This is a genomic window from Pantoea sp. AG1095 (assembly GCF_003208415.1).
GTDB classification, from domain to species: domain Bacteria; phylum Pseudomonadota; class Gammaproteobacteria; order Enterobacterales; family Enterobacteriaceae; genus Pantoea; species Pantoea leporis.
Window position 1 is genome coordinate 1 of record NZ_QKMJ01000014.1, and the last position, 57,671, is coordinate 57,671.

The 57,671-nt window shown below is 55.0% G+C and carries 54 protein-coding genes (1 of these 54 running past the window's edge); 37 read left to right on the forward strand and 17 right to left on the reverse strand.

Annotated features, from left to right (window positions below; translation table 11 throughout):
- Positions 1-333 precede the first annotated feature (333 nt).
- Complete coding sequence (locus DEU53_RS23100; RefSeq protein WP_167391204.1) at positions 334-546, reverse strand: hypothetical protein; 213 nt, start codon at positions 544-546, stop codon at positions 334-336.
- Between DEU53_RS23100 and mdtD the strand changes: the two genes are divergently transcribed.
- The gene (gene mdtD / locus DEU53_RS20655) at positions 485-1,888 is read left to right on the forward strand and encodes a multidrug transporter subunit MdtD (RefSeq protein WP_101763927.1); all 1,404 of its coding nucleotides are present in this window, start codon (positions 485-487) and stop codon (positions 1,886-1,888) included. The two genes, DEU53_RS23100 and mdtD, sit on opposite strands and share 62 nt — an antisense overlap.
- Here mdtD and rbsR read toward each other — a convergent pair.
- From rbsR to DEU53_RS20690, 7 genes are all read right to left on the reverse strand, one after another.
- Positions 1,885-2,877 (reverse strand): ribose operon transcriptional repressor RbsR, encoded by a 993-nt coding sequence (gene rbsR, locus DEU53_RS20660; protein WP_368734931.1) that lies wholly within the window; start codon positions 2,875-2,877, stop codon positions 1,885-1,887. The two genes, mdtD and rbsR, sit on opposite strands and share 4 nt — an antisense overlap.
- Before the next feature lie 4 nt (positions 2,878-2,881).
- Positions 2,882-3,811, reverse strand: a complete 930-nt coding sequence (gene rbsK, locus DEU53_RS20665; protein ID WP_110868229.1) for a ribokinase — start codon at positions 3,809-3,811, stop codon at positions 2,882-2,884.
- Positions 3,812-3,875: 64 nt separating this feature from the next.
- A complete protein-coding gene (rbsB, locus tag DEU53_RS20670) occupies positions 3,876-4,751 on the reverse strand; it encodes a ribose ABC transporter substrate-binding protein RbsB (RefSeq protein ID WP_008106759.1) in 876 nt (291 codons plus the stop codon).
- Positions 4,752-4,777: 26 nt separating this feature from the next.
- On the reverse strand, positions 4,778-5,749 hold the full coding sequence (rbsC, locus tag DEU53_RS20675; protein ID WP_008106756.1) for a ribose ABC transporter permease: 972 nt from the start codon (positions 5,747-5,749) through the stop codon (positions 4,778-4,780).
- Positions 5,746-7,254, reverse strand: coding sequence for a ribose ABC transporter ATP-binding protein RbsA (gene rbsA, locus DEU53_RS20680; RefSeq protein WP_101763923.1), 1,509 nt, complete (start codon positions 7,252-7,254; stop codon positions 5,746-5,748). Before rbsA ends, rbsC begins: the two co-directional genes overlap by 4 nt.
- A 7-nt stretch (positions 7,255-7,261) precedes the next feature.
- Entirely contained in the window at positions 7,262-7,681 is a 420-nt protein-coding gene (gene rbsD / locus DEU53_RS20685) for a D-ribose pyranase (RefSeq protein WP_101763922.1), read from the reverse strand.
- Positions 7,682-7,853: 172 nt separating this feature from the next.
- A complete protein-coding gene (locus tag DEU53_RS20690; protein ID WP_110868230.1) occupies positions 7,854-8,249 on the reverse strand; it encodes a YgiW/YdeI family stress tolerance OB fold protein in 396 nt (131 codons plus the stop codon).
- Between the two features lie 180 nt (positions 8,250-8,429).
- Between DEU53_RS20690 and qseB the strand changes: the two genes are divergently transcribed.
- Positions 8,430-9,092, forward strand: coding sequence for a quorum sensing response regulator transcription factor QseB (gene qseB, locus DEU53_RS20695; RefSeq protein WP_101763920.1), 663 nt, complete (start codon positions 8,430-8,432; stop codon positions 9,090-9,092).
- Positions 9,089-10,420 (forward strand): quorum sensing histidine kinase QseC, encoded by a 1,332-nt coding sequence (qseC, locus tag DEU53_RS20700; RefSeq protein ID WP_110868231.1) that lies wholly within the window; start codon positions 9,089-9,091, stop codon positions 10,418-10,420. The genes qseB and qseC overlap by 4 nt, the downstream gene beginning before the upstream one ends.
- A gap of 11 nt (positions 10,421-10,431) precedes the next feature.
- On the opposite strand, the gene kup is transcribed toward qseC, so the two are convergent.
- A complete protein-coding gene (gene kup, locus DEU53_RS20705) occupies positions 10,432-12,300 on the reverse strand; it encodes a low affinity potassium transporter Kup (RefSeq protein ID WP_101763918.1) in 1,869 nt (622 codons plus the stop codon).
- A 297-nt stretch (positions 12,301-12,597) separates the two neighbouring features.
- On the opposite strand from kup, the gene ravA reads away from it, so the two are divergent.
- The 24 genes from ravA (at position 12,598) to DEU53_RS20825 (ending at position 39,194) form a co-directional block, all read left to right on the forward strand.
- Entirely contained in the window at positions 12,598-14,094 is a 1,497-nt protein-coding gene (ravA, locus tag DEU53_RS20710) for an ATPase RavA (RefSeq protein WP_101763937.1), read from the forward strand.
- Positions 14,091-15,551 (forward strand): ATPase RavA stimulator ViaA, encoded by a 1,461-nt coding sequence (gene viaA, locus DEU53_RS20715; RefSeq protein WP_110868232.1) that lies wholly within the window; start codon positions 14,091-14,093, stop codon positions 15,549-15,551. Before ravA ends, viaA begins: the two co-directional genes overlap by 4 nt.
- A 67-nt stretch (positions 15,552-15,618) precedes the next feature.
- Positions 15,619-17,745: a 5-histidylcysteine sulfoxide synthase gene (gene ovoA, locus DEU53_RS20720; protein ID WP_110868233.1), complete on the forward strand. Its 2,127-nt coding sequence runs from the start codon at positions 15,619-15,621 to the stop codon at positions 17,743-17,745.
- A 106-nt stretch (positions 17,746-17,851) separates the two neighbouring features.
- Positions 17,852-18,313 (forward strand): transcriptional regulator AsnC, encoded by a 462-nt coding sequence (gene asnC / locus DEU53_RS20725; RefSeq protein WP_008106733.1) that lies wholly within the window; start codon positions 17,852-17,854, stop codon positions 18,311-18,313.
- A gap of 154 nt (positions 18,314-18,467) precedes the next feature.
- Complete coding sequence (gene mioC / locus DEU53_RS20730; RefSeq protein WP_064738315.1) at positions 18,468-18,908, forward strand: FMN-binding protein MioC; 441 nt, start codon at positions 18,468-18,470, stop codon at positions 18,906-18,908.
- A gap of 442 nt (positions 18,909-19,350) precedes the next feature.
- Entirely contained in the window at positions 19,351-21,240 is a 1,890-nt protein-coding gene (mnmG, locus tag DEU53_RS20735) for a tRNA uridine-5-carboxymethylaminomethyl(34) synthesis enzyme MnmG (RefSeq protein ID WP_110868234.1), read from the forward strand.
- Positions 21,241-21,287: 47 nt separating this feature from the next.
- Positions 21,288-21,905 carry a 16S rRNA (guanine(527)-N(7))-methyltransferase RsmG gene (gene rsmG, locus DEU53_RS20740; RefSeq protein ID WP_110868235.1) on the forward strand — a complete coding sequence of 206 codons (618 nt, stop codon included), beginning with the start codon at positions 21,288-21,290 and terminating at the stop codon, positions 21,903-21,905.
- 713 nt (positions 21,906-22,618) lie between these two features.
- Positions 22,619-22,999: a F0F1 ATP synthase subunit I gene (gene atpI / locus DEU53_RS20745; RefSeq protein ID WP_064738312.1), complete on the forward strand. Its 381-nt coding sequence runs from the start codon at positions 22,619-22,621 to the stop codon at positions 22,997-22,999.
- 8 nt (positions 23,000-23,007) lie between these two features.
- Complete coding sequence (gene atpB, locus DEU53_RS20750) at positions 23,008-23,826, forward strand: F0F1 ATP synthase subunit A (RefSeq protein WP_007893608.1); 819 nt, start codon at positions 23,008-23,010, stop codon at positions 23,824-23,826.
- Between the two features lie 49 nt (positions 23,827-23,875).
- Complete coding sequence (atpE, locus tag DEU53_RS20755; RefSeq protein WP_003849523.1) at positions 23,876-24,115, forward strand: F0F1 ATP synthase subunit C; 240 nt, start codon at positions 23,876-23,878, stop codon at positions 24,113-24,115.
- Between the two features lie 107 nt (positions 24,116-24,222).
- On the forward strand, positions 24,223-24,693 hold the full coding sequence (gene atpF, locus DEU53_RS20760) for a F0F1 ATP synthase subunit B (RefSeq protein ID WP_007893603.1): 471 nt from the start codon (positions 24,223-24,225) through the stop codon (positions 24,691-24,693).
- A 14-nt stretch (positions 24,694-24,707) separates the two neighbouring features.
- Complete coding sequence (gene atpH / locus DEU53_RS20765; RefSeq protein WP_008106723.1) at positions 24,708-25,241, forward strand: F0F1 ATP synthase subunit delta; 534 nt, start codon at positions 24,708-24,710, stop codon at positions 25,239-25,241.
- Between the two features lie 14 nt (positions 25,242-25,255).
- Complete coding sequence (gene atpA, locus DEU53_RS20770; RefSeq protein ID WP_008106721.1) at positions 25,256-26,797, forward strand: F0F1 ATP synthase subunit alpha; 1,542 nt, start codon at positions 25,256-25,258, stop codon at positions 26,795-26,797.
- Between the two features lie 52 nt (positions 26,798-26,849).
- Positions 26,850-27,716 (forward strand): F0F1 ATP synthase subunit gamma, encoded by an 867-nt coding sequence (atpG, locus tag DEU53_RS20775; RefSeq protein WP_101763910.1) that lies wholly within the window; start codon positions 26,850-26,852, stop codon positions 27,714-27,716.
- Positions 27,717-27,779: 63 nt separating this feature from the next.
- On the forward strand, positions 27,780-29,177 hold the full coding sequence (atpD, locus tag DEU53_RS20780) for a F0F1 ATP synthase subunit beta (RefSeq protein ID WP_008106718.1): 1,398 nt from the start codon (positions 27,780-27,782) through the stop codon (positions 29,175-29,177).
- Positions 29,178-29,201: 24 nt separating this feature from the next.
- Entirely contained in the window at positions 29,202-29,621 is a 420-nt protein-coding gene (locus DEU53_RS20785) for a F0F1 ATP synthase subunit epsilon (RefSeq protein WP_008106717.1), read from the forward strand.
- Positions 29,622-29,784: 163 nt separating this feature from the next.
- Positions 29,785-31,155: a bifunctional UDP-N-acetylglucosamine diphosphorylase/glucosamine-1-phosphate N-acetyltransferase GlmU gene (glmU, locus tag DEU53_RS20790; RefSeq protein ID WP_110868236.1), complete on the forward strand. Its 1,371-nt coding sequence runs from the start codon at positions 29,785-29,787 to the stop codon at positions 31,153-31,155.
- A gap of 129 nt (positions 31,156-31,284) precedes the next feature.
- On the forward strand, positions 31,285-33,114 hold the full coding sequence (gene glmS / locus DEU53_RS20795; protein ID WP_110868237.1) for a glutamine--fructose-6-phosphate transaminase (isomerizing): 1,830 nt from the start codon (positions 31,285-31,287) through the stop codon (positions 33,112-33,114).
- Between the two features lie 176 nt (positions 33,115-33,290).
- Positions 33,291-34,334 (forward strand): phosphate ABC transporter substrate-binding protein PstS, encoded by a 1,044-nt coding sequence (pstS, locus tag DEU53_RS20800; RefSeq protein WP_049852409.1) that lies wholly within the window; start codon positions 33,291-33,293, stop codon positions 34,332-34,334.
- An 89-nt stretch (positions 34,335-34,423) separates the two neighbouring features.
- Positions 34,424-35,386: a phosphate ABC transporter permease PstC gene (gene pstC / locus DEU53_RS20805; protein ID WP_101763907.1), complete on the forward strand. Its 963-nt coding sequence runs from the start codon at positions 34,424-34,426 to the stop codon at positions 35,384-35,386.
- On the forward strand, positions 35,383-36,270 hold the full coding sequence (pstA, locus tag DEU53_RS20810; protein ID WP_101763906.1) for a phosphate ABC transporter permease PstA: 888 nt from the start codon (positions 35,383-35,385) through the stop codon (positions 36,268-36,270). Before pstC ends, pstA begins: the two co-directional genes overlap by 4 nt.
- Positions 36,271-36,313: 43 nt before the next feature.
- Positions 36,314-37,087: a phosphate ABC transporter ATP-binding protein PstB gene (pstB, locus tag DEU53_RS20815; protein ID WP_101763905.1), complete on the forward strand. Its 774-nt coding sequence runs from the start codon at positions 36,314-36,316 to the stop codon at positions 37,085-37,087.
- 14 nt (positions 37,088-37,101) lie between these two features.
- On the forward strand, positions 37,102-37,836 hold the full coding sequence (phoU, locus tag DEU53_RS20820) for a phosphate signaling complex protein PhoU (RefSeq protein WP_007893583.1): 735 nt from the start codon (positions 37,102-37,104) through the stop codon (positions 37,834-37,836).
- A gap of 119 nt (positions 37,837-37,955) precedes the next feature.
- Positions 37,956-39,194: an MFS transporter gene (locus DEU53_RS20825; protein WP_101763904.1), complete on the forward strand. Its 1,239-nt coding sequence runs from the start codon at positions 37,956-37,958 to the stop codon at positions 39,192-39,194.
- Between the two features lie 145 nt (positions 39,195-39,339).
- On the opposite strand, the gene yieH is transcribed toward DEU53_RS20825, so the two are convergent.
- Complete coding sequence (gene yieH, locus DEU53_RS20830) at positions 39,340-40,002, reverse strand: 6-phosphogluconate phosphatase (RefSeq protein ID WP_110868238.1); 663 nt, start codon at positions 40,000-40,002, stop codon at positions 39,340-39,342.
- Positions 40,003-40,153: 151 nt separating this feature from the next.
- On the opposite strand from yieH, the gene DEU53_RS20835 reads away from it, so the two are divergent.
- Complete coding sequence (locus DEU53_RS20835; RefSeq protein ID WP_110868239.1) at positions 40,154-41,467, forward strand: NCS2 family permease; 1,314 nt, start codon at positions 40,154-40,156, stop codon at positions 41,465-41,467.
- A gap of 28 nt (positions 41,468-41,495) precedes the next feature.
- On the opposite strand, the gene DEU53_RS20840 is transcribed toward DEU53_RS20835, so the two are convergent.
- Complete coding sequence (locus DEU53_RS20840; RefSeq protein WP_110868240.1) at positions 41,496-42,242, reverse strand: 4'-phosphopantetheinyl transferase superfamily protein; 747 nt, start codon at positions 42,240-42,242, stop codon at positions 41,496-41,498.
- Positions 42,243-42,536: 294 nt separating this feature from the next.
- Between DEU53_RS20840 and DEU53_RS20845 the strand changes: the two genes are divergently transcribed.
- Positions 42,537-43,046, forward strand: coding sequence for a flavin reductase family protein (locus tag DEU53_RS20845; RefSeq protein ID WP_101763900.1), 510 nt, complete (start codon positions 42,537-42,539; stop codon positions 43,044-43,046).
- Between the two features lie 46 nt (positions 43,047-43,092).
- Here DEU53_RS20845 and DEU53_RS20850 read toward each other — a convergent pair whose 3' ends face one another.
- The 6 genes from DEU53_RS20850 to rpmH all read right to left on the reverse strand — a co-directional run bounded on the left by DEU53_RS20850 (position 43,093) and on the right by rpmH (position 47,721).
- Complete coding sequence (locus DEU53_RS20850) at positions 43,093-43,683, reverse strand: malonic semialdehyde reductase (protein ID WP_101763899.1); 591 nt, start codon at positions 43,681-43,683, stop codon at positions 43,093-43,095.
- 192 nt (positions 43,684-43,875) lie between these two features.
- Positions 43,876-45,240 carry a tRNA uridine-5-carboxymethylaminomethyl(34) synthesis GTPase MnmE gene (gene mnmE, locus DEU53_RS20855; RefSeq protein WP_008105304.1) on the reverse strand — a complete coding sequence of 455 codons (1,365 nt, stop codon included), beginning with the start codon at positions 45,238-45,240 and terminating at the stop codon, positions 43,876-43,878.
- 96 nt (positions 45,241-45,336) lie between these two features.
- Positions 45,337-46,983 carry a membrane protein insertase YidC gene (gene yidC / locus DEU53_RS20860; protein ID WP_110868241.1) on the reverse strand — a complete coding sequence of 549 codons (1,647 nt, stop codon included), beginning with the start codon at positions 46,981-46,983 and terminating at the stop codon, positions 45,337-45,339.
- A gap of 2 nt (positions 46,984-46,985) precedes the next feature.
- Entirely contained in the window at positions 46,986-47,243 is a 258-nt protein-coding gene (gene yidD, locus DEU53_RS20865) for a membrane protein insertion efficiency factor YidD (RefSeq protein ID WP_007893564.1), read from the reverse strand.
- A complete protein-coding gene (rnpA, locus tag DEU53_RS20870) occupies positions 47,207-47,566 on the reverse strand; it encodes a ribonuclease P protein component (protein ID WP_036648555.1) in 360 nt (119 codons plus the stop codon). Before rnpA ends, yidD begins: the two co-directional genes overlap by 37 nt.
- Before the next feature lie 14 nt (positions 47,567-47,580).
- The gene (rpmH, locus tag DEU53_RS20875) at positions 47,581-47,721 is read right to left on the reverse strand and encodes a 50S ribosomal protein L34 (RefSeq protein WP_003849659.1); all 141 of its coding nucleotides are present in this window, start codon (positions 47,719-47,721) and stop codon (positions 47,581-47,583) included.
- Positions 47,722-48,323: 602 nt separating this feature from the next.
- Between rpmH and dnaA the strand changes: the two genes are divergently transcribed.
- From dnaA to DEU53_RS20915, 8 genes are all read left to right on the forward strand, one after another.
- Positions 48,324-49,724: a chromosomal replication initiator protein DnaA gene (gene dnaA / locus DEU53_RS20880; protein ID WP_101763897.1), complete on the forward strand. Its 1,401-nt coding sequence runs from the start codon at positions 48,324-48,326 to the stop codon at positions 49,722-49,724.
- A 5-nt stretch (positions 49,725-49,729) separates the two neighbouring features.
- On the forward strand, positions 49,730-50,830 hold the full coding sequence (dnaN, locus tag DEU53_RS20885; RefSeq protein WP_008105300.1) for a DNA polymerase III subunit beta: 1,101 nt from the start codon (positions 49,730-49,732) through the stop codon (positions 50,828-50,830).
- A 167-nt stretch (positions 50,831-50,997) separates the two neighbouring features.
- Positions 50,998-52,083, forward strand: coding sequence for a DNA replication/repair protein RecF (recF, locus tag DEU53_RS20890; RefSeq protein ID WP_101763896.1), 1,086 nt, complete (start codon positions 50,998-51,000; stop codon positions 52,081-52,083).
- Positions 52,084-52,100: 17 nt separating this feature from the next.
- A complete protein-coding gene (gene gyrB, locus DEU53_RS20895) occupies positions 52,101-54,506 on the forward strand; it encodes a DNA topoisomerase (ATP-hydrolyzing) subunit B (RefSeq protein ID WP_101763895.1) in 2,406 nt (801 codons plus the stop codon).
- Between the two features lie 171 nt (positions 54,507-54,677).
- Positions 54,678-55,487 carry a sugar-phosphatase gene (gene yidA / locus DEU53_RS20900; protein ID WP_110868242.1) on the forward strand — a complete coding sequence of 270 codons (810 nt, stop codon included), beginning with the start codon at positions 54,678-54,680 and terminating at the stop codon, positions 55,485-55,487.
- A gap of 260 nt (positions 55,488-55,747) precedes the next feature.
- Complete coding sequence (locus DEU53_RS20905; protein ID WP_101763893.1) at positions 55,748-56,446, forward strand: FadR/GntR family transcriptional regulator; 699 nt, start codon at positions 55,748-55,750, stop codon at positions 56,444-56,446.
- On the forward strand, positions 56,443-57,321 hold the full coding sequence (locus DEU53_RS20910) for a 2-dehydro-3-deoxygalactonokinase (RefSeq protein ID WP_110868243.1): 879 nt from the start codon (positions 56,443-56,445) through the stop codon (positions 57,319-57,321). Before DEU53_RS20905 ends, DEU53_RS20910 begins: the two co-directional genes overlap by 4 nt.
- On the forward strand, positions 57,305-57,671 hold the 5' portion of the coding sequence (locus DEU53_RS20915) for a 2-dehydro-3-deoxy-6-phosphogalactonate aldolase (protein ID WP_061719996.1). 251 nt of this gene lie beyond the right edge of the window; only the first 367 of its 618 coding nucleotides appear in the window; it begins with the start codon at positions 57,305-57,307; the stop codon falls past the right edge of the window. Before DEU53_RS20910 ends, DEU53_RS20915 begins: the two co-directional genes overlap by 17 nt.

Consider the following 57,671-nt stretch of genomic DNA (forward strand, 5'->3'; position numbering starts at 1 on the left):
TCACTCGTGAGGCTTTGATATTTTTTTGCGTCCGGAGACGCGGATATCAATCCTGCGAGTGCCCACACAGATTGTCTGATAAATTGTTAAAGAGCGTTGCGAACAGCGGCTGAACCGTCTGTCGCGAGGTGGCGTATACTACGCTACTCTCCTTCGGAGTCAAACACTTTTTTCAGCGTCTTCATCCGGCGGGATGAATTTCTTCACTCCCTGCCGAGCCGTCTGCGTTGCCGCTTTGCCGTCTCAGTGGTGGCGCATTATAGGGATTTATTCGGAGCTGACAAGGGTTAATTGCAAAAAAATGACTGAGCGCCTCTTTTTTAAACGAACGCGTTAAAAACGGACATTTCCCGGCGAAGAATCAGTCAAAATCGCCGCTTCATCGGCATAAATCAGCGCCATCACCTTAAACACCAATGCTATTCTCTTTAACCAAACGTAATTTCTTTGTCGCAGGCTGACAATTATTCGAGAAGGACTTTCAATGATTCGCTCCGCGCGCAGCATGGCCGGCTTGCCCTGGATCGCCGCCATGGCGTTTTTCATGCAAGCACTTGATGCCACCATCCTGAATACTGCGCTCCCTGCTATCGCCACCAGCCTTGAACGTTCCCCTCTTGCCATGCAATCCGCCATCATCAGTTACACGCTAACGGTAGCGATGCTGATTCCGGTGAGTGGCTGGTTAGCCGATCGCTACGGCACACGCAAAATCTTCATTCTTGCGGTATCGCTATTTACGCTGGGTTCGCTGGCCTGCGCCTTATCCGGCTCGCTGAGCATGTTGGTGGTCTCGCGCGTGGTACAAGGGATTGGCGGGGCGATGATGATGCCCGTCGCGCGCCTGGCGTTGTTACGCGCTTATCCACGCAGTGAACTGCTGCCGGTGCTGAACTTCGTTACCATGCCGGGTTTAGTGGGCCCGATTCTGGGCCCAATGCTGGGCGGATTGTTAGTAACCTACGCCAGCTGGCACTGGATATTCCTCCTCAACATTCCCATCGGTATCGCCGGCATCTTCTACGCACGCAAATATATGCCGGACTTCACTACTCCAAAACGCCGCTTCGACTTTTCAGGCTTCCTGCTGTTTGGTTTAGGTCTGGTGCTGATCTCGGTCGGTATCGAGTTGTTTGGCGAGCGCGTGGTGTTGCCGTGGCAAGCGTTGTTGGTGCTGTTTGGCGGCATTGCATTACTTCTTCTCTATATAGTGCACGCGCGTCGCCATCCGGCACCGCTGATTAATCTGCCAATGTTTAAAACCCGCACCTTCTCGGTCGGCATCATTGGCAACATAGCTTCGCGCCTGGGTACCGGCTGCATTCCGTTCCTGATGCCGCTGATGTTGCAGGTGGGCTTTGGTTATCCCGCACTGATTGCCGGTTGCATGATGGGTCCAACGGCGATTGGCGCGCTGCTGGCGAAATCCACGGTGACGCAAGTGCTACGCCGCTTTGGTTATCGCCATACGCTGGTAGGTATCACCATTATTATTGGCATATTGATCGCCACCTTCTCACTGCAATCGCCGGGTGGCAGCGTGGTGATGTTGCTGGCGGCACTGTTGATTCTGGGGATGGCGATGTCAACGCAGTTCACCGCGATGAACACCATCACGCTGGCAGATTTAAATGATGAGAACGCCAGCGGCGGGAACAGTGTGCTAGCGGTAACGCAGCAGCTGTCGATCAGCTTTGGCGTGGCGGTGAGTGCCGCAGTGCTGCGTTTCTATCAGGATGTCGAGGCCACAACCGTCGCGCAATTCCACGCCACCTTCCTGACGATGGGCGTCGTCACGGTGTTGTCTGCCTTTACCTTTATGATGTTACGTCCGAGCGATGGGCGTAATCTGATCGCCAACCGCGAGAAAAAGAAGAAAGCGACTTAGACCGAACCGCGCTCCACCAGCTCCGGCGTCAGCACCAGCGTTTGCTGACTGGCGTCGGGATCGCCCATACGATGAATCAAGGTATCAATCGCCAGTTCACCTAACTCATCTTTCGGCTGATGGATGGTACTAAGCGGCGGAGTCAGGTAACGCGCCAGCTCAATGTTGTCATAGCCCATCACCGCAATATCCTGCGGCACGCGCAATCCGGCCTGGAACAAGGCGTGATAGACGCCAACCGCCATCGCATCGTTGCTGGTAAATATCGCTTCTGGCAGCGTATCCAGCGTCAGCAGTTGATTCATGGCGTTGAAGCCGCCCTGAAACTCGAAATCACCATCAACCACAAAACCCGGCAGAACCGATAATCCGCTGTTGGCCATCGCTTTATGGAAACCTTCAAGACGCAAACGCGCGGGCGTTTTATCCTGCGGCCCGGCGATACAGGCAATGCGCGTATAGCCACGATCGATCAGATGCTGGGTGGCCAGTTCGCCGCCGAGCAGCGCGTTGTCCTGAATAATGTCGCCGCGTCCTTCAAATGGCGCCCAGTCCATCATCACCATCGGTACCGAGGGATAACGATTGAGGATCTCCGCCGACGGCAGATGGGTTTCGGTGCACATCATCAGTAAACCATCGACGCGCTTTTGCATCAGCGTTTCGAGGCTGCGATTCATACGCTCTTCATCGCCTTCGGTATTACACAGAATCAGGCTGTAGCCGCGTTCGTAGCAGCTGTTTTCTACGCCGCGCACCACTTCGGAATAGAACGGGTTACTGCTGGCGGTCAGCAGCATGCCGATGGTGCGGGTTTGTTTGATCTTCAGGCTACGTGCCAGCGCGGACGGCGCATAGTTCAGCTCACGAATTGCCTGTTCCACCTTTTCACGCACCTGCTCGCTGACAAAGCGATTGTTATTGATGACGTGTGAAACGGTGGAGGTAGAGACGCCCGCCAGGCGGGCGACATCTTTCATGGTAGCCAAGCGCTTAGTCCTGTTGTTGCAGGAAGGCGTCAATCTCAGTGCGCCACGGCACTGAGGGCTGCGCGCCCGGACGCGTCACTGCAATCGCAGCGGCGGCATGGGCGAAACGTACAGCATCATGCATCGCCACACCTTCCAGACGTGCGGTAATAAATGCCCCGTTGAAGGTATCGCCCGCTGCGATAGTATCGATGGCCTGCACGCTGAAGCCCGGAATGCGCACGCCGTTGCCTTGCTCACTCAGCCACACACCGCGACGGCCCAGCGTGATCAACACGGTAGCAATACCTTTCGCATGCAATGCCGCAGCAGCACGCGCGGCATCTTCATCGCTCTTCACCGCAATACCGGTGAGAATTTCAGCTTCGGTTTCATTTGGCGTGATGATGTCGATAAGCGCGAGCAGCTCATCAGAGAGCGCCGTGGCCGGTGCGGGATTCAGGATCACTTGCGTCTGCTGCGCGCGAGCAATCTTCGCGGCGGCCAGAACGCTTTCCAGCGGAGATTCCAGCTGCATCAGCAACGCATCAGCATCGGCAATCACCTGCTGATGCTGCGCAACGCGAGCCGGCGTCAGCGCGGCATTGGCACCGGAATAGATGCCGATATTATTTTCGCCTTCGCCATTCACGAAGATCATCGCTACACCGGTCGATTCATCTGCGACGGTTTCAACCGGTGCAGTATCAATGCGGTCTTGCTGCAACTGCTGACGAATACGCTCGCCAATATCATCAGCGCCTACGCAGGCAATAAAAGCAATGTCTGCACCGGCACGGCTCGCAGCCACAGCCTGATTGGCCCCTTTGCCGCCAAAAGCAATTTGATACTGTTTCCCGATCACCGTTTCGCCCGGACGTGGAAAATGGGCGAGGTTAAGGATGTGATCGGCATTGATGCTGCCGAGAACGGCCAGTTTTGCGCTTGTGGTCATTGGGATTCATCCAGAAAGATGCGCCACCAGGACGGTGGCGCGTTGCCCTGCTTTTCTTTACTTATTATTTGGTCACCAACTTCAGGTCAACCGGATTAACCGCCTGCACCTTCTCACCTTTCAATACTTTATCGGCAGTCTGCACGCCAATCACACCAATCTTGTCTGGCATCTGCGCCACAGTCGCGGTCAGTTTACCCGATTCTACGGCTTTCACACCGTCAGCGGTGCCGTCAAAACCCACCACCAGCACGTCGGTTTTACCCGCGGTTTGCAGCGCACGCAGCGCGCCCAGCGCCATTTCATCGTTCTGAGCGAAGACGGCCTGCACATCCGGATGTCCCTGCAGCAGGTTCTGCATGACGTTCAGACCTTTAGTACGGTCGAAGTCAGCAGGCTGGCTCGCCAGGATGTTGAATTTGTGGGCATCGGCTGCCTGTTTGAAGCCCTCGCCACGCTCGCGCGCCGCAGACGTACCGGCAATGCCTTGCAGCTCAATAATTTTCGCGCCATCGCCCAGTTTTTTGGCGATGAAGTCACCGGCCATTTTGCCGCCGAAGCGGTTGTCAGAAGCTACGTGGCTCACCACGGTGCCTTGTGCTGCTACGCGGTCCAGTGTGATCACCGGAATATTTGCCTGGTTCGCCATCTTCACGGCGTTACCCACCGCATCAGAATCAGTTGGGTTGATCAGCAGCAGCTTGGTGCCGCGCACCGTCAAATCCTGCACGTTCGCCAGCTCTTTCGCCGGGTTGTTCTGCGAATCCAGCACCACGAGGTTATAACCCAGTTGGTCAGCTTCTTTCTGTGCGCCATCTTTCAGTGACACAAAGAACGGATTATTCAGCGTAGATACCACCAGAGCAATGGTGTCCTTAGCCATCGCGCCAGCACTGAGGGTGGCGCCAAGAATGACGGCCAATGCAGTTAACTTTTTCATTTTTAAATCCTGTGTGAAGGTCAGAGTTATTTACTGCTTTTGTTATCCACCAGCACCGCTAGCAGAATGACGACGGCTTTAACAATCATTTGGTAGTAAGACGATACGCCCATCAGATTCAGGCCGTTATTCAGGAAACCGAGGATCAACGCACCAATCAGCGTGCCCATGATGCGACCTTTACCGCCCGCCAGGCTGGTACCGCCCAGCACCACCGCAGCAATCGCATCCAGTTCATAACCGGTGCCCGCTGTAGGTTGTGCGGAAGAGAGACGCGCCACTTCGATGGTGCCCGCCAATGCCGCCAGCAGGCCGCACAGCGAATATACGATGATTTTAACGCGATTAACGTTGATGCCCGACAAACGCGTGGCCGCTTCGTTGCCACCCAGCGCATAGATGTAACGACCAAGGCGCGTGTGATGCAGCATGTACCACGCCAGCCCGAACACCGCGACCATCAGCCACACCGGCGTTGGAATGCCCAACGGGCGACCGATGCCGAACCAGCCGAACAGATCGGCGTTATCGTTGAAACCGGTATTGATTGGGCTGCCGTTGGTGTAAACCATGGTGACGCCGCGCAGCAGCAACATCATCACCAGCGTGGCGATGAAAGCCTGCACCTTGCCGCGCGCTACAATCACGCCGGTAATACCGCCAATCGCCGCCCCCAGCGCCAGCGAAGCCGCAACGGCCACCAGCGCATTCACCTCTAATCCGACAATCGATGCCGCCACCGCGCCGGTCAGCGCCAGCAGCGATCCCACCGATAGATCAATGCCCGAGGTCAGAATCACCAGCGTCATGCCGACCGCCATGATGGCGTTGACGGACGTCTGCTGCAGAATGTTGAACATGTTGGCCAGCGTGAAGAAGTTCGGACTCTGGCTGGCAACCACGGCAATCAGCACTATCAATGCAATCAGTGATTTCTGCTCCAGCAGCCAGGCTTTGCTGAACCAACGACGGCTGGCGGGTAAGGTTTGGGTGCTCATACAACTAACTCCTCGCTGTGTTGCTTACCGACTGCCGCCGCCATCAGGGATTCCTGGGTAGCTTGCTCACGGGAAAATTCGCCACTCAGATGGCCTTCATGCATCACCACGATGCGATCGCTCATGCCCAGCACTTCCGGCATTTCCGACGACACCAAAATGATGCTCAGCCCTTCGGCTTTAAACTGGTTTATTAACTGATAAATTTCTTTTTTTGCCCCGACATCGACGCCGCGTGTCGGCTCATCAAGAATCAGCACATCAGGGCGCGTCATCAGGCCACGCGCAATCGCCACTTTTTGCTGATTACCGCCAGACAGCAGACCAATCGGCTGCTCCATTGACGGGGTTTTAACGTTGAACAGGCGGATAAAATCGCCCACCGCCAGCTGCTCGTCGCTGTGGCGCAGGTTGCCCGCGCCAGTGCTGAAATAGCGCAGCGCGGTCAACGACATGTTCTCTTTCACCGACATGCCGAGCACCAGACCATCGCGCTTGCGATCTTCCGAGATATACACAATGCCGCTGGCGAGGCCATCCTGCGGAGAGCGGGTCACGATCTCGCGGCCGTTCAGCGTCACTTTGCCTTTGCTGCGCGGCAGCGCGCCGTACAGCACTTTCATCAGTTCGGTACGTCCTGCGCCCATCAGACCCGACACGCCAAGGATTTCCCCTTTGCGCAGCGTAAAGCTGACGTTATCAACGCCCGGACCGCTGAGATTTTCGACTTTTAAGCGGATCTCGCCCGGCTGTTGATCGATACGCGGATATTGATCTTCCAGCTTGCGGCCGACCATCATCTCGATCAGGCTCTCTTCGCTGAGATCGCACACCGCGCGTTCGGCAATAAACTGCCCATCGCGGAACACAGTGACGTCATCGCAAATCTCGAAGATCTCTTTCATGCGGTGCGAGATATAGACGATGCCGCAGCCCTGCGCTTTCAGTTCATTGATGACGCGGAACAGCGACAGCGTTTCGGTATCTGTCAGCGCATCAGTCGGTTCATCCATAATGATGACTTTCGACTCGAAGCTGAGCACTTTGGCGATCTCGACCATCTGCTGATCGCCAATCGACAAATCTCCCACCAGCTTGTGGCTGTCGAAACGCAGATTAAGGCGCTTTAATAGCGCATCCGCTTCGGCATACATCTTTTTCCATTCGATGCGGCCAAAGCGGTTAACACATTCGCGGCCAAGGAAGATATTCTCGGCAACAGTCAGCTGCGGAATCAGGTTCAGTTCCTGATGGATAATGCCAATGCCTGCTTCCTGCGACGCCTTTGGACCGGAGAACGCCACATCCTTACCCAGCCACTGCAGGGAACCGGCATCCATGCTGTAAATGCCGGTCAGCACTTTCATCATGGTGGATTTGCCCGCGCCGTTTTCACCCACCAGCGCCATCACGCGTCCTGGATAAACGGCCAGCGATGCGCCATTCAACGCCTTCACGCCAGGAAACGACTTTTCAATTCCTTTGAGTTGCAATAACGGTTGCATAGCGGCCTCAGAAGGTCACGCCGGCGCTCAGGATGACATTCGCATACGGAGAACACTCTCCGCTGCGAATGACCGCCTGACTACGCTGCGTATGTTGTTTGAATTGTTCATGGCTGGTGTAACGGATGGTGATGACATTTCCCTGGTGCTGTTGCAAGGCTTCGAGCACGGCGAGCAGTGCGCTGTGGAGCTGCGGATTGTGCTGCTTAATCTCCTCCGCCATCAGGGCGCTTTCGACCTGCATCTCCTGCGTGACAACGTCAACTACCTGTAGAAATTCGGGCGTACCCGGCGTTAACGCCAGATCGATGCGCTGTGGACCGGCCGGAATCGGCAAGCCTGCATCTGCAATCGTCAGCGTATCGGTGTGCCCCAGGCGAGCAATCACATGTGAGACTTCAGCGTTTAACAAGCGACCTTTTTTCATTTATTCCACTCCACAGCGAAACGTTTCGCTGATCGGGAGTGTATAAAATGCGCACGGCAACTCAATGGCGGCATCACGGAAATGTGATCGCCATCGAAACGTTTCGCTTGTGCCAGAGAGAATTTGAGTTTGGTGGGATTTTGGAGCCGCTGCTGCGGCCCCGAAGATGGGATTACGGCAGTTTACGTACCTGTTTCACGTCCAGTTCGATGGAGTTGAAATCTTTATCCAGTTCGCCGGTCAGTTCTACCTGATCCTTCGGCGTGATGGTCAAACCGTTCCAGCGTTTATGATCGATTTCAACCTTCATGGTGCCGGTGGCATCACGGAACTGATAATCCTCATCACCGATTTGCTTCTCAAGCGTACCGCGCACGGTAATCCAGCTATCGTCTTTCATCTCTTCGGCCTGTTTCACCGTGACAACGCTGGTGTTATCGGCTTTGAACCCGCCGGACTTCACCTGCGCGGATGGCGCATTGGGATCAACAAAGCCACCTTCCTGAGCGGCAAGAACCGGCGTGGCGGCCAGGGCGACAATCGCTAACAGAGCTGCAGACTTTTTCATAATTCACCTCTTTTCCATGAATGTGTCGGTTTACGGGAGCTATTTCACCATAAGGTTCTTAACAGGATCTTAAGAGAATCCGTTTGTCTAACATTCATGAAAAATAGTCTATTTGACGGGATTTTCGCTGTACAAGAGCAATTGTGCTTCGTATAACTCCGCTTAACAGAAGGAGAGTTGATGCGCATTTTACTGATTGAAGATGACACGCTGATTGGCGACGGTTTGAAAGTCGGGTTGACCAAACTCGGTTTCAGCGTGGATTGGTTTGTCTCCGGCGAAGCCGGATTTCAGGCGTTGACCGCCGCGCCCTGGGACGCAGTGGTGCTGGATCTGTCGCTGCCCGAACGCGATGGTCTGGATATCCTGCGTCAGTGGCGCCAGCAAGGACACGATGTGCCGGTGCTGATCCTCACCGCGCGCGATGCGCTCGATCAGCGCGTCCAGGGATTACAACTCGGCGCCGACGATTACCTGTGTAAGCCGTTTGCGTTAACAGAAGTGGCGGCACGCTTGCAGGCGCTAATCCGTCGCCGTCACGGGCAACTGCAGCCGGAACTGAAACACGGCAACGTGGTAATGGCGCCCGGCAGCCACAGCGTGCTGTGCGATGGCGAAGCCGTCAGCCTGAAGAGCCGCGAACTGGCGCTGCTGGAACTGTTTCTGCGTAATCCTGGCCGCGTGCTGACGCGCAGTCAGCTGGAGGAGAAGCTCTACAGCTGGGATGAAGATGTCTCCAGCAATGCGGTGGAAGTGCACATTCATCATCTGCGCAAGAAACTCGGCAGCCAGTTTATTCGTACCGTACACGGCGTCGGTTATACGCTGGGAGCGGCGGAATGAGTCTGTTTCTGCGCCTCGCCATCGGCTTTGTGCTGCTGATTATAGTGTGCGGCGGCCTGGCCGGCCTCAGCGCCTGGCATCAAACCCGCGATACGGTGAACGAGCTGTTTGATACTCAGCAAATGCTGTTCGCCAAACGGCTGATAGCGCTTGATCCCACCTCACTGCAGGACGTGACGTTGCCGAAAACCAAAGCGATCCTGCGCCATCACCGCGGCGATCAGGATGATGATGCGCTGGCATTTGCCATTTTCAGCGCGGCAGGCCAACCGTTGTTGAACGACGGCGAAAACGGCCGCGATCTGCAATTCGATCATCAGCGCGATGGCTTTGTTGATGGACGACTGCGCGGCGATAAAGACAGCTGGCGCCTGGTGTGGCTCACCTCCGAGGATAAGCGCTATCGCGTGGTGGTCGGGCAAGAATGGGAATACCGCGAAGATATGACGCGCGATCTGGCGCTCAGCAGCCTGCTGCCGTGGCTGATTGCCATGCCCTTTATGTTGCTGCTGCTACTGGCGCTGGTGTGGTTCGAGCTGCGCCCGTTGAAACGCCTCACGCTTTCCCTGCATCAGCGTGCGCCGGATGATGCCACGCCATTGCCGGACACGCGCTTGCCTAAAGAGGTGAAGCCGCTGGTGGTGGCGCTAAACGGCTTGTTCAGTCGTATGGCGCATCTGGTGCAGCGCGAACGTCGTTTTACCTCCGATGCCGCCCATGAACTGCGCAGCCCGCTGGCGGCGCTGCGCGTGCAGAGTGAAGTGATTCAGTTGGCTGATGATGATGAGGCGATGCGCAAACGCGCCATTCAGCAACTGGATAGCGGCATCGTGCGCGCCACGCGTCTGGTGGATCAGCTCTTAACGCTGTCACGCGTGGAAGCAGACGATCTGCGCAGCGAGTTTCAACCGGTGGCGCTGGCGTCGCTGCTGCAAAACCTGCTGGCGGAGCACTTCCCGCAGGCAGAACAACAAAACACCGCTTTGCAGTTCACCAGCCATGCCGAACCGGTGATGAACGGTCATCCGCTGTTGCTGGGGTTGATGGTGCGCAATCTGCTGGATAACGCGCTGCGCTATTCGCCGTCGGGCAGCACTGTTGATGTGCAGCTCAATGCCCGCGCCATTACCGTTGATGATAACGGGCCAGGCGTCAGCGATGAGCAGTTGATAAGGTTGGGTGAACGCTTCTGGCGACCGCCAGGACAGGCGCAAACCGGCAGCGGATTAGGGCTTTCCATCGTGAAAAATATTGCCCAGCTGCACGGCGTTCGCTTGCAGTTCAGCCAGCGCGCCAGCGGAGGATTGCGCGTCACCTTAAGTTGGTGACGCGCACAGCGTTAAATCTCGACCTGGGTTCCCAGCTCGATCACGCGGTTCGGTGGGATTTCAAACTGATCGGGCGCGCGCAGTGCATTACGTTGCAGCGCGAGGAACAGCTTGCCGCGCAGGCGCAGATACCACGGACGATCGCCGATAATCAGCGATTCATGCGACATAAAGAAGGAGGTTTCCATCATGCGGCAGTTCAGGCCTTCAAGACCGCAGCGGTGGAAAATCTCTTCGACGTTTGGCGTTTCGCGCCAGCCGTAACTCGCCACCACGCGCCAGAAAGTCGGCGACAACTGTTCGATGGTCACACGACGGACGTTGTGCACGTAAGGCGCATCTTCCGTACGCAGCGTCAGCAGCACCACGCGCTCATGCAACACTTTGTTGTGCTTGAGGTTATGCAGCATGGCAAACGGAATCACATTCAGCGCACGCGACATATACACCGCGGTGCCCGGCACGCGTACCGGCGGCGATTTCTCCAGCGACGCAATCATCGCTTCCAGTGAATTGCCGTGCTCATGCATACGACGCAGCAGACGGAAACGCTCGCTTTTCCAGGTAGTCATGATGATGAACATCATCAGCGCCAGCGTCAGCGGCAGCCAACCGCCGGAGAACACCTTGATCAGGTTGGCGGAGAACAGCGACACGTCGATGATCAGCATGGCAATCAGAATCAGCACCACCAGATAGCGGTTCCAGTGCCAGTTTTGAATCGCCACGGTAGAACAGAGAATGGCGGTCAGCACCATGGTGCCGGTGACCGCGATGCCATAAGCCGCCGCCAGATTGCTGGAGTGCTCGAAGCCGACAATCACAATCACCACCGAGAAGTAGAGCAGCCAGTTAATCACCGGAATATAGATCTGCCCGGACTCCTCTTCTGAGGTGTGCACAATGCGCATCGGCGGCAAATAGCCGAGACGCACTGCCTGACGCGTTAATGAGAACACGCCGGAAATCACCGCTTGCGAGGCGATCACTGTGGCTAAGGTGGCGAGAATCAACATCGGGATCAGCATCCAATCCGGCGCAAGCAGGAAGAACGGGTTTTTGATCGCTTCAGGATGTTTGAGCAGCAGCGCGCCCTGACCAAAGTAGTTGAGCACCAGTGAAGGCAGCACCACGATAAACCAGGCGAGACGAATCGGGAATTTACCGAAGTGGCCCATATCGGCATACAGCGCTTCCACGCCGGTAATCGCCAGCACCACCGCGCCCAGCGCGAAGAAAGAGACACTTTTGTATTGAATAAAGAAGTGCAGCGCCCAGTAAGGATTCATGGCGTGCAGCACGTCAGGATTATTAATGATGCTACGCGCACCCAATACGGCGAGGATGATAAACCACAGCAGCATTACCGGCGCGAACAGCTTACCGACAATGCCGGTGCCGTGCTTCTGGATGACAAACAGCAAGGTCAGCACCGCAATCGCCAACGGCACGATGTAGGTATCGAGGCTCGGCGCGGCAATTTCCAGACCTTCTATCGCCGATAGCACCGACACCGCCGGCGTGATCACAACTTCCCCGTAGAAGAAGCTGCCGCCGATCAGGCCCATGATCACCAGTATCGCGGTGGCTCTGGCGCCGGTATTTCGTCCGGCCAGCGACATCAGCGTTAAAATCCCGCCTTCACCGGCGTTATCTGCACGCATCACGTAGCTGATGTACTTCAGCGACACCACCAGAATCAGCAGCCAGAAAATCAGCGACAGGAAGCCAAAAACCGCTTCGCGCTCCACGCCAAATCCAAACTGACCAGAGAGGCATTCACGCAATGTATAGAGTGGGCTGGTACCGATATCGCCATACACCACGCCAATTGCCGCCAGCGTGACTGCCCCAAGGGACTGTTTCTTATCCGAGCTCATAAGTTGTCTTTTGTTGGAGCCGGAGGCGCTTGCCTTCCGCTCAAGCCATCAAAAAGCGCACAGTATGCACATATTCCCAAAAAAACCTACTCTTACAAAGTGTCACCATCGCGTCGGTGACGCGGTTTTTCGCCGAAAATAGCGCCAAAAAACCGTTGGAAGCGGCGAGTTTTCTCGCATCAACCTTCTGAAACAAAAAAGCTGACGGCTATCAACGCAATCGCGCATGATAATCAGTAGAGTATTGCGCTCGCCAGACTATGACGGCACCAGTATCAAAAGGATAATGATGTGATTATGGCTCAACCCCATCTTTTGGCAGAAAGAATTTCTCGCCTGAGCAACGCTCTGGAAAAAGGGCTGTATGAACGCCATCATGCGATCCGCCTCTGTTTGCTGGCTGCCTTAAGTGGCGAAAGCGTGTTTCTGCTCGGGCCGCCGGGCATCGCCAAAAGTCTGATTGCCCGCCGATTGAAATATGCCTTCCAGCACGCCCGCGCATTTGAATACCTGATGACCCGTTTTTCCACCCCCGAAGAGGTGTTTGGCCCGCTGTCGATTCAGGCATTGAAAGATGAAGGGCGTTATCAGCGTCTGACCAAAGGTTATCTGCCGGATGCCGAAATTGTCTTCCTCGACGAAATCTGGAAAGCCGGACCGGCGATTCTTAATACCTTGTTGACCGCCATCAACGAACGCCGCTTCCGCAATGGCGACAGCGAAGAAAAAATCCCAATGCGCCTGCTGGTTACCGCTTCCAATGAATTGCCGGAAGCCGATAGTGGCCTGGAAGCGCTGTATGACCGCATGTTGATTCGCCTGTGGCTGGATAACGTGCATGAGAAGCAGAACTTCCGCAGCATGCTCACCCACCAGCAGGATGAAAACGACAATCCAGTGGCGGAATCGTTGCGCATCAGCGACGAAGAGTATGAGCAGTGGCAGAAAGGCATCAGCCAGGTCAGTTTGCCGGATCATGTGTTTGAACTGATTTATCAGCTTCGTCAGCAGTTAGAAACGCTGCCGGACGCGCCGTACATTTCCGATCGTCGCTGGAAGAAAGCCATTCACCTGTTGCAGGCTAGCGCCTTTTACAGCGGCCGCGTGGCCATCGCGCCCATCGACTTAGTGCTGCTGAAAGATTGCCTGTGGCATGACGTGGCGTCGATGAAAATGCTGGATCGCGAAATCGATACGCTAATGTCGCAACACGCGTGGCAGCAACAGGCGCTGCTACACAAGCTGCAGCAGATCAAAAGCCGCCGGCTGGCGCTGCAACAGCAGCAAAGCGTGGCGCAAGCGCTGACGCTGGAGAAACACAGCGGCATGTTCAGCCGCAAACCGCACTACGAATTACCCGCCGCCATCACCGATGATCAACTGACGCTAATGCTGCAACAACCGTTGATGCTGCACGACATGCAGGTGACGCACATTCTGATTGGCCGCGAAGCGTTGGATCAGTGGCTGCTGAAGGGCGGTGAAATCCGTGGCAAGCTGAACGGCATCGGCTTTGGTCAGACGCTGGATATGCTGGTGGATACCCATCACTGTTTGACGCTGCGCGATGTCAGCCTGCAATCCACGCGTCTGACGCTGCCGGGCGCCAGCAGCAGCAGCGAGATGCCGCAGGAGATCGCTGATGAATATGACGCGCTGGAAACCCAGCTGCGCGCGCAGCGCACGCTGTTCAGCCAGCATCAGCGCTGTCTGTTCATTAGCGATGACTGGCTGGCACGCATCGAAACCAGCCTGCAGGATGTCGCGGAACAGCTGAAACAGGCGAGAAAATGATCTCACTGGAGACGCTGAGTGCGCTGTTGTCGATTGGCGAAACCGAGTTAATCGAAGAGCTGATTATCGCGCTGCTCGCCTCGCCGCAACTGGCGATGTTCTTTGAGAAATTTCCCCGCCTGAAACAAGCCATGATGCGCGATCTGCCGCGCTGGCGATCGGAGATCGCCGAGCAGATCAAAGTTACGCCGGTGCCAGAATCGCTGGCTCAGGAGTTTCAGCTGTTTCAACAGATGCAGCTACTCAGCACGCAACATTTCACCCAGCAGTTACCCAACATTATGAAGCAGCTGAAAAGCCTGCCGTCGCCGTTCATTGAAGAAGCCAGCAAACTGCTGCTGAATGCTGAAAGCGACCAGCTCAGCAACGCGCAACATACCTTGTTCCTGCAACGCTGGCGCCTCAGCCTGACGCTGCAAACGCTGACGCTGAATGAAACCCTTCTGGAAGAGCAGCGCGAACGCTTGATGGCCGAGCTGCAGCAGCGCATGGCGATCAGCGGTCAGCTGGCGCCGATTCTTACCGATGACGATGAAGCCGCCGCCGGACGCCTGTGGGATTTAAGCAAAGCGCCGCTACAGCACGGCGATTATGAACTGATCGTGCAGTACGGCGATTTCCTCGTCCAGCAGCCGGAATTGATGAAGCTGGCGCAGCAGCTGGGTCGCAGCCGCGAGGCCAAATCGGTGCCGTCGCAGGATGCGCCGCTGGAAGCGTTTCACCAGTTGGTGCGCGAACCGGATAACGTGCCGGAAGAAGTCAGCGGCATTCATCAAAGCGATGATGTGCTGCGTCTGTTGCCACCTGAGCTAGCGGCATTGAGCATAAGCGAGTTAGAGCTGGAGTTTTATCGGCGTTTAGTCGAGAAACGCTTGCTGACTTATCGTCTACAGGGCGATGCGTGGCACGAAAAAATCACCATGAGTCCAGTCAGCCACCAGCAGCATGAAGAGCAACCGCGCGGCCCGTTTATCGTCTGCGTTGATACGTCCGGATCGATGGGCGGTTTCAATGAACGCTGCGCCAAAGCCTTTTGCCTGGCGCTGCTGAAAGTGGCGCTGGCGGATAAGCGCCGCTGCTATATCATGCTGTTCGCTCATGAAGTGATCGGTTATGAACTCACCGCTGATAACGGCATTGAGCAGGCGATCCGTTTCCTCAGCCAGCGTTTTCGCGGCGGTACCGATCTCGCTGCCTGCCTTGCGGCGGTGGTGAAACACATGGAAGGCAGCGCGTGGCAGGAAGCGGATGCGGTGATCGTTTCGGATTTTATTGCCCAGCGTTTGCCGGACGACATCGTCAGCACCATTAAGCAGCGTCAGCGCCAACATCAACAGCGCTTCCACGCGGTAGCAATGTCGCTGCATGGCAAACCCGGCATTCTGCGCATCTTCGATCACATCTGGCGCTTCGATACCGGCCTGAAAAGCCGTCTGCTGCGCCGCTGGCAGCGCTAATTCATCTGGCGGAAATGCTAATTTGCTATATTGATAAGTTCGAGCATTTAGCAAACTGGAGCACCTTGTGACGACCGCCCAACTTCCCGCACCGACCCGTACGCTGAAACTTTCCGGCCAACACTCCGAACAAAAACGGGCCGAGCTGCTGGCGTACTTCACCCAAACCTGGGAACTGTATGAAAGCCTGTTTGATTGCCTGGCGGACGAGCGCGCCTGGTTTAACAAAGCCATTTCGCTGCGCCATCCGCTGATCTTCTATTTTGGTCACACCGCAACCTTCTACATTAATAAGCTGATGGCGGGCCGCTATCTCGATCAACGCGTTGACGATCGTATTGAGGCGATGATGGCGATCGGCGTGGATGAGATGAGCTGGGACGATCTCAACGACAGCCATTACGACTGGCCGACCATCGCAGAAGTGCGCGACTATCGTGGCAAAGTGAAAAGCCTGGTGAGTGAGTTTATTCGCACCATGCCGCTGGAACTGCCGATCGACTGGAACAGCCCGGCGTGGGTGATTTTGATGGGCATCGAACACGAACGTATTCATCTGGAAACCTCCAGCGTGCTGATGCGCCAGTTGCCGATTGAATGGGTTAAACCGCAGCCGCACTGGCCAGTCTGCCCGCAGGCGCGTCACGATCGTCGATCGGTACCGGAAAATTCTCTGATCGCGATGCCCGGCGGCCGTGTGCAGCAGGGTAAAACCGACGACACTTATGGCTGGGATAACGAATACGGTAGCCAGCAAACCGAACTTAAGCCGTTTAAGGCCAGCAAAATGCTGGTCAGCAATGCCGAGTTTTATCGTTTTATTGCGGCGGACGGTTATAACGATCGCCGCTGGTGGGATGACGAAGGTTGGGGCTGGCGTGAATTTTCCGGTGCGCAGATGCCGACATTCTGGGTCGGTGACGAAAAGCTGCCCGATCAGCTAAAACTGCGCGTGCTGGCCGAAGAAGTGGCGATGCCGTGGGATTGGCCGGCGGAAGTGAATCAACTGGAAGCCGCCGCGTTCTGTCGCTGGCTGGCGGAAGAGACCGGTAAATCTGTTCAGCTTCCCTGCGAAGCCGAATGGGCGCAGCTGCGTGAGCAAGTTGGCGGCGATCAGCCGGACTGGACTGAAGCGCCGGGCAACATCAATCTGGCATACTGGGCTTCCTCCAGCCCGGTCGATCGCTTCGTACAAGGTGAGTTTTACGACATCGTCGGCAACGTCTGGCAGTGGACCACGACGCCAACCAACGGTTTCGAAGGCTTTAAGGTGCATCCGCTCTACGACGATTTCTCCACACCAACCTTTGATGGCAAACATGCGCTGATCAAAGGTGGCAGCTGGATTTCCACCGGCAACGAAGCGCTGAAATCTGCGCGCTACGCTTTCCGTCGTCACTTCTTCCAGCACGCCGGTTTCCGCTATGTCGTTTCTTCCCATGAAGAGAGCATGACGCTCAATCCTTATGAAACCGACAGCATGGTGTCGCAGTATCTCGATTTCCAGTACGGACCGAGCTACTACAACGTACCCAACTACGCAGCTGCACTGGTGGAAAAACTGCTGCCGCACTGTACTGCGCTTGGTCAGGCGCTGGATATCGGCTGTGCCACCGGGCGGGCCAGCTTTGAACTGGCGCGACACTTCGAGGCAGTAACGGGCATGGATTACTCGGCGCGCTTTATTGATGTTGCGCTGCAGCTGACCTCCGGTGAGGATTTCCGCTATGTGGTGCCCGAAGAGGGCGATCTGGTGGAGTATCGTCAGGTGCGGCTGAAAGAGTTTGGTCTGGAAGCTGAGCAAGCGCAGCGTATTCAGTTTGTGCAGGGCGATGCCTGTAACCTGAAGCCGCAGCCGGACCGTTACGATCTGGTGCTGGCCTCTAACCTGATCGATCGTCTGCGTCAGCCAAAACGTTTCCTGCAGGATGTCACGCCGATGATCCGCGCCGGTGGTTTGCTGGTGCTGTCATCGCCGTATACCTGGCTGGAAGATTTCACGCCGAAAGAGAACTGGCTGGGCGGTGTTCGCGAAAATGGTGAAGCGCTGACAACCTATCAGGCGCTGCAGCGTCTGTTACGTGATGCCTTTGACGAAGTGGCACCGCCGCAGGATGTACCCTTTGTGATCCGCGAAACGGCGCGCAAATTCCAGCACACGCAGGCGCAAGTGACCTTCTGGCGTAAGCGCTAAAAAGCAGGCAGACAACGGCATGGCTGTTGTCTGCACCTTGCCTGCACCGCTAATTTGCTGCACATTCTCCTCTATTCATAGAAGAAGAACTCAACGAGGATGGACAATGGCGGAACACCTTCAGCTGGATAACCTGGATCGCGGGATTCTGAATGCGCTGCTACAGAATGCGCGTACCGCCTATGCCGAGCTCGCCAAGCAGTTCAACGTCAGCCCCGGCACCATTCATGTGCGGGTGGAGAAGATGCGTCAGGCGGGTATTATTTTGGGCACGCGCGTGGAGATCGATCCGCGTCAGCTCGGCTTCGATGTGTGCTGCTTTATCGGCATTATCCTTAAAAGCGCGCGCGATTATCCGGCGGCTCTGAGCAAACTCGACGCGCTGGATGAAGTGGTGGAAGCCTGGTATACCACCGGCCACTACAGCATCTTTATCAAAGTGATGTGCCGATCAATCGATGCCTTGCAACAGGTGTTGATCAACAAGATCCAGACCATCGACGAAATTCAGTCCACCGAAACCCTGATCTCCCTGCAAAACCCGATCATGCGCACCATTAAGCCGTAACCCCTCTCTAATCTGTGCACAAACTTATCCCCGGCAGATCGCGCGTATGGCGCGACTTGCCGCCTGATGCTTTCTACTATTAACCCTGTTTTCCACAGGTGGATCACGGCTTGATCACAGCGTACAATGCTCGCCTTTAGTGCGGGAGAGCATCATGGCCGATATTACGTTAATCAGTGGAAGTACCCTTGGCAGCGCCGAATATGTTGCTGAACATCTGGAAGAAAAACTGCAGGAAGCGGGCTTCTCAACCGAGGTGCTGCATGGCCCAGAGCTGGATGAGCTGCAACCGGAAGGGATTTGGCTGATCGTTACCTCCACGCACGGTGCCGGTGAACTGCCTGATAATTTGCTTCCTTTATATGAAGCACTGCAGGAAACAAAACCGGACCTCTCTGGCTTACGTTATGGCGCAGTCGGCATCGGTAATCATGAATACGATCTTTTCTGCGGCGCGATCAAGCTGCTGGAAGAGCAATTGAACCAACTGGGCGCCAAACGCATTGGCGATCGCCTGGAGATCGACGTGCTGGAGCATGAGATCCCGGAAGACGCGGCCGAAGTGTGGGTCGCCACATGGAAAACGCAGATTTAAAACGATCTTTAGTGGCTGGGGATCGGGAAAATAGAATGATCCCCAGTTGATTGCGCTGTTTTTTTACCTTAAACCCGCGATCGACTGTGGATAACATGGCCTGTTTCATGCGTATAACCAGTAGTTATCCAAAGAACAACGCCTGTTTCTTTTTTAGGCTGTGCATAAGTAGCCATTTTGATCCCAGCTTATACGGATCAGGATCACCGATCATTCACAGCTAATGATCCTCGCTAATTTGCTGTTTAGCCTTCACTTTTTGGGGTTATCAACAGCCGGATGCGATCCTAATAGTAGATCTAACAGAAAGATCATATAAAAGACTTAAGATCCTTTCTTTTAAACCTCGGGATCCCGCGACTTTCGCCGCCGACATTATTTCAGTAGAATCCACCGCCCAGGGCAACGATCCCTGTCCGAAACACTAACGAGGACCCACTTCATGTTTTATCCAGATCCTTTTGACGTCATCGTAATCGGTGGTGGTCATGCGGGCACAGAGGCCGCGATGGCCGCAGCCCGAATGGGTCAGCAAACCCTGTTACTCACCCATAACATTGATACGCTTGGACAAATGTCCTGTAACCCGGCGATCGGTGGCATCGGGAAAGGACATCTGGTAAAGGAAGTGGATGCCTTAGGCGGTTTGATGGCCACGGCAATTGACCAGGCAGGTATCCAGTTTAGGATACTAAACGCGAGTAAAGGCCCCGCCGTTCGCGCCACTCGTGCTCAGGCTGACCGTGTACTGTATCGCCAGGCGGTACGCACCGCATTAGAGAACCAGCCAAACCTGATGATCTTCCAGCAGGCGGTTGACGATCTGATTGTGGAAAACGATCGTGTCGTCGGTGCTGTGACGCAAATGGGCCTGAAGTTCCGCGCCAAAACCGTGGTGCTGACCGTCGGGACCTTCCTCGATGGCAAAATCCACATCGGGCTGGATAACTACAGCGGTGGCCGTGCAGGCGATCCGCCATCAATCCCATTGGCAAAACGCCTGCGTGCACTGCCGCTGCGCGTAAACCGTCTGAAAACCGGTACGCCGCCACGTATCGACGCACGCTCGATTGATTTTTCGGTGCTGACACCGCAGCACGGTGATCATCCGATGCCGGTGTTCTCGTTCATGGGCAAGGTTTCACAGCATCCACAACAAGTACCATGCTGGATCACCTACACCAACGAACAGACGCATGACGTGATCCGCAATAACCTCGATCGCAGCCCGATGTATGCCGGGATCATCGAAGGTATTGGTCCACGTTATTGCCCATCGATCGAAGACAAAGTGATGCGCTTTGCCGATCGTAATGCGCACCAGATCTTCCTGGAGCCGGAAGGCCTGACCAGCAACGAGATCTACCCGAATGGCATCTCCACCAGCCTGCCATTTGACGTACAGATGCAGATCGTTCGTTCGATGAAAGGACTGGAAAACGCGAAGATCATCCGTCCGGGTTACGCCATCGAGTATGATTTCTTCGATCCACGCGATCTCAAACCGACGCTGGAAAGCAAATTTATCCACGGCCTGTTCTTTGCCGGCCAGATCAACGGCACCACTGGCTACGAAGAAGCGGCAGCGCAAGGTTTGCTGGCCGGCCTCAACGCAGCACGCGCTTCCGCCGACAAAGAGGGCTGGGCGCCACGCCGCGATCAGGCTTACCTTGGTGTGCTGGTTGATGATTTGTGCACGTTGGGCACGAAAGAGCCGTACCGCATGTTTACATCGCGCGCGGAGTACCGCTTGATGCTGCGTGAAGACAACGCCGATCTGCGTTTGACCGAAGCCGGTCGCGAACTCGGTCTGGTTGATGATGACCGCTGGGCGCGCTACAACCAGAAACTGGAGGCGATTGAGCAGGAGCGTCAACGCCTGCGCGATCTGTGGGTGCATCCAAAATCGGATAACGTGGCGGAAGTGAACGCGGTGATCAGTGCGCCGCTCACCAAAGAAGCCAGCGGTGAAGATCTGCTGCGTCGTCCAGAGATGACCTATCCGCTGCTGACGTCACTCGCCAGCTACGGTCCGGCACTGTCAGATGAGCAAGCTGCTGAGCAGGTGGAGATTCAGGTGAAATACGAAGGGTACATTGCGCGTCAGCAGGAAGAGATTGATCGCCAGCTGCGCAATGAAAACACCTTGTTGCCTGTCGAGCTCGACTATCGTCAGGTAAATGGCTTGTCGAATGAAGTGATCGCCAAACTCAACGATCACAAACCGACTTCCATCGGCCAGGCTTCTCGTATTTCGGGCATCACGCCTGCGGCCATCTCACTTCTGCTGATTTACCTGAAAAAACAGGGCTTGCTGCGTAAAAGCGCCTGATCGACTTTGGGGCGAGGCAACTCGCCCCCGTTAATGGAATTCTCGTTGTGATCAACAAACTCTCCTCGCTGCTAAAAGCGGCAAACATTTCCCTTACCGATCAACAAAAACAGCAGTTGGTTGGCTATGTTGAGTTGCTGCATAAGTGGAATAAGGCCTATAACCTGACATCAGTGCGCGACCCGCAGCAGATGCTGGTACGCCATATTCTCGACAGCGTGGTGGTTGAGCCACATTTGCAGGGCGAACGCTTTATTGATGTCGGCACCGGTCCGGGCTTGCCAGGCATTCCGCTGGCCATTGTGCGCCCGCAATCGCATTTCACCTTGCTGGATAGCCTCGGCAAACGCGTGCGATTCCTGCGTCAGGTACAACATGAGTTAGGACTTACTAACGTCACGCCGGTGCAGAGCCGCGTTGAAGAGTACCCGTCTGAGCCGCCATTCGACGGTGTTATCAGTCGTGCATTTGCTTCACTCGAGGATATGCTGACCTGGTGTCATCATCTGCCGGGTCCTGAAGGTCGCTTTTATGCCCTGAAAGGTGTGCGTCCGGATGATGAGATTGCTGCATTACCCGCTGGCTTTACGGTGGAAAAAATTCAACCTCTGCAGGTACCCGAGCTGGATGGTGAACGTCATCTGGTGGTGATTACCCGCCAATAGCCTTTTAAACGGTATGGATTTAAGCTGCTTCATGCCGTTTGTCTTAGTTATTGCCCTGAACGAAAAAGCAGCGATTGAACACTTTTAGGTAAAAGCTTTTATTTCGCAGGGCAGGGCGCGCGAGTTAACATCCCCGGCGGAAATTATCCGAAAATCTCTGTTACATTTAACGAATAATTCACATTTCATTATCACGGAGATCACTTTTTTGGGTGTATTTACCCAACCAAATAATCACTGGTGAAAATATAACTTTGCAATAAATTGGCGTACGTAATATCAGTTTTGCGTTTTTATTGCAGCGCATGATGTCAATAGAGTGTTTTTCTCGAAAATCGAAGCGCAACAGTTAAATAATAAAATTAAAACTCTGATTTATAAGTGCTTAATACAATGTAGAAATCGTATAAATCTTGTCTGAAACAATTTCAGTCAGGCATTCCTTGTTTATTATGTGATCTAAAGCACGCTTTAAAAGCAAGTCGGTCGGGCATTTTCAGACTTAAAGTCAGACATTGCCTGAAGACGATGTTTTGAAAAATAGCCCTTCAGAAAGAAATTTAAATAATTGTTCACCTTTTCGCTACTTACCGATTGAAATCGCAGGTGGCGCCCGTATAATTTGCACGGCTTTTGCTGCTTGACTCAAATGAGTAAAGGCAGTCTTATACGACACGCGACATACCCCGTTCGGGGCAGGAGAGTTCAGCGTCATGTCAGTGTCTCTTTACAGTGTGAAATTAGCCCGGGCCGTGCTGATCATTCAGCTGGTGACCTTTGTCATCATCGGTGCGCTCTTTACCCTGAAAGAGGTTACCTGGGGCGCCTCCGCCATCGCGGGTGGCGTGGCAGCCTGGCTGCCGAACGTGTTGTTTATGTTTTTGGCCTGGCGCCTGCAGGATCAAACGCCTGCGAAAGGACGTGTTGCCTGGAGCTTCGCCCTTGGTGAAGTGTTGAAGGTGTTCACAACCGTCATTTTCCTCGCGGTGGCGTTGGGTGTGTTTGGAGCGGTCTTCTGGCCACTCGCAATCACGTGGTTATCGGTGCTGGTGGTGCAGATCGTCGCTCCGGCTGTAATTAACAACAAAGGGTAAGAGGCATCATGGCTGCTGGAGAAATCTCTACTCCGCAAGAATACATAGGTCACCACCTGAATAACCTTCAGTTGGACCTGCGTACTTTCGAGTTGGTGAATCCGCACGACGCTCCCGCGACGTTCTGGGTATTAAATATCGATTCCATGTTTTTCTCTGTGGTGCTGGGACTGATTTTCCTGGTGTTGTTCCGCAAAGTGGCGAAAAGCGCTACCAGCGGTGTTCCAGGGAAATTACAAGCGGCTATCGAACTGGTTGTCGGCTTCGTTGATAACAACGTGCGCGACATGTACCACGGTAAAAGCAAACTTATCGCCCCGCTGGCTCTGACGATCTTCGTCTGGGTCTTCCTGATGAACTTCATGGATCTGCTGCCTATCGATTTGCTGCCGTTTATCGGCGAGCACTATTTAGGCCTGCCGGCGCTGCGCGTCGTGCCGTCTGCAGACGTGAACATCACGCTGTCTATGGCGCTGGGCGTATTTATTTTGATTCTGTTCTACAGCATCAAAATGAAAGGCATTGGCGGCTTCACCAAAGAGTTGACGCTGCAGCCTTTTAATCACCCGATCTTCATCCCCATTAACCTGATTCTTGAAGGTGTTAGCCTGCTGTCCAAGCCTGTTTCACTGGGTCTGCGACTGTTCGGCAACATGTATGCGGGTGAGTTGATCTTTATCCTGATTGCCGGCTTGCTGCCGTGGTGGTCGCAGTGGTTGTTGAATGTGCCTTGGGCCATTTTCCACATCCTGATCATTTCGCTGCAGGCTTTCATTTTCATGGTCCTCACGATCGTCTATCTGTCGATGGCATCTGAAGAACATTGATTTTTATCTCAACACTTAAGCTTTTAACTGAAACAAACTGGAGACTGTCATGGAAAACCTGAATATGGATCTGCTGTACATGGCTGCCGCTGTGATGATGGGCCTGGCGGCAATCGGTGCTGCGATCGGTATCGGCATCCTCGGAGGTAAATTCCTGGAAGGCGCCGCGCGTCAACCGGATCTGATCCCTCTGCTGCGTACGCAGTTCTTTGTTGTAATGGGTCTGGTGGATGCAATCCCGATGATCGCTGTAGGTCTGGGTCTCTACGTGATGTTTGCTGTCGCTTAAACCTGGTAGCCTTGTTCACTCATGGCACCTGGTGTGATGAGGGACGGATTCTGCCGTTTATCTCTGATAGCGGCAGAGCAAGTTAACTTAATAAGAGGCATTGTGCTGTGAACATTAATGCAACAATCCTCGGCCAGGCCATCGCGTTCATTCTGTTTGTCGCGTTCTGCATGAAGTACGTATGGCCGCCGATTATGGCTGCCATCGAAAAGCGCCAGAAAGAAATTGCTGAAGGCCTTGCTTCTGCTGAGCGCGCGAAGAAAGATTTAGATCTCGCGCAGGCCAATGCGACCGACCAGCTGAAAAAAGCGAAAGAAGACGCTCAGGTCATTATCGAGCAGGCGAACAAACGCCGTGCCCAGATTCTGGACGAAGCGAAAACCGAAGCTGAGACTGAACGTAACCGCATCGTGGCGCAGGCGCAGGCAGAAATTGATGCCGAGCGTTCGCGTGCCCGTGAAGAGCTGCGTAAGCAAGTCGCGTTGCTGGCATTAGCTGGCGCCGAGAAAATCATCGAACGTTCCGTGGATGAAGCTGCTAACAGCGACATCGTTGATAAACTGGTCGCTGAACTGTAAGGAGGGAGGGGCTGATGTCTGATCTGATTACTGTAGCTCGCCCCTACGCCAAAGCAGCTTTTGACTTTGCTGTTGAGCATCAAAGCATCGATCGCTGGCAATCAATGCTGGCGTTTGCCGCAGAAGTGGCTCGCAACGAACAGATCGCAGATCTTCTTTCCGGTGCGCTCGCACCGGAAGCTTTGTCTGCTTCTTTCATTGCAGTTTGTGGCGATCAACTTGATGAAAACGCCCAGAACCTGATTAAGGTAATGGCCGAAAACGGACGTTTGACAGCGCTTCCAGCCGTACTGGCTCAGTACATTCAACTGCGTGACGCTTATGAAGCGACAGCCGAAGTTGATGTTATTTCTGCCAGCACGCTGAGTGACAGTCAGCTGACTAAAATCAGCGCCGCGATGGAAAAACGTCTGTCACGTAAAGTTAAGCTGAATTGCAAAATTGATAAGTCTGTAATGGCAGGTGTGGTTATCCGTGCGGGTGACCTGGTCATTGATGGCAGCGTACGCGGCCGTCTTGATCGTCTGGCAGACGTCTTGCAGTCTTAAGGGGACTGGAGCATATGCAACTGAATTCCACCGAAATCAGCGAACTGATCAAGCAGCGCATTGCTCAGTTCAATGTCGTGAGTGAAGCTCACAACGAAGGTACTATTGTTTCTGTAAGTGACGGTATCATCCGCGTACACGGCCTGGCCGATGTCATGCAGGGTGAGATGATTGCCCTGCCGGGCAACCGTTACGCTATCGCACTGAACCTCGAGCGTGACTCGGTTGGTGCAGTAGTGATGGGCCCGTATGCTGACCTCGCGGAAGGCATGAAAGTAAAATGTACGGGTCGTATTTTAGAAGTTCCAGTTGGCCGTGGCCTGCTGGGCCGTGTGGTGAACACCCTGGGTGCACCGATCGACGGTAAAGGCGCAATCGAAAACGACGGCTTCTCGCCTGTTGAAGTGATTGCACCGGGCGTTATCGACCGTCAGTCAGTAGACCAGCCTGTTCAGACCGGTTACAAATCTGTCGATGCGATGATTCCAATCGGCCGTGGCCAGCGTGAGCTGATCATCGGTGACCGTCAGACCGGTAAAACTGCAATGGCAATCGACGCCATCATTAACCAGCGCGATTCAGGCATCAAGTGTGTCTACGTTGCGATTGGTCAGAAAGCGTCAACCATTTCTAACGTAGTACGCAAACTGGAAGAGCACGGCGCGCTGGCTAACACCATCGTGGTTGTCGCTTCTGCTTCTGAATCTGCAGCACTGCAGTACCTGTCACCGTACGCCGGTTGTGCGATGGGTGAGTACTTCCGTGACCGCGGTGAAGATGCACTGATCGTGTACGATGACCTGTCTAAGCAGGCTGTTGCTTACCGTCAGATTTCTCTGCTGCTGCGCCGTCCACCAGGTCGTGAAGCATTCCCTGGTGACGTGTTCTATCTCCACTCTCGTCTGCTGGAGCGTGCATCACGCGTTAGCGCTGACTACGTTGAGCGCTTCACCAACGGTGAAGTGAAAGGCCAGACCGGTTCTCTGACCGCACTGCCAATCATCGAAACTCAGGCGGGTGACGTTTCTGCGTTCGTTCCGACCAACGTAATCTCGATTACTGATGGTCAGATCTTCCTGGAATCTAACCTGTTCAACTCCGGTATTCGTCCAGCCGTTAACCCGGGTATTTCGGTATCCCGTGTTGGTGGTGCTGCACAGACCAAGATCATCAAGAAACTGTCCGGTGGTATTCGTACCGCGCTGGCACAGTATCGTGAACTGGCTGCGTTCTCTCAGTTCGCTTCCGATCTGGACGATGCAACGCGCAAACAGCTGAGCCACGGTCAGAAAGTGACCGAGCTGCTGAAACAGAAACAGTATGCGCCGATGTCAGTCGCGCAACAGGGTCTGGTGCTGTTTGCTGCTGAGCGCGGCTATCTGAACGATGTTGAACTGGCGAAAGTCGGCAGCTTCGAAGCCGCTCTGCTGGCGTTCGCGGATCGCGATCACGCTGAGCTGATGGCTGAAATCAACCAAGCGGGTAACTTCAATAACGAAATCGAAGAGAAGCTGAAAGGCCTCCTCGAAACGTTTAAAGCAACCCAGTCCTGGTAATGTCTGGCGGCTTGTCTGAAAAGGCAGGCCGCAAGGCTTTGAGGAGAAGCTAATGGCCGGCGCAAAAGAAATACGTAGTAAGATCGGAAGCGTAAAAAATACGCAGAAGATCACCAAAGCGATGGAAATGGTCGCCGCCTCCAAAATGCGTAAAACGCAGGAACGCATGGCGGCCAGCCGTCCGTATGCAGATACCATGCGCAAAGTGATTGGTCACCTTGCCTTGGGTAATCTGGAATACAAGCACCCTTACCTGGATGAGCGTGACGTTAAGCGCGTCGGCTACCTGGTCGTTTCGACTGACCGCGGGCTTTGTGGTGGTTTGAACATTAACCTGTTCAAAAAATTGCTGGCAGATATGAAAAGCTGGGCGGATAAAGGCGTACAGAGCGATCTGGCTGTTATCGGTTCGAAAGGCAATTCATTCTTCGGCTCTGTAGGTGGCAACATCGTGGCACAAGTCACCGGTATGGGCGATAAGCCTGCACTGTCTGATTTGATCGGCCCGGTAAAAGTGATGTTGCAGGCCTACGATGAAGGTCGCATCGACAAGCTGTATATCGTTGCCAACAAGTTTAACAACACCATGTCTCAGACTCCGACCATTACCCAACTGCTGCCGTTACCGCCAGCGGAAGGTGAAGAAGAGATGAAGGCGAAGACCTGGGATTACCTGTACGAACCCGATCCGAAAGCGCTGCTGGATACCCTGCTGCGTCGTTACGTCGAATCGCAGGTTTATCAGGGTGTGGTGGAAAACCTGGCCAGTGAGCAGGCCGCACGTATGGTTGCAATGAAAGCTGCAACCGACAACGGCGGAAACCTGATCAAAGAGCTGCAGTTGGTTTACAACAAAGCTCGTCAGGCCAGCATCACCCAGGAACTTACCGAGATCGTCTCGGGAGCCTCCGCGGTTTAACCAGGCATATATCCTGTCGCGCGAGCGCGGCTGGGTATTTTCGTATTAGGTAGAGGATTCAAGATGGCAGCTGGAAAGATTGTCCAGATTATCGGCGCCGTAGTTGACGTCGAATTCCCTCAGGACGCGGTACCGCAGGTATACAGCGCTCTCGAGGTGAAAAATGGTGATGCTCGTCTGGTGCTGGAAGTTCAGCAGCAGCTGGGTGGTGGCGTGGTTCGTACCATCGCCATGGGTACTTCTGACGGCCTGAAGCGCGGTCTGGAAGTTACCGACCTGAAAAAACCTATCCAGGTTCCGGTTGGTAAAGCAACCCTCGGCCGTATCATGAACGTATTGGGTGAGCCAATCGACATGAAAGGCGACCTGCAGAATGACGACGGCACTGTAGTAGAGGTTTCCTCTATTCACCGTGCAGCACCTTCGTATGAAGATCAGTCTAACTCGCAGGAACTGCTGGAAACCGGCATCAAGGTTATCGACCTGATGTGTCCGTTCGCTAAGGGCGGTAAAGTCGGTCTGTTCGGTGGTGCGGGTGTAGGTAAAACCGTAAACATGATGGAGCTGATCCGTAACATCGCGGCTGAGCACTCAGGTTATTCGGTATTTGCTGGTGTGGGTGAGCGTACTCGTGAGGGTAACGACTTCTACCACGAAATGACTGACTCCAACGTTATCGATAAAGTAGCGCTGGTGTATGGCCAGATGAACGAGCCGCCGGGTAACCGTCTGCGCGTAGCACTGACCGGTTTGACCATGGCGGAAAAATTCCGTGATGAAGGCCGTGACGTTCTGCTGTTCATCGACAACATCTATCGTTACACCCTGGCCGGTACTGAAGTATCAGCACTGCTGGGTCGTATGCCATCTGCGGTAGGCTATCAGCCAACGCTGGCAGAAGAGATGGGTGTGTTGCAGGAGCGTATTACCTCCACGAAAACCGGTTCAATCACCTCTGTACAGGCCGTTTACGTTCCTGCGGATGACTTGACTGACCCGTCACCAGCAACCACCTTTGCTCACTTAGACTCAACCGTTACGCTGAGCCGTCAGATCGCCTCTCTGGGTATCTACCCAGCCGTTGACCCGCTGGATTCTACCAGCCGTCAGCTGGATCCACTGATCGTGGGTCAGGAGCACTATGACGTTGCGCGTGGCGTGCAGTCTCTGCTGCAGCGTTACCAGGAACTGAAAGACATCATCGCCATCCTGGGTATGGACGAGCTGTCTGAAGAAGACAAGCTGCTGGTGGCACGTGCGCGTAAGATTCAGCGCTTCCTGTCTCAGCCGTTCTTCGTTGCTGAAGTCTTCACCGGTTCTCCAGGTAAGTACGTCACCCTGAAAGACACCATCCGTGGCTTCAAAGGCATCATGGAAGGCGAATTCGACCACCTGCCAGAGCAGGCGTTCTACATGGTCGGCGCTATCGAAGAAGCCGTAGAAAAAGCGAAGAAACTGTAATTTAGGTTTCCCAGGAGGAATGGTATGGCTATGACTTATCATCTGGACGTGGTCAGCGCGGAGCAACAAATGTTCTCCGGTCTGGTCGAGCGTATCCAGGTGTCAGGTAGCGAAGGTGAGCTGGGGATTCGTCCTGGCCACGCCCCGCTGCTGACAGCCATCAAGCCTGGTATGATTCACATCGTGAAACAGCACGGCGAAGAGGAGTTTATTTACCTCTCTGGCGGCGTGCTGGAAGTTCAGCCTGGCAGCACCACCGTTCTGGCCGACACCGCGATTCGCGGTGAAGACCTCGACGAAGCGCGCGCGCTGGAAGCGAAACGTAAAGCGGAAGAGCACATGAACAGCAGCCACGGCGACGTGGATTATGCTCAGGCTTCTGCGGAACTGGCGAAAGCCATCGCGAAACTGCGTGTCATCGAGCTGACCAAAAAAGCGATGTAATCAGGCTTTATGCGTCACGAAATGCCAGCCCTTTGGGTTGGCATTTTTTTTGCCCAAAATTTGCGGCCTGGCGCTGAGCCCGGCTAATTTCGACCCGAGAAAAATGTAGTAATCTCGGGGTTAAACCTTACACTTTCGAAAGTTGAAGAGAATCAGGATAGTTATGTCTACGAACGCGATGAGTGTGGTGATCTTAGCCGCTGGCAAAGGCACCCGAATGTATTCCGACCTGCCCAAAGTTCTGCACACCCTTGCAGGTAAACCAATGGTTCAGCACGTTATTGATGCCGCAACCGGTTTGGGCGCCCAGCAGGTCCATCTGGTTTACGGCCACGGCGGAGATTTACTGCAGTCAACGTTAGCGCATAACGCACTCAACTGGGTGCTGCAGGCTGAGCAACTGGGTACTGGTCATGCGATGCAGCAGGCGGCACCCTTCTTTGCCGATGACGAAGATATTCTGATGCTGTACGGCGACGTGCCGCTGATCTCGCAGGCCAGTTTGCAACGTCTGCGCGACGCGAAACCCGCGGGCGGCATTGGCTTACTCACCGTGGTTCTGGATAACCCCACCGGCTACGGTCGTATCGTGCGTGAAAACGGCACGGTGATCGGCATCATTGAGCAGAAAGATGCCTCGCCAGAACAGCTAAAAATTCAGGAAATTAACACCGGCATCCTGATTGCCAACGGCGGCGACCTCAAGCGCTGGCTGGCACAACTTAACAACAATAATGCGCAGGGCGAATTCTATATCACCGACATCATCGCCATGGCGCACCACGAAGGCCGCGTGATCAATGCGGTGCATCCGGCGCGCATCAGCGAAACCGATGGCGTCAACAATCGCCTGCAGCTGGCAACGCTTGAGCGTGTCTACCAAAGCGAGCAGGCAGAAAAGCTGCTGCTGGCGGGTGTGATGCTGCGCGATCCGGCGCGTTTCGATCTGCGCGGTGCGTTGCAACACGGCCGCGATGTGGAGATCGACACCAATGTGATCATCGAAGGCAAAGTCACGCTTGGCAACCGCGTCAAAATCGGTGCCGGCTGCATCATCAAAAACAGCGTGATTGCTGACGACTGTGAAATCAGCCCTTATTCGGTGATCGAAGATGCCACGTTAGCCGCTGCTTGTACGGTTGGGCCTTTTGCGCGTCTGCGTCCGGGCAGCGAGTTGGCGGAAGCGGCGCATGTGGGCAACTTTGTAGAGATGAAGAAAGCCACGCTCGGCAAAGGCTCCAAAGCCGGTCATCTCTCTTATCTCGGCGATGCGGAAATTGGCGCGGGCGTGAATATCGGTGCGGGTACCATTACCTGTAACTATGATGGCGCCAACAAATCCAAAACCATCATTGGCGACAACGTGTTTATCGGTTCGGATACCCAGCTGGTGGCGCCAGTCAGCGTGGCGAGCGGTGCGACCATCGCCGCGGGCACCACGATAATGAAAGATGTGTTAGCTGCGGATCTGGTCTACAACCGTAAAGAACAGAATCAAAAATCGGGCTGGCAGCGCCCTGTTAAGAAAAAATAAATTTTAAAGGCCGACAACGATCGGCCTGTTAGCAGTGCCATAAAAAATATCCCCACTCTCTACAAGGCTCGGGGAAATCAGGTCGTATGACAACGCAATGGCCGAAAGCCATGAAGTCAGGAAATTACTATGTGTGGAATTGTTGGTGCAGTAGCGCAGCGTGACATCGCAGAAATTCTGCTGGAAGGTTTGCGTCGTCTTGAGTATCGCGGTTATGACTCCGCGGGATTAGCCGTCGTCGATCGTCAGGGCCATATGACGCGCCTGCGTCGTCTGGGTAAAGTGCAGAACCTGGCGGAAGCCGCAGAGCAGCAGCCGCTGATTGGCGGCACCGGTATCGCACATACGCGCTGGGCGACACACGGTGAACCGTCGGAGGCCAATGCGCATCCGCACGTTTCCGATCACATCATCATCGTGCACAACGGCATCATTGAGAACCATGAGCCGCTGCGCGCGCAGTTGCTTGAGCGCGGCTATCACTTTGCCTCAGAAACCGACACCGAAGTGGTGGCGCATCTGGTGCATTGGGAGCAGAAGCAGGGCGGCACGCTGCGTGAAGTGGTGCTGCGCGTCATTCCGCAGCTGCGCGGTGCGTATGGCATGGTGATCATGGACAGCCGCGATCCTTCGCTGCTGGTGGCGGCGCGCTCCGGCAGTCCGCTGGTGATTGGCCGTGGCGTGGGCGAAAACTTTATCGCTTCCGATCAGCTGGCACTGCTGCCGGTGACGCGTCGCTTCATCTATCTGGAAGAGGGCGATATTGCCGAGATCACCCGCCGCGAAGTCACCATCATCGATCGTGACGGTAAAACCACTAAGCGCGCTGAAATCGAATCGACCGCTCAGTACGATGCCGGCGACAAAGGCATCTATCGTCATTACATGCAGAAAGAGATTTACGAGCAGCCGAACGCGATCAAAAACACCATCACCGGTCGTTTTAATCACGGCGAAGTCGATCTCAGCGAGCTGGGCCCGGATGCTGAGACGCTGTTGAGCCAGGTCGAACATATTCAGATCATTGCCTGCGGTACGTCATACAACTCCGGCATGGTTTCGCGTTACTGGTTTGAGTCGCTGGCTAACCTGCCTTGTGATGTGGAAATCGCCTCGGAATTCCGTTATCGCAAATCTGCAGTGCGTAAAAATAGCCTGCTGATCACGCTGTCACAATCGGGTGAAACCGCCGATACGCTGGCGGCGCTGCGCCTGTCGAAAGAGCTGGGTTATCTCGGTTCGCTGGCCATCTGTAATGTGGCCGGTTCATCGCTGGTGCGTGAATCCGATTTAGCGCTGATGACCAAAGCCGGCACTGAAATTGGCGTGGCATCCACCAAAGCCTTCACCACGCAGCTGGCAGTATTGCTGATGCTGGTGGCGAAACTCGGTCGTCTGCACGGCATGAAAGCCGAAACCGAGCACGAGATTGTGCACGCGCTGCAGGCCTTGCCGAGCCGCATCGAACAGATGCTGGCGCAGGACAAAGTGATCGAAAACCTGGCGGAAGGTTTCTCTGATAAGCATCACGCGCTGTTCCTTGGCCGTGGCGATCAGTATCCGATCGCGATGGAAGGCGCGCTGAAGCTGAAAGAGATCTCCTATATCCACGCCGAAGCCTATGCGGCGGGCGAGCTGAAGCACGGCCCGCTGGCGCTGATTGATGCGGATATGCCAGTGATCGTGGTCGCGCCCAACAACGAACTGCTGGAGAAGCTGAAATCTAATATTGAAGAGGTACGCGCGCGCGGCGGTTTGCTGTATGTGTTTGCCGATCAGGATGCCGGTTTCAGCGACAGCGATGGCATGAAAATCATCTCCCTGCCGCACGTAGAAGAGGTGATTGCACCGATCTTCTACACCGTGCCGTTACAGCTGCTCTCGTACCATGTGGCGCTGATTAAAGGTACCGATGTTGACCAGCCGCGTAACCTGGCGAAATCGGTTACCGTTGAATAATCAGTAACAAGAGTGGGCCCGCAATGGGCCCGCTTCATTTCTGTACGCTGTCATATAACTGTCACATTTCGTACATTTCACTGTCATCAAACTGTCCTATTTTCCCTCCAGCAGCAATCACTGACTCCTACTAAAAAGGCATTGAGCCTGATTTTTTTGAATCCCCTGGAGGGAACATGACACTGATGCGTAGCACCGTAGCCCGAATCCTCGCCGCCACCTTCGCAGTAAGCGCGGTTTCTGCTTTTGCAGCCACCGATCTGACGGGCGCAGGCGGGACATTCCCGGCGCCGGTTTATGCCAAGTGGGCAGCCGAGTACCAGCAAGCCACCGGTAGCAAAATCAACTATCAGGGTATTGGTTCTTCCGGCGGCGTGAAGCAAATCATCGCGAAAACCGTCGATTTCGGTGCGTCTGATGCGCCAATGAAAGAAGAAGATCTGCAGAAAAACGGCCTGTTCCAGTTCCCTACCGTCATTGGTGGTGTGGTGCTGGCGGTTAACATCCCAGGTGTGAAATCCGGTGAACTGACTCTTGACGGTAAAACCGTGGGCGACATCTACCTCGGCACCATCAAAAAGTGGAACGACCCGGCGATCACTAAACTGAACCCAGGCGTGAAACTGCCAGATTCCAACATCAACGTGGTTCGCCGCGCTGACGGTTCCGGTACTTCCTTCGTCTTCACCAGCTACCTGGCAAAAGTGAACGAAGAGTGGAACAGCAAAATCGGTAAAGGTAACACCGTTAACTGGCCAACCGGTCTGGGCGGTAAAGGTAACGACGGCGTGGCCGCGTTTGTACAGCGTCTGCCGGGTTCAATTGGCTATGTGGAATACGCTTACGCCAAGCAGAACAACCTGACCTACACCAAACTGGTTGATGCCGACGGTAAAGCGGTCGCACCAAGTGAAGAGAGCTTTGCTAACGCCGCGAAAGGCGCAGACTGGAGCAAAACCTTTGCTCAGGATCTGACCTTCCAGAAAGGCAACGATGCATGGCCGATCACCTCAACCACCTTCATCCTGATTTACAAAGATCAGGCGAATGCGGAGAAAGGTAGCGAAGTGCTGAAGTTCTTCGACTGGGCATACAAAGGTGGCAGCAAAACCGCAACCGACCTGGATTACGCCGCGCTGCCAGAAAGCGTAGCTAACCAGATTCGTGCAGCGTGGAAAGCGAACATCAAAGATAGCTCCGGTAAAGCGCTGTACCAGTAACAGATTGACCCGGCCAGCCGAGACGGTTGGCCAACCCCAATGGGCGGCCTGCGTGCCGCCCTGACATCCCCCTGAGAACAGAGAATTCTATGGCTGCCACTAAGCCGACGTTCAAAGCCCCCGGTAAACAAGGCGACATGATTTTCGGCGCGCTGGTGAAGCTATCCGCGCTTATCGTGTTGCTGTTGATGGGCGGCATTATCGTCTCCCTGATTTTCTCCTCCTGGCCAAGCATCCAAAAATTTGGTTTCTCTTTCCTGTGGAACAAAACCTGGGATGCGCCAAACGAACAATTTGGTGCGCTGGTACCGATTTACGGCACCCTCGTCACCTCGATTATTGCCTTGATCATTGCCGTGCCGGTGAGCTTCGGCATCGCGCTGTTCCTGACCGAACTGGCGCCAGGCTGGCTGCGTCGCCCGTTGGGCACCGCCATTGAGCTGCTGGCGGCCATCCCCAGCATCGTGTACGGCATGTGGGGCCTGTTTGTTTTCGCGCCGCTGTTCGCCGAATATTTCCAGACGCCGGTTGGCAACGTGATGGCGAATATCCCGATTGTCGGCACGCTATTCTCTGGCCCGGCATTCGGTATCGGTATTCTGGCGGCGGGCGTGATTCTCGCCATCATGATCATTCCGTACATCGCCTCGGTGATGCGCGACGTATTTGAACAAACGCCGGTGATGATGAAAGAGTCGGCTTACGGTATCGGCTGCACCACGTGGGAAGTGATCTGGCGCATCGTGCTGCCGTTCACCAAAAATGGCGTGATCGGCGGCGTGATGCTTGGCCTGGGCCGCGCGTTGGGTGAAACCATGGCGGTGACCTTTATCATCGGTAACACCTACCAGCTCGACAGCGCCTCGCTGTTTATGCCGGGCAACAGCATCACCTCCGCGTTGGCCAACGAATTCGCCGAAGCGGAATCCGGTGTTCACGTTGCGGCTCTGATGGAGCTGGGTCTGATTCTGTTCGTGATTACCTTTATCGTGCTGGCGATCTCCAAACTGATGATCCTGCGTTTGGCGAAGAGTGAAGGAGCCCGTTCATGACCGCTATTGAAGTTCAGGCTCGCGCTGAGCTGGAAGCCTCGCGCCGCAAAATGCAGGCATGGCGCAGTACTAAAAATAAAATTGCCCTGACGCTGTCGCTGATGACCATGGCATTCGGTCTGTTCTGGCTGGTGTGGATTCTGTTCACCACTGTTACGCGCGGCGTTGATGGGTTGAGCTGGGAGCTGTTTACCGAATCGACACCGCCGCCCAACACCGCAGGCGGTGGTTTAGCCAATGCCTTACTCGGCAGCGGTTTACTGATTTTCTGGTCAACGATCATCGGAACGCCGCTCGGCATCATGGCTGGGATTTATCTGGCGGAATATGGCCGTAAACACTGGCTGGCGGAAGTGATTCGCTTCATCAACGACATTCTGCTGTCAGCACCGTCGATTGTGGTGGGCCTGTTTGTTTACACCATTGTGGTATCGCAGATGCAGCACTTCTCCGGTTGGGCGGGCGTAGTAGCGCTGGCGCTGCTGCAAATCCCGATTGTGATTCGTACCTCCGAAAATATGCTGCGTCTGGTACCCGACAGCATGCGTGAAGCGGCTTATGCGCTGGGTACGCCGAAGTGGAAGATGATTTCGGCGATTACGCTGAAAGCCTCGGTTTCCGGCATCATCACCGGTGTGCTGTTGGCCGTGGCGCGTATCGCCGGTGAAACCGCACCGCTGCTGTTTACTGCGCTGTCGAACCAGTTCTGGAGCACCGACATGATGCAGCCGATCGCTAACCTGCCGGTCACCATCTTTAAATTCGCCATGAGCCCGTTTGCCGAGTGGCAAAGCCTGGCGTGGGCGGGTGTGCTGATTATTACCGTGTGCGTGCTGCTGCTGAACATTGTGGCGCGTGTGGTTTTCGCCAAGGGCAAACACTAATTTCCCGGCGCGGCTTCGGCGGCGCTGCTTATGAGAGACGAGAATGAGTAACGTGACTTCATCAGCCGGTAAAATTCAGGTCCGTAATCTGAACTTCTATTACGGTAAGTTTCACGCGCTGAAAAACATCAATCTGGATATCACCAAAAACCAGGTGACCGCGTTTATCGGCCCATCAGGCTGCGGTAAATCCACTTTGCTGCGCACCTTCAACAAAATGTACTCGCTCTATCCGGAGCAGCGTGCTGAAGGTGACATCCTGCTGGATGGCGATAACATTCTGGCTTCCAATCAGGATATCGCCCTGCTGCGCGCACGCGTCGGTATGGTGTTCCAGAAGCCTACGCCATTCCCGATGTCGATTTATGACAACATCGCCTTCGGCGTGCGGCTGTTTGAGAAGCTGTCGCGTGCCGATATGGATGAGCGCGTGCAGTGGGCGCTGACCAAAGCCGCGCTGTGGAATGAAACCAAAGACAAGCTGCATCAGAGCGGTTACAGTCTTTCCGGCGGTCAGCAGCAGCGTTTGTGCATCGCCCGCGGCATCGCGATTCGCCCGGAAGTGCTGTTGCTGGATGAGCCTTGCTCCGCGCTGGATCCGATCTCAACCGGTCGTATTGAAGAGCTGATCACCGAACTGAAGCAGGATTACACTGTGGTGATCGTGACTCACAACATGCAGCAGGCTGCGCGTTGTTCTGACCACACCGCTTTTATGTATCTGGGCGAGCTGATTGAGTTCAGCGATACCGATACCTTGTTCACTAAGCCCGCAAAGAAGCAGACCGAAGATTACATCACCGGTCGTTACGGCTGATTCAGGAGACGCACATGGATAATTTAAATCTGAACAAACACATCTCCGGTCAGTTCAACGCGGAGCTGGAGCACATTCGCACGCAAGTGATGATCATGGGCGGCATGGTTGAGAAGCAGCTGATGGACGCCATCACCGCGATGCACAACCAGGATGGCGAGCTGGCGCGTCACGTCATTGACGGCGACCAGAAGGTTAACATGATGGAAGTGGAGATTGATGAAGCCTGCGTGCGCATCATCGCCAAACGCCAACCGACCGCCAGCGATTTGCGCCTGGTAATGGCGATCATCAAGACCATTTCTGAGCTGGAACGCATTGGCGACGTGGCGGAAAAAATCAGCCGCACCGCGCTGGAGAAGTTCAGCCAGCAGCATCTGCCGCTACTGGTGAGCCTTGAAGCGCTTGGTCATCACACCGTGCAGATGCTGCACGACGTGCTGGATGCGTTCGCGCGCATGGATCTCAACGAAGCCATCAAAATCTACCGCGAAGATAAGAAGGTGGATAAAGAGTACGAAGGCATCGTGCGTCAGCTGATGACCTACATGATGGAAGATCCGCGCACTATCCCAAGCGTGCTGACCGCGCTGTTCTGCGCCCGCGCCATCGAGCGTATCGGCGATCGCTGCCAGAACATTTGCGAAATTATCTTCTATTTCGTCAAAGGTCAGGATTTCCGTCATGTGGGCGGCGACAAGCTGGATGAACTGCTGTCGGGCGATGACGGCAGCAATAAACCCTCTTGATTGATGCGTCGGCGGCCCGTTGCCACTGTGGCTAACGGGCTGCCTGCTTAAATTCTGTCTGTTCTCATCGATTCCCTCTCTTTATACTTGGCGCACTTTTTTCTGCCAGGTGCTGTTACATGTCTTCCCCAACTCCTAAAAAACAAGCCATTACACCGGCGAAAGCCATGGTGGCGGCTATCAGCGGCTACGCGATGGACGGATTTGATCTGCTGATTCTTGGTTTTATGCTGCCGGCGATCAGCGTCTCGCTGGCGCTCGATCCTTCTCAGGCCGGTTCGCTAGTCACCTGGACGCTGATCGGCGCGGTGATCGGCGGCATCGTGTTTGGCCATCTCAGCGATCGCTATGGTCGCATCCGTATCCTTACCGTCACTATTCTGGTGTTCTCGGTATTCACTGGCTTGTGCGCTGTGGCGCAGGGTTATTGGGATCTGCTGGTGTACCGCACGCTGGCGGGCGTGGGATTGGGCGGCGAGTTCGGCATCGGCATGGCGCTGATTGCCGAAGCCTGGCCGAAAGAGAAGCGCAACCGCGCCTCGGCGTGGGTGGGCATTGGCTGGCAGCTCGGTGTGCTGCTGGCGGCCTTTATCACGCCGCCGCTGCTGAGCGTGATTGGCTGGCGCGGCATGTTCCTCGTCGGTTTGCTGCCGGCGCTGGTCTCCTTTGTGATTCGCCGCAGCATGGGCGAGCCGGAGAGCTTTACCCGCCACGTGGAGAAAACGCCGCAGCTCTCGTTTGGCGCACGTCTTAAATTGCTGTTTGCCGATCGCGCCACCAGTAAAGCCAGCCTGGGGATTTTCATTCTCTGCTCGGTGCAGAACTTTGGTTACTACGGATTGATGATCTGGATGCCGAGCTATCTGTCGTCCAGCTTCGGTTTCAGCCTGACCAAATCAGGCTTGTGGACCGCGGTGACGGTGGTGGGCATGACGTTCGGCATCTGGCTGTTTGGCGTGCTGGCCGATCGTTTCGCGCGCTGGAAAATCTTCCTGCTGTATCAGTTTGGCGCGGTGGTGATGGTGGTGGTGTATGCGCAGCTGCGCGATCCTACGGTGATGCTGTTTACCGGCGCGCTGATGGGGATGTTTGTGAACGGCATGATCGGCGGCTACGGCGCGCTGATTTCCGATACTTTCCCACCGCAGGCGCGCGCAACAGCGCAGAACGTGTTGTTTAATTTGGGGCGTGGCGTAGGCGGGTTTGGTCCATTGGTGATTGGCCTGCTGGCGACCAATATCTCTTTCACCGCGGCGATCACGCTGCTGGCGCTGATTTATCTGCTGGATATCGCCGCCACGCTGTTCCTGCTACCGAAGAAGCAGAGCAACGAGGATTCGTTAGGGGCGATTGGCTGATTTGGATTGTGCTGACTGTCCCCCTCCTCGGTCCTCCCCCATGAATGGGGGAGGAAGATGCTGCAATATGTGAGTTGGGAGTTGCATGTGGCAGCATCTCCTTCCCCCATTCATGGGGGAAGGTCGGGATGGGGGACAGCCAGCACTACCCCACCAAATCCCAGCCACGCGCGCGCCACAAATCCGGCAACTGCGCCATATCATCAAAGCGCGTCACCAGCGGATGATCGAGTTCGGGATTGTGCGCATCGGCGCAGTAGTAAAACACCGGAATCCCGGCCGCGATCCCGGCACGCGCGCCCGCTTCGGAATCATCCACCAGAATGCACTTCTCAATCGGCACCTGCATCTGCTCGGCGGCGTGATACATCAATTCCGGATCCGGCTTCCAGTGGTTAATGTCATACCCGCTGTACAGCTTGCCATCGAGATACGGCAGCATGCCGGTCAATCCCAGCGAATGCTGCATCTTCTTCACCGTGCCGTTTGAAACCACACACGTTGGCACTTTCACGCGCTCCACCAGCGCTTTGGCACCGGCAATCGGCTTTAAATCGAGATCAAATAATCTCGCCACTTCGGCGCGATAGGCGGTTTCCACTTCTTCGAGCGGCAGTTCAACCTGATGTTCGGCCGCCACATCGCGGATGATGTCGTAGAGCTTTACCCCTTTATACTGCTCAAACATTTGCTGCAGAGAGCGTTCAATACCGTAGCGGGCAAAGGTGTTGACGTAAGCTTGCGTACAGATCACTTCGCTGTCGACCAGCGTGCCGTCGCAATCAAAAAAAATACATTCCACCGACATCGCACATCATCCTTTTGTTAAACAATAAGCTGACACTCTAGCGCACTGAGCGTAGAAAGCGACCCTGAGCAACCGGTTGCGAAAAATCAGTGTTTTGCCACGCTAAACTCTATAGGATACGCGGCGATAAATTTTTTAGCGGAACAGTGGAATGACTAATCAGGGCCTTTTGCAGCGCATCTTTAAACTGCAGGAACACGGAACCACCGTGCGTACCGAAGTGATTGCCGGTTGCACGACTTTCCTGACGATGGTGTACATCGTTTTCGTTAACCCGCAAATTCTCGGTGTAGCGGGCATGGATACGCAGGCAGTGTTTGTTACTACCTGCTTGATTGCCGCGTTCGGCAGTATTCTGATGGGGCTGGTGGCGAATTTGCCGGTAGCACTGGCACCGGCGATGGGCCTGAACGCCTTCTTCGCCTTTGTGGTGGTCGGGGCCATGGGATACTCGTGGCAGATTGGTATGGGCGCGATTTTCTGGGGCGCGCTGGGTCTGCTGATCCTCACACTGCTGCGCGTGCGTTACTGGATGATTGCTAACATTCCGCTCAGCCTGCGTGTTGGCATCACTGCCGGTATTGGTCTGTTTATCGCCATGATGGGGCTGAAAAACGCCGGAATTATCGTGCCAAACGCCGATACCATTGTAGCTGTGGGTAATCTGACCTCACACAGCGTGCTGCTTGGGGCGCTGGGTTTCTTCATCATCGCAATTCTGGCTTCCCGCAATATCCATGCGGCGGTGCTGGTGTCGATTGTGGTGACGACCGCGCTGGGCTTGATCATTGGCGATGTGAAATTCAGCGGCGTGATCGCCGCTCCGCCAGCGATCACTTCTGTTGTAGGCCAGGTTGATATCAAAGGCGCGTTCAATATCGGCATGGCCGGGGTGATCTTCTCCTTTATGCTGGTCAATCTGTTCGACTCCTCCGGCACGCTGATTGGCGTGACCGATAAAGCCGGGCTGACCGACGAGAAAGGCACTTTCCCACGCATGAAGCAGGCGCTGTACGTTGATAGCATCAGTTCGGTGACCGGTTCGCTGATTGGTACCTCATCGGTAACCGCCTACATTGAAAGTTCGTCCGGCGTGGCGATCGGCGGTCGTACCGGCCTGATGGCGGTGATCACCGGGATTCTGTTCCTGCTGGTGATGTTCCTGTCACCGCTGGCGGCGATGGTGCCCTCTTATGCGGCGGCGGGTGCGCTGATTTACGTTGGCGTATTGATGACGGCGTCGCTGTCACGCGTGCAGTGGGACGATCTCACCGAAGCGGTGCCAGCGTTTGTTACTGCGGCGATGATGCCGTTCAGCTTCTCGATCACGGAAGGTATCGCGCTGGGCTTTATCTCTTACTGCGTGATGAAGTTGGGAACCGGCCGCTGGCGTGAAATCAGCCCGTGCGTGGTGGTGGTCGCGCTACTGTTCGTGCTGAAAATCGTCTTTATCGATGCCCACTAAACAGTAAAGGCCGCTGATGCGGCCTTTTTTACGGATGTCCCATCTCATGCGGCGTGACCAAACTGGTCAGGCGCAGCGTATGCGGCCCTATATTGGGTTTACTCATCTCGACATCGCGCAGTGCTTGCCACTGCTGCGCGCCATCAATCTCCCACAGATGTAAGCGTTCGGTGCCGGGCGACAGCGCGCACGACCACACCAGCGTGGGCTCAGCATCACACACCGCCTGAATATCGGGGAACACGGTGGAACGCAGCCGACCGGCCGCAGGATGCAAACGCAGTGAATCAATACCGCTATCGGTTTCGCCGGTGAGCTTGAGAATGCTTTGGCGCAGCGTCCAGATTTGCGTCAGCGCTTCCATGAAATCCTGCTGCGCGTTAATCCATGCTTTTTCGCCGGAGGAGAGATCCTGTGTCAGCATATCCTGTGTTTGGCGACTGTGTGCGCGCACAATTTCCATATCCAGTCCGGCGCGGCCGCCTTCTTCGGCCAGCAGCACACCGATAGTGTTTCCGGCGTAGGAGATGCTGAAATCGGGCAGGTTGGCATCGGCAAAACAGGGACGTCCGCTGCTGCTGGTCGTTAGCGCGGGGAGTTCGCGGATACCGTAGACGCGTAACATCAGCTGAGCCAGCAGTTCGCGTGCGGCGAGAAAGCGTCCGCGACGCTTGTCAGCGAAGCGCTGAGCGCTGTTGATTACTTCTTGTGGCACCCGCATGTTCTCAGAAGAAAAGGGCGGATTACCTATCCAACGTACAAAATGACTAGCCATCTGTCGCTCCATGAAAATGGTCGAATAATCATCAGTGCTATTGTAAGAATTTTCTCATGGGTTTGCATCCGGCTTAAGATGGAATAGGCGATATTTCAGATAAGGACGAAGCCATGCGGCAATCCCATTTGGCAACTTTGCATAGAACGCTTTTGCAGAAACCTGCCGGATTGAGTGCCTAACTGTGTGATGTGGTGTAGGATTTGGGCAGTAAAACAGCACATCAAAGTGCGCTAACTCTTCATTCATCTGCCCATTGTGCGCATGGTTAAAACAGGCACGTCGGAGTTTTTTATGTCAGATACCGCTATTTCTCGCCAGGAATCGATCTCGCTTGATGAGTTTCGTCACGGCATGCGTCGCTTAACCGCGGGTGTTTCTCTGGTTACCACCGAATTTCAGGGCGAAAAGCTGGGGCTGATTGCCACGTCGGTCAGTTCGCTGGCGGCTGAGCCACCCAGCCTGCTGGTGTGCGTGAATCGTAGCGCGTCCAGTCATGATGCTTTTATCGCAGCCGGCCATTTTGCCGTGAACGTGCTGCGTGAGCAGCATGACGACTTATGTGCCCAGTTCAGCCAATCCTCACGCCGCGCCGAGCGTTTTCAAAACGGTACGTGGCAGACGCTGAATACCGGCGCGCCGATTCTGGCTGATGCGCTGGTGAGTTTTGATTGCCAGCTGGAGAAGGTAGTGGAGTGGAACACGCACAGCGTGCTGCTGGCGCGTATCGTGGGCATTGCTCTGCCAGGTGAAGCGGCAGAGCCGATGATCTACTTCAACAGCGGCTTCCATTCACTGGGATAACCGCTTGAAACGGGCGTCGTGGGCTAAGCCCGACGCCTTTTCTCAATCAGGCAAAGGTGCTGGCTTCATCAAAGCCGAGACGCGGCAGACGCGCGTGCAGTTTGCTGGCTTCGCCATAGCCGAGATTGATCAGTAAGTTCACCTGCCATTTGCTCTCGCTAAAGAAGGCGTCGTTCACTTTTGACGGATCGAAACCGGACATCGGGCCGGCATCCAGGCCCAGCGAACGCGCGGCCAGAATCAAATAACCTGCCTGCAAGCTGCTGTTACGGAACGCGGTCTCTTTCGCCAGATCCGGGCTGCTGGTAAACCAGCTGCGCGCATCACCATGCGGGAACAGCTTCGGCAGCGCTTCGTAGAACTCAGGATCCCACGCCACGATCACCGTTACCGGAGCGGACATGGTTTTGTCGACGTTGCCGGAGGAGAGCGCGGGTTTCAGCTTCTCTTTGCCTTCCTGCGAGGTCACAAACACAAAACGGCCCGGCGAGCAGTTAGCCGAGGTTGGGCCCAGCGCGGTCAGGTGATAGAGCTGCTCCAGCACCTCCCGAGAAACCGGTTTGTCCTGCCAATAGCTGTGGGTGCGGGCTTCAATGAACAGCGTGTTCAGCGCCACGCTGTCGAGCGATGTACTCATGTTTCTCTCCTGTTCAGGCAGCAACTTGCGCCCAATATTTAGCATGAATAATGAATGTACCCAGCAGGACCTGTTCGCCGGGCAATGATCGTTATACTGCAAAGGCGTGGGAGAGCCAAATAACAAAGACGCATGTCTACCGGGCGCCAGATGCGCGTGAATGCGCACCCGACATGAGAACGCCGCAGGCCATTACTTACCAATACAGAAACTGGAGAAAATTCTGCCCAGCAAATCGTCGGAGGTGAATTCACCGGTGATTTCGCTCAGCGCCTGCTGCGCTAACCGTAACTCTTCTGCCAGTAATTCGCCGGCCCACGCGCCTAACAGCTGATGCTTGCCCTGCTGCAAGTGCGTTGCGGCTAACTCCAGTGCTTGCAGATGGCGGCGGCGTGCGAGAAATCCGCCTTCCATATTGCCGGCAAATCCCATGCTCTGTTTCAGGTGATCGCGCAGCGCTTCCACACCTTCACCGGTGCGCGCCGAGAGACGAATCAGTGAGTGACCGTTCACTTCAGTGAGACCCAGCACTTCGCCGGTCATATCCGCTTTGTTACGCACCACGGTAATTGGCAGCGCTTCCGGCAAACGGGCAACAAAATCTGGCCAGATGGCGGCGGCTTCAGTCGCGTCGGTGGTGGTGCCATCGACCATAAACAGCACGCGGTCGGCCTGCTCGATCTCCTGCCACGCGCGTTCAATACCAATGCGCTCGACCTCGTCGCTGGCTTCACGTAAACCGGCAGTATCGATGATGTGCAGCGGCATGCCGTCGATATGGATATGCTCGCGCAGGACGTCGCGCGTGGTGCCAGCGATATCAGTCACAATCGCCGCTTCGCGTCCGGCTAAGGCATTCAGCAGGCTCGATTTTCCGGCATTGGGACGACCGGCAATCACCACTTTCATCCCTTCACGTAGCAGGCTGCCCTGACGCGCTTCGGCACGCACGCCGTCGAGGTCGCCGATCACCACATTGAGCTGTGCTTCAATTTTGCCGTCGGAAAGGAAATCGATCTCCTCATCCGGGAAGTCGATGGCCGCTTCCACATAGATGCGCAGGTGAGTAAGTGCTTCCACAAGTGCGTTGATGCGCAGGGAAAACGCGCCCTGCAGCGAGTTTACCGCCGAGCGGGCGGCTTGCTCTGAGCTGGCATCGATCAGATCGGCAATCGCTTCGGCTTGCGCCAAATCGAGCTTGTCGTTAAGGAAGGCGCGTTCGGAGAATTCACCTGGTTGCGCAATGCGTAAGCCGGGCAGCGCCACGATGCGCTTGAGCAGCAGGTCGAGAATCACCGGGCCGCCGTGGCCTTGCAGCTCCAGCACATCTTCACCAGTGAAGGAGTTCGGGCCAGGAAACCACAGCGCAATGCCCTGATCCAGCACGCTGCCATCGGCGTCGGTAAAGGGCAGATAGTCGGCATAGCGCGGCTTTGGCAGCTTGCCGAGCACGGCTTGCGCTACCTCAGCGGCTTTGGCGCCGGAGATACGCAGAATGCCAACGCCGCCACGGCCGGGAGGCGTCGCCTGGGCAACGATAGTGTCGCTGTGGCTCATGATTCCACCTTAAACTTTTAGGGTATTAATAAATAAAAATAGGGCGACATAAATGTCGCCCTTTGATTATACGCTGCTGCTGGTTGCAGTCAGGCGTTATGCTTTCTTCTTGTCGCGGCTATGCAGACCACGTTTTTCCAGGCCGCGATAAATCAGCTGCTGCTGGAGAATGGTCACCAGGTTGCTGACGATGTAGTACAGCACCAGACCTGATGGGAACCACAGGAAGAACACGGTAAAGATCACCGGCATGTAGGTCATGATCTTCTGCTGCATCGGATCGGTCACGGTGGTCGGTGACATCTTCTGAATGAAGAACATGGTGATACCCATGATGATCGGCAGAATGTAATACGGATCCTGCGCTGACAGGTCATGAATCCATAGAATAAACGGCGCATGACGCAGTTCAACCGAGCCTGACAGCATGTAGTACAAGGCCAGGAAGATTGGCATCTGGATAACCAGTGGCAGACAGCCGCCCAGCGGGTTCACTTTCTCCGCCTTATACAGCGCCATCATTTCCTGGCTCTGTTTCTGCTTATCATCGCCCAGACGTTCACGCATCGCCTGAATCTTTGGCTGCAGCATACGCATCTTCGCCATCGAGGTGTACTGCGCTTTGGTCAGCGGGTACATGATGCCACGCACGATGAAGGTGATAACGATAATGGAGAAGCCCCAGTTACCGATAAAGCTGTGGATGAACTTCAGCAGCTTAAACAGCGGCTGCGAGATGAACCACAACCAGCCGTAATCTACGGTCAGATCCAGGTGAGGCGCGATGGCTGCCATCTGGTCCTGAATTTCCGGGCCTACCCACAGCGTTGCGCCGAGATCTTGCTGTGCGCCTGCGCCAACGGTCACAGGAGCAGATTTGTAGCCAATTGCCGCTACGCCATTGCCGAGGTTAGTGGTGTACAGCGTGTTATTACCCTGCGTGCGCGGCACCCAGGCGGTAGCAAAGTACTGCTGCAGCATCGCCACCCAACCATTGCTGGTGGTGGTGTTCAGGTTCTCGTTATCCGCGATGGTGTCGAATTTATATTTTTCGTATTTCGCATCGCTGGTTGAGTACGCTGCGCCACGGAAGGTGTGCAGAGCAAAGTTGTTGCTGCCGGTATCGCGGTGCTTAGGCACCTCGATGGTCTGCTTCAACTGACCAAACATCGACACTTCCAGCGGCTGCTGAGTGGTGTTGTTGATGTTGTAGTCAACGTTTACCGCATACTCACCGCGCTTGAAGACGAAAGTCTTGGTGTAAACCACGCCGTTTTCACCGGTCCAGCTCAACGGTACGCGCAGTTCGCTCTGGCCATCTGCCATCACGAAGCTATCTTGCGAAGTGGTATACAGCGGACGTGCGCCATTGTTCGGGTTATCCGGGCCGTTGCGGCCAGTTAAGCCACTCTGCGCCTGATAAACGAAGGCCGGTGTAGTTTCAAGCAGCTGGAACGGTGCATCTGAACCCAGTTTGTCCGGGTAAGTCAGCAGCTGAGCCTGCTCAATATCGCCACCACGCGTATTGATGTTGAGTGACAGGACATCTGTCTTAACGGTGATCGTTTTGCCCTGTCCGCTAGCCGGCACGCCGGAAGTGGCGGCATCACCCGCTGCGCTGTTTGTGTTTTGCGTGGTCTGGGTTTGCTGTGGCTGCGGAGCGTGGTCCGTCTGCCAGGCTTGCCAGATCATAAAAGACACGAACAGAAAAGCGATGAGAAAGAGATTGCGTTGCGAATCCATCGTTAATGTTCTCTGGTATCAAAGGTTTTTGGCGGCACAGGATCGTCACCACCCGGGTTCAAAGGGTGGCATTTTAATACGCGTTTTATCGTCAACCAACTGCCTTTTACAACGCCAAAGCGGCGCAAGGCCTCAATCCCATACTGCGAACAGGTGGGATGGAACCGGCAATGAGGTCCCAGCAGTGGGCTGATGGCGCGTTGATAAACGCGTATCAGGGCAATCAGGAGCCGCGAGCCAGGCGACAGTGACGACGCCATAGTTTCTCCAACGCTTCCGTCAGCGCACGGTTATCCAGGTCAGCAATCCCTTTTTTAGCCACGATCACAAAATCCATTGCAGGGAGCTCATGTTGACGCAGACGAAAGCTTTCGCGGGTCAATCGCTTGATCCGGTTGCGTTCATGGGCGCGTTTTACATGTTTTTTTGCGACGGTGAGACCGATGCGGGGATGCCCCAGCGCGTTAAGTCGGCCGAGTATGGTGATTTGCGGCGTACCGGCTCGTTGTGGCTGCTGGAAGACGAAAGTGAAATGAGTGGGAGTTAACAAACGTAACTCCCTGGGAAATGCGAGCTTAACCACGAGGGTTAGCTTTATTACTTAGAAACGGTCAGACGAGAACGGCCTTTAGCACGACGACGTGCCAGAACCTGACGACCATTTTTTGTTGCCATACGAGCACGGAAACCGTGTGAACGGTTGCGCTTCAGTACGGACGGTTGAAAAGTGCGTTTCATGGCGATTTCTACCTAAACTTGAAAATTTTCACTGGGTGACGCGTTTTCGGGCCAGTAAATCGACCAACGCCTCAATGTGTCTTTAATAAAGAGGCGGGATTGTAATAATTGTACAGTCCAGAGTCAATTCACTTCGCTGGTCGCGGCACCTGGAAACCCAGATACAGCCCGCTGATTCCGGGCATCAAGGCTTCACGCAATAATGCCGGGTGGGGAATTATACGGGCTGTGGGTTAAAGCGCAAGGATCGCGCAGGATCTTCTTGCGATCAGTTTGCAGATTTGCTGCGCGGAAACGAGAGCTTGCCAGAAAAATTAACGCTTTCAGCCACATTAACGCTGGCTTTTTTCGCAGAAAGCGTAAACTCATTATCGCTTCAGTAGCCTGTGGATAAATTGGATCAAAACTGTGTAGAAAGGGAAGATCTCTGTGCAGCTTTACGTTATGATCCGCCCTTCCGCTGACGATCCTCGCTGCGATCGCCGGGGAAGACTACCGCGAATAGCGGTCGCAGGCGCTTTCCAACCGTCTGTGTCTAAAAATTACGTTTCTATTTATTAGCGCCTAAAATTCTTATCGATTTTGTACGAGTGGAGTCCGCCGTGTCACTTACGCTTTGGCAACAGTGTCTTGCCCGTTTGCAGGATGAGCTTCCTGCCACCGAATTCAGCATGTGGATTCGTCCGCTGCAAGCTGAATTAAACGACAATACGCTGACCTTGTATGCACCAAATCGGTTTGTACTCGACTGGGTTAGAGATAAATATCTCAATAGTATCAATGGGCTGCTGAATGAATTCTGCGGTGCAAATGTGCCGTTACTGCGTTTCGAAGTCGGTACGCGCCCTGCAGCACAGGTCACTACTAACCAACCGGCGATGGCCAGTTACAATGCGCCCGCGCCGATCGAAAATCGTCCGGCACCCGCGCAAATTTTGCGTCCAAGTTGGGATTCTGTTCCCGCACCGGCCGATGTGACTTACCGCTCCAATGTGAATAACCGTCATAACTTCGACAACTTCGTTGAAGGTAAATCGAACCAGCTGGCGCGCGCGGCGGCACGTCAGGTGGCGGATAATCCTGGCGGCGCTTATAACCCACTGTTCCTTTATGGCGGCACCGGCCTGGGTAAAACTCACCTGTTGCACGCGGTGGGTAACGGCATTATTGCGCGCAAGCCCAATGCCAAAGTGGTGTACATGCACTCTGAGCGTTTTGTGCAGGACATGGTTAAAGCCTTGCAGAACAACGCCATTGAAGAGTTTAAGCGTTACTACCGCTCGGTTGATGCGCTGCTGATCGATGACATTCAATTCTTTGCTAATAAAGAGCGCTCGCAGGAAGAGTTCTTCCATACCTTCAACGCGCTGCTGGAAGGCAATCAACAGATCATCCTGACCTCGGATCGCTATCCAAAAGAGATCAACGGCGTAGAAGATCGCCTGAAATCACGTTTTGGTTGGGGATTAACGGTGGCGATCGAGCCGCCTGAACTGGAAACGCGTGTCGCGATCCTGATGAAGAAAGCCGATGAAAACGATATTCGCCTGCCGGGTGAAGTCGCCTTCTTTATTGCTAAGCGTTTGCGTTCTAATGTCCGCGAGCTGGAAGGCGCGCTGAACCGCGTGATTGCCAACGCGAACTTTACCGGTCGCGCGATTACCATCGATTTCGTGCGCGAAGCGCTGCGCGATCTGCTGGCGCTGCAGGAAAAGCTGGTCACCATCGATAATATTCAGAAAACGGTGGCCGAGTATTACAAAATTAAAGTGGCGGATTTGCTGTCGAAACGCCGTTCGCGTTCGGTAGCGCGTCCGCGCCAGATGGCGATGGCGATGGCGAAAGAGCTCACCAATCACAGCTTGCCGGAGATTGGCGATGCGTTTGGTGGTCGCGACCATACCACCGTGCTTCACGCTTGCCGTAAAATCGAGCAGCTGCGTGAAGAGAGCCACGACATTAAAGAAGATTTCTCTAACCTCATTCGAACACTATCTTCCTGACGCATATGAAATTTATTGTAGAACGTGAGCAGTTACTGAAGCCACTGCAACAGGTTAGCGGCCCACTTGGCGGACGCCCGACGCTGCCAATCCTCGGAAATTTACTGCTGCAAGTAAGCGAAGGCTCGCTGCGCTTGACCGGTACCGATCTGGAAATGGAAATGGTAGCCCGTGTTGCGCTGACGCAGCCACACGAGCCGGGCGCCACCACGGTTCCTGCGCGTAAATTCCTCGATATTTGCCGCGGTTTGCCGGAAGGCGCTGAAATCAGCCTGACGCTGGAAGGCGACAGAATGCTGGTGCGTTCTGGCCGCAGCCGTTTCTCGCTGTCAACGCTGCCCGCCAGCGACTTTCCGAATCTGGATGACTGGCAGAGCGAGGTGGAATTCACCTTGCCGCAGGCGACGCTAAAACGCCTGATTGAAGCCACGCAGTTCTCAATGGCGCATCAGGATGTGCGTTATTACCTCAACGGTATGCTGTTCGAAACCGAAGGCGAAGAGTTGCGTACCGTCGCCACCGATGGTCACCGCCTTGCAGTGTGCTCCATGCCGATTGGTCAGGCGCTGCCAAACCATTCGGTGATCGTGCCGCGTAAAGGGGTGATTGAGTTGATGCGTTTGCTCGACGGTGGCGAAACGCCGCTGCAGGTGCAAATCGGCAGCAGCAACATCCGCGCACACGTTGGCGACTTTATCTTTACGTCGAAGCTGGTTGATGGCCGTTTCCCGGATTATCGCCGCGTATTGCCGAAGAATCCCGACAAAGCGCTGGAAGCCGGCTGTGATATTTTGAAGCAGGCGTTTGCGCGTGCGGCGATTCTCTCGAATGAGAAATTCCGCGGTGTTCGCATCTACATCACCGAAAATCAGCTCAAGATCACGGCGAATAACCCAGAGCAGGAAGAAGCGGAAGAGATGCTGGATGTCTCTTACAACGGCACCGATCTGGAGATTGGCTTCAACGTCAGTTACGTGCTGGATGTGTTGAATGCGCTCAAGTGCGAGAACGTGCGTTTGCTGCTGACCGATGGCGTATCGAGCGTGCAGATTGAGGATGTGGCCAGTCCGGCTGCAGCCTACGTCGTGATGCCAATGCGTTTATAAATATCGGCCTGGCTTACTTGCCATTCTGGTCCCGGGCAGTGCTCGCCCTTGGTCACATACTTCAGTATGCTCCCAAGTTCTGCGCGCTGGCCGTAACCAGACTGGCTGCGCCGCCGACGGCCTGGATCTCAAATGTTAGGTAAAATCCCCTTCTCGCTGGATTCGTTATGGCTTTAACCCGCCTCCTGATTAAAGATTTTCGCAATATCGAGCAGGCCGATCTGGCTTTGGCGCCGGGATTTAATTTCCTTGTCGGTGCCAACGGCAGCGGTAAAACCAGCGTGCTGGAGGCGATTTACACGCTGGGGCACGGTCGCGCATTTCGCAGTTTGCAAGCGGGCCGTGTGATTCGTCACGATCAGGACGCCTTTGTGCTGCACGGCCGCATTGAAGGCAGCGAACGTGAAATGTCGGTCGGTCTGACCAAGAATCGCGCTGGCGACAGCAAAGTGCGTATTGATGGCAGCGATGGTCACAAAGTCGCCGAGTTGGCGCAGCTGCTGCCGATGCAACTGATTACGCCGGAAGGTTTTACCCTGCTCAATGGCGGTCCAAAATACCGTCGAGCCTACATCGATTGGGGCTGCTTTCACGCCTCGCCTGGTTTTTTCCATGCCTGGAGCAATTTGCGTCGCCTGCTGAAACAGCGCAATGCGGCGCTGCGTCAGGTTTCGCGCTACAGCCAGATTCGTCCGTGGGATCAGGAACTGGTGCCGCTGGCCGAACAGATCAGCGCCTGGCGCGCCGAATACAGCGCGGCGATTTCCCGCGAGATCATCGCCACCTGCGGTCAGTTTTTACCGGAGTTTGCGTTGACGTTCTCTTTCCAGCGCGGCTGGGATAAAGAGAGCGACTACGCCGAACTGCTGGAACGCAATTTCGAGCGCGACCGCGCGCTCACGTATACCGCCAGCGGCCCGCATAAAGCCGATTTTCGCATCCGTGCTGAGGGCACGCCGGTGGAAGATTTACTCTCACGCGGCCAGTTAAAACTGCTGATGTGCGCGCTGCGCTTAGCGCAGGGCGAATACCTGACGCGCAGCAGCGGACAACGCTGTTTGTATTTGATTGATGACTTTGCCTCAGAGCTGGATGACACCCGTCGTCGGCTGTTAGCTGAACGCCTAAAAGCCACGCAGGCTCAAGTATTTGTCAGCGCCATTGGTGTCGAGCATGTAATCGACATGAGTGATGAAAAGGGCAAGATGTTCCGCGTGGAACAGGGTAAAATAGTGGTTCAACCTGAAGATTAAATGAGCGAGAAACGTTGATGTCGAATTCTTATGACTCCTCAAGTATCAAAGTCCTGAAAGGGCTTGATGCGGTACGCAAACGCCCGGGTATGTACATCGGCGATACGGATGACGGCACCGGTCTGCATCACATGGTATTCGAAGTCGTGGATAACGCAATCGACGAAGCGCTCGCCGGTCACTGTAGTGATATTACCGTTACTATTCATGCAGATAACTCTGTCTCGGTGCAAGATGATGGTCGTGGTATTCCTACCGGCATTCACCCGGAAGAGGGCGTCTCTGCTGCTGAAGTGATCATGACCGTCCTGCACGCAGGCGGTAAATTTGATGATAACTCATATAAAGTTTCCGGTGGTCTGCATGGCGTTGGCGTTTCAGTCGTAAATGCCCTGTCACAGAAGCTGGAGCTGACCATTCGCCGTGAAGGCAAAGTGCATCAGCAGGTTTATCAGCACGGTGTGCCGCAGGCACCGCTGGCGGTGTCCGGTGATACCGATGCAACCGGTACCCGCGTGCGTTTCTGGCCGAGCTACGAAACCTTCACCAACGTGATTGAGTTTGAGTACGAAATCCTGGCGAAACGCCTGCGTGAACTGTCGTTCCTGAACTCTGGCGTTTCGATTCGTCTGGAAGACAAACGCGACGGCAAGAACGATCACTTCCACTACGAAGGCGGCATCAAGGCGTTCGTAGAGTATCTCAACAAGAATAAAACCCCGATTCACCCAACGGTGTTCTACTTCTCGACGGAGAAAGATGGCATTGGCGTGGAAGTGGCGCTGCAGTGGAACGATGGTTTCCAGGAAAACATCTACTGCTTCACCAACAACATTCCACAGCGCGACGGCGGTACGCACCTGGCGGGCTTCCGTGCGGCAATGACGCGTACGCTGAATGCCTACATGGATAAAGAAGGCTACAGCAAAAAAGCCAAAGTCAGTGCGACCGGTGATGATGCGCGTGAAGGCCTGATTGCAGTGGTTTCCGTGAAAGTGCCGGATCCGAAATTCTCTTCTCAGACCAAAGATAAGCTGGTCTCTTCAGAGGTGAAATCGGCGGTTGAGCAGCAGATGAACGAACTGCTGGCGGAATACTTGTTGGAAAATCCGTCTGACGCGAAAATCGTGGTCGGCAAAATTATCGATGCAGCGCGTGCGCGTGAAGCTGCCCGTCGAGCTCGTGAAATGACGCGCCGCAAAGGCGCGCTGGATTTGGCCGGTCTGCCGGGCAAACTGGCCGACTGTCAGGAGCGCGATCCGGCGCTGTCTGAAATCTACCTGGTGGAGGGTGACTCTGCAGGCGGATCAGCCAAACAGGGTCGTAACCGTAAGAATCAGGCGATTCTGCCGCTGAAGGGTAAAATCCTGAACGTGGAGAAAGCGCGTTTCGACAAGATGCTCGCTTCGCAGGAAGTTGCCACGCTGATCACCGCGCTGGGCTGTGGTATCGGCCGTGATGAATACAATCCGGACAAACTGCGTTATCACAGCATCATCATCATGACCGATGCGGACGTCGACGGCTCGCACATTCGTACGCTGCTGTTGACCTTCTTCTACCGTCAGATGCCAGAAATCGTCGAACGTGGTCACGTCTATATTGCGCAGCCGCCGCTGTACAAAGTGAAGAAAGGCAAGCAAGAACAGTATATTAAAGACGACGAAGCGATGGATCAGTATCAGATTTCCATCGCCCTCGATGGCGCAACGCTGCACACCAACGCCAGCGCACCGGCGTTAGGCGGCCAGCCGCTGGAAACGCTGGTGGCGGATTTCAACGGCACGCAGCGCATGATCAAACGTATGGAGCGCCGTTTCCCTACGGCTCTGCTGCGCGGCCTGATCTACCATCCGACCTTAAGCGACCTCAGCGATGAAGCCGCTGTAAAAGGCTGGATCGACGGTTTAGTGGCGTATCTGACTGAGCGTGAAGCGCACGGCAGCAGCTATCTGGCCCATGTCCGCGCCAACCATGAGCAGAAGTTTGAACCGGTGCTGCGTGTGCGTACGCACGGCGTTGATACCGATTATCCGCTGGATAGCGAATTCATCGATGGACCGGAATACCGCAAAATCTGTGCGCTGGGCGAGCAGCTGCGTGGCCTGATCGAAGAAGATGCCTATATCGAACGTGGCGAACGTCGTCAGCCGGTCACCAGCTTCGAGCAGGCGATTGAGTGGCTGGTGAAAGAGTCCCGTCGCGGTCTGTCAGTACAGCGTTATAAAGGTTTGGGTGAGATGAACCCAGAGCAGCTGTGGGAAACCACCATGGATCCCGATAGCCGCCGCATGTTGCGCGTGACCATCAAGGATGCGATTGCTGCCGATCAGCTGTTCACCACCTTGATGGGCGATGCGGTAGAACCGCGCCGCGCCTTCATCGAAGAGAATGCGCTGAAAGCCGCCAACATCGATATCTGATCGACACGGCAACACGTAAAAACCCTTCCCTGGTGGAAGGGTTTTTTTGTTTTCCGCCCGGCAAAACGCGCAAAGCCCGCTGCGGTAAAAAATCTGAATGGGGCGCGAAACTGGTCAATGTGAGCTGAATCGCGCTAGCATTGATCAAAACCCTGACTCAATGAGGACGTTATGGCTATAAAACTGGTTGCAATCGATATGGACGGCACGCTGCTCAATCCGCAGCACGAGATCACGCCTGCCGTTAAATCGGCCATTGAACGCGCGCATAAAAAAGGTGTGATGGTGGTGCTCACCACCGGCCGGCCGTTTGTCGGTATTCAGCGCTATCTGATGGAGCTGAATCTGGTTGATGAAGGCCAATATTGCATCAGCTATAACGGTGCGCTGGTGCATCGCGCTAATGATGGCGAGTGCGTCGCGGAAATCACCTTGGGTTTCGACGACTATCTGTATATCGAACAGCTGGCGCGCGATCTTGGCGTCCACTTCCAGGCCTTCGATAAATCTTTCCTCTATACGCCGAACAAAGACATCAGTGAGTTCACCATCCACGAAGCGAGTCTGACCGGCATTCCGGTGCGCTATCGTTCTGTGGAAGAGATGGATCGCGCCACGCGTTTCCCTAAGCTGATGATGATCGATAAGCCCGATCTGCTGGATTCTGCCATTCAGCGCTTGCCGCAGCAGGCGCGTGACAACTACACCATCCTCAAAAGCGCACCTTATTATCTCGAAATCCTCGATGCCCGCGTGAATAAAGGGCAAGGCGTGAAAATGCTGGCTGAGAAGCTCGGCCTGGCGCGTGAAGAGGTGATGGCGATTGGCGATCAGGAAAACGATCTGGCGATGATTGAGTATGCAGGAACCGGCGTAGCAATGGGCAATGCGATTGATTCCGTGAAGAAAATCGCGCAATTCATCACCAAAACCAACATGGAACACGGCGTAGCGCACGCCATTGAAGAGCTGGTGCTGTAAACCCTCGTTATTCCTCGTCACGCTGTTTTTAGGTCGCCATCCATGGCGACACTTCAAATCTCACCAAGCCTTCATAAGGTCGCCATTTATGGCGACCTTATCGCGTTATGACACATGACTTGTCTATTTTGTGATCCACATTGTAGTACAACTTGGATTAATGGTACTACAATCGACAACGCAGGTCAGGGCGGCCGTTAGGCTTCGCCAGGCGAAAGCAGTAATCTGATGCGTACCTGCCTTTCACTGAATGGAACATCATGACGCAAGAACAACTAAGCAAAACAGAGCGCATCATCCTGACGCTGGGTGAAGAGATTGTGGCCGGCAAGTTTGTGCCGGGCGCGGCGTTACCCGCGGAAGCTGAGCTGTGTGAACGCTTCGGCACCTCGCGCAATATCATCCGCGAAGTGTTTCGCTCGCTGATGGCGAAACGCTTGATGGAGATGAAACGCTATCGCGGCGCGTTCGTCACGCCGCGCAATCACTGGAACTATCTGGATAGCGACGTCTTGCAGTGGGCGCTGGCGCACGATCAGGACCCGCGTCTGATTGCCGCCATGAACGAAGTGCGTGTGCTGGTCGAGCCGCAGATTGCACGCTGGTCTGCCGAGCGCGCCACCTCAAGCGATCTGGCTGCGATTGAACTGGCGTACAACGACATGGTGGCCAACCATCTCAATCGTGATGCCTTTAATGAAGCGGATATCCGCTATCACGAAGCGGTGCTGAATTCGGTACACAATCCGGTGCTGCAGCAGCTCAACGTGGCGATCAGCCAGCTGCAAAAAGCGGTGTTCGCGCAAACTTACATGGCGGACGAAGGCAACATGCCGCGTACGCTTGCCGAACATAAAGCGCTGTTTGATGCCATTCGTCATCAGGATGGCGATGCTGCCGAGCAGGCGGCGAAAGCGATGATTGCCAGCTCAACGGCGCGACTCAAGGAGATTATGTGACCAGCTATATCGCGATTGATTGGGGCTCAACCAACCTGCGCGCCTGGCATTACCAAGCCGGCGTTTGCATCGATGAGCGTCGTTCGGAAGCCGGCGTCACGCGCCTGGGCGATCGCACACCCGCCGAAGTGTTTGCCAGCGTCACCGCAGGTTGGCCAGTCAATGACGTGCCGGTGGTGATGGCGGGCATGGTAGGCAGCAATGCCGGCTGGCGGTCGGTGCCCTATCTCTCCTGTCCAGTGCCGCTGGGTGACATCGCTAGCCGCCTGACGCGCGTCGAGGATAAAGCGTGGATCGTGCCGGGATTGAGCGTCGAAGGTGCCGACAACTACAACGTGATGCGCGGTGAAGAGACGCAGCTGCTTGGCGCGCTGGAACTGCAGCCTGCGCCGCTCTATGTGATGCCAGGCACGCACGCCAAATGGGTGCAGATGGAACAGGATCGCGTGCTGGATTTCCGCACCGTGATGACCGGCGAACTGCATCATCTGCTGCTCAAACAGTCGCTGGTTGGCGCAGGTTTACCCGAACAGCAAGAGAACGCGGCGGCTTTCCGCGCAGGTGTGCAAGTCGGCAGCAACGATGCCTCGATTCTGGCGCGCCTGTTTGAAGTGCGTGCTTCACACGTACTCGGCGCGCGCGATCGCCGCCATATCAGCGACTTTCTTTCAGGCTTGCTGATTGGTCACGAAGTGGCGCTGATGACGCAACAGGCCGACGCCGCAAGCCAACCGATCACCATTATTGCCGGTAGCGCGCTGGCGCAACGTTATCAGCAGGCGCTGCAGTTTATCGGCATGGATTCAGTCACGCTGGAAGGCGATCGTGCTTTCCAGAACGGAATAAGGAGTATTGCGAATGTCCTGGCAAACTAAAGTCCCGCTGATCGCCATTCTGCGCGGCATCACGCCGGATGAAGCCGAAGCGCACGTTGGCGCGCTGATTGAAGCGGGTTTCGATGCGATTGAAATCCCGCTCAATTCACCGGAGTGGGCGAAAAGCATCGGCGCGATGGTGAAAACCTTCGGCGATAAAGCGCTGATTGGCGCCGGTACGGTGCTGAATCCGGCGCAGGTTGATGAGCTGGCGACGCTGAACAGCAAATTGGTCGTCACGCCGAATACCGATGCTGCGGTGATCCGCCAGGCGGTCGCCAAAGGGATGATCGTTGCCGCCGGTTGCGCTACCGCGACGGAAGCGTTCACCGCCTTACAGGCCGGTGCGC

What these genes read in the sequence shown, in the direction of transcription:
- mdtD (WP_101763927.1), top strand. Translation starts at nt 485, where the DNA reads ATGATTCGCTCCGCGCGCAGCATGGCCGGCTTGCCCTGGATCGCCGCC.
- DEU53_RS23100 (WP_167391204.1), bottom strand. Translation starts at nt 546, where the DNA reads ATGAAAAACGCCATGGCGGCGATCCAGGGCAAGCCGGCCATGCTGCGC.
- rbsK (WP_110868229.1), bottom strand. Translation starts at nt 3,811, where the DNA reads ATGACCACAAGCGCAAAACTGGCCGTTCTCGGCAGCATCAATGCCGAT.
- rbsB (WP_008106759.1), bottom strand. Translation starts at nt 4,751, where the DNA reads ATGAAAAAGTTAACTGCATTGGCCGTCATTCTTGGCGCCACCCTCAGT.
- rbsC (WP_008106756.1), bottom strand. Translation starts at nt 5,749, where the DNA reads ATGAGCACCCAAACCTTACCCGCCAGCCGTCGTTGGTTCAGCAAAGCC.
- rbsA (WP_101763923.1), bottom strand. Translation starts at nt 7,254, where the DNA reads ATGCAACCGTTATTGCAACTCAAAGGAATTGAAAAGTCGTTTCCTGGC.
- rbsD (WP_101763922.1), bottom strand. Translation starts at nt 7,681, where the DNA reads ATGAAAAAAGGTCGCTTGTTAAACGCTGAAGTCTCACATGTGATTGCT.
- DEU53_RS20690 (WP_110868230.1), bottom strand. Translation starts at nt 8,249, where the DNA reads ATGAAAAAGTCTGCAGCTCTGTTAGCGATTGTCGCCCTGGCCGCCACG.
- qseB (WP_101763920.1), top strand. Translation starts at nt 8,430, where the DNA reads ATGCGCATTTTACTGATTGAAGATGACACGCTGATTGGCGACGGTTTG.
- qseC (WP_110868231.1), top strand. Translation starts at nt 9,089, where the DNA reads ATGAGTCTGTTTCTGCGCCTCGCCATCGGCTTTGTGCTGCTGATTATA.
- kup (WP_101763918.1), bottom strand. Translation starts at nt 12,300, where the DNA reads ATGAGCTCGGATAAGAAACAGTCCCTTGGGGCAGTCACGCTGGCGGCA.
- ravA (WP_101763937.1), top strand. Translation starts at nt 12,598, where the DNA reads ATGGCTCAACCCCATCTTTTGGCAGAAAGAATTTCTCGCCTGAGCAAC.
- viaA (WP_110868232.1), top strand. Translation starts at nt 14,091, where the DNA reads ATGATCTCACTGGAGACGCTGAGTGCGCTGTTGTCGATTGGCGAAACC.
- asnC (WP_008106733.1), top strand. Translation starts at nt 17,852, where the DNA reads ATGGCGGAACACCTTCAGCTGGATAACCTGGATCGCGGGATTCTGAAT.
- mioC (WP_064738315.1), top strand. Translation starts at nt 18,468, where the DNA reads ATGGCCGATATTACGTTAATCAGTGGAAGTACCCTTGGCAGCGCCGAA.
- mnmG (WP_110868234.1), top strand. Translation starts at nt 19,351, where the DNA reads ATGTTTTATCCAGATCCTTTTGACGTCATCGTAATCGGTGGTGGTCAT.
- atpI (WP_064738312.1), top strand. Translation starts at nt 22,619, where the DNA reads ATGTCAGTGTCTCTTTACAGTGTGAAATTAGCCCGGGCCGTGCTGATC.
- atpB (WP_007893608.1), top strand. Translation starts at nt 23,008, where the DNA reads ATGGCTGCTGGAGAAATCTCTACTCCGCAAGAATACATAGGTCACCAC.
- atpE (WP_003849523.1), top strand. Translation starts at nt 23,876, where the DNA reads ATGGAAAACCTGAATATGGATCTGCTGTACATGGCTGCCGCTGTGATG.
- atpH (WP_008106723.1), top strand. Translation starts at nt 24,708, where the DNA reads ATGTCTGATCTGATTACTGTAGCTCGCCCCTACGCCAAAGCAGCTTTT.
- atpA (WP_008106721.1), top strand. Translation starts at nt 25,256, where the DNA reads ATGCAACTGAATTCCACCGAAATCAGCGAACTGATCAAGCAGCGCATT.
- atpG (WP_101763910.1), top strand. Translation starts at nt 26,850, where the DNA reads ATGGCCGGCGCAAAAGAAATACGTAGTAAGATCGGAAGCGTAAAAAAT.
- atpD (WP_008106718.1), top strand. Translation starts at nt 27,780, where the DNA reads ATGGCAGCTGGAAAGATTGTCCAGATTATCGGCGCCGTAGTTGACGTC.
- DEU53_RS20785 (WP_008106717.1), top strand. Translation starts at nt 29,202, where the DNA reads ATGGCTATGACTTATCATCTGGACGTGGTCAGCGCGGAGCAACAAATG.
- glmU (WP_110868236.1), top strand. Translation starts at nt 29,785, where the DNA reads ATGTCTACGAACGCGATGAGTGTGGTGATCTTAGCCGCTGGCAAAGGC.
- glmS (WP_110868237.1), top strand. Translation starts at nt 31,285, where the DNA reads ATGTGTGGAATTGTTGGTGCAGTAGCGCAGCGTGACATCGCAGAAATT.
- pstS (WP_049852409.1), top strand. Translation starts at nt 33,291, where the DNA reads ATGACACTGATGCGTAGCACCGTAGCCCGAATCCTCGCCGCCACCTTC.
- pstC (WP_101763907.1), top strand. Translation starts at nt 34,424, where the DNA reads ATGGCTGCCACTAAGCCGACGTTCAAAGCCCCCGGTAAACAAGGCGAC.
- pstA (WP_101763906.1), top strand. Translation starts at nt 35,383, where the DNA reads ATGACCGCTATTGAAGTTCAGGCTCGCGCTGAGCTGGAAGCCTCGCGC.
- pstB (WP_101763905.1), top strand. Translation starts at nt 36,314, where the DNA reads ATGAGTAACGTGACTTCATCAGCCGGTAAAATTCAGGTCCGTAATCTG.
- phoU (WP_007893583.1), top strand. Translation starts at nt 37,102, where the DNA reads ATGGATAATTTAAATCTGAACAAACACATCTCCGGTCAGTTCAACGCG.
- DEU53_RS20825 (WP_101763904.1), top strand. Translation starts at nt 37,956, where the DNA reads ATGTCTTCCCCAACTCCTAAAAAACAAGCCATTACACCGGCGAAAGCC.
- yieH (WP_110868238.1), bottom strand. Translation starts at nt 40,002, where the DNA reads ATGTCGGTGGAATGTATTTTTTTTGATTGCGACGGCACGCTGGTCGAC.
- DEU53_RS20835 (WP_110868239.1), top strand. Translation starts at nt 40,154, where the DNA reads ATGACTAATCAGGGCCTTTTGCAGCGCATCTTTAAACTGCAGGAACAC.
- DEU53_RS20840 (WP_110868240.1), bottom strand. Translation starts at nt 42,242, where the DNA reads ATGGCTAGTCATTTTGTACGTTGGATAGGTAATCCGCCCTTTTCTTCT.
- DEU53_RS20845 (WP_101763900.1), top strand. Translation starts at nt 42,537, where the DNA reads ATGTCAGATACCGCTATTTCTCGCCAGGAATCGATCTCGCTTGATGAG.
- DEU53_RS20850 (WP_101763899.1), bottom strand. Translation starts at nt 43,683, where the DNA reads ATGAGTACATCGCTCGACAGCGTGGCGCTGAACACGCTGTTCATTGAA.
- mnmE (WP_008105304.1), bottom strand. Translation starts at nt 45,240, where the DNA reads ATGAGCCACAGCGACACTATCGTTGCCCAGGCGACGCCTCCCGGCCGT.
- yidC (WP_110868241.1), bottom strand. Translation starts at nt 46,983, where the DNA reads ATGGATTCGCAACGCAATCTCTTTCTCATCGCTTTTCTGTTCGTGTCT.
- yidD (WP_007893564.1), bottom strand. Translation starts at nt 47,243, where the DNA reads ATGGCGTCGTCACTGTCGCCTGGCTCGCGGCTCCTGATTGCCCTGATA.
- rpmH (WP_003849659.1), bottom strand. Translation starts at nt 47,721, where the DNA reads ATGAAACGCACTTTTCAACCGTCCGTACTGAAGCGCAACCGTTCACAC.
- dnaN (WP_008105300.1), top strand. Translation starts at nt 49,730, where the DNA reads ATGAAATTTATTGTAGAACGTGAGCAGTTACTGAAGCCACTGCAACAG.
- recF (WP_101763896.1), top strand. Translation starts at nt 50,998, where the DNA reads ATGGCTTTAACCCGCCTCCTGATTAAAGATTTTCGCAATATCGAGCAG.
- gyrB (WP_101763895.1), top strand. Translation starts at nt 52,101, where the DNA reads ATGTCGAATTCTTATGACTCCTCAAGTATCAAAGTCCTGAAAGGGCTT.
- yidA (WP_110868242.1), top strand. Translation starts at nt 54,678, where the DNA reads ATGGCTATAAAACTGGTTGCAATCGATATGGACGGCACGCTGCTCAAT.
- DEU53_RS20905 (WP_101763893.1), top strand. Translation starts at nt 55,748, where the DNA reads ATGACGCAAGAACAACTAAGCAAAACAGAGCGCATCATCCTGACGCTG.